The sequence below is a fragment of the Paraburkholderia gardini genome, from assembly GCF_907164545.1.
Classification (GTDB): Bacteria; Pseudomonadota; Gammaproteobacteria; order Burkholderiales; family Burkholderiaceae; genus Paraburkholderia; species Paraburkholderia gardini.
This window is the reverse complement of record NZ_CAJQZB010000036.1, coordinates 1-57,671: the sequence shown is the minus strand read 5'-3', so window position 1 is coordinate 57,671 and position 57,671 is coordinate 1. Positions and strand designations below refer to the sequence as shown.

General features: G+C 63.6%; 47 protein-coding genes and 3 tRNA genes (1 of these 50 running past the window's edge). 23 read left to right on the top strand and 27 right to left on the bottom strand.

Annotation, left to right across the window (positions count from 1 at the left end; all coding sequences use genetic code 11):
* Nucleotides 1–614, top strand: partial view of a CAF17-like 4Fe-4S cluster assembly/insertion protein YgfZ gene (ygfZ, locus tag LPA37_RS21990; RefSeq protein ID WP_228974287.1) — the 3' portion only. 451 nt of this gene lie to the left of the window's left edge; 614 of the gene's 1,065 nt are visible here — the last part of the coding sequence; the start codon falls outside the window, past its left edge; it ends in the stop codon at nt 612–614.
* A 69-nt stretch (nt 615–683) separates the two neighbouring features.
* Nucleotides 684–1,508: an NRDE family protein gene (locus tag LPA37_RS21985; protein WP_229013706.1), complete on the top strand. Its 825-nt coding sequence runs from the start codon at nt 684–686 to the stop codon at nt 1,506–1,508.
* Between the two features lie 23 nt (nt 1,509–1,531).
* Here the strand turns inward: LPA37_RS21985 and LPA37_RS21980 are convergent, their stop codons facing one another.
* The 10 genes from LPA37_RS21980 to LPA37_RS21935 all read right to left on the bottom strand — a co-directional run bounded on the left by LPA37_RS21980 (nt 1,532) and on the right by LPA37_RS21935 (nt 12,663).
* Nucleotides 1,532–2,512 (bottom strand): alpha/beta hydrolase, encoded by a 981-nt coding sequence (locus tag LPA37_RS21980; protein WP_228974292.1) that lies wholly within the window; start codon nt 2,510–2,512, stop codon nt 1,532–1,534.
* Nucleotides 2,513–2,597: 85 nt separating this feature from the next.
* Nucleotides 2,598–3,467, bottom strand: a complete 870-nt coding sequence (locus tag LPA37_RS21975; RefSeq protein WP_228974294.1) for an SDR family oxidoreductase — start codon at nt 3,465–3,467, stop codon at nt 2,598–2,600.
* A 98-nt stretch (nt 3,468–3,565) separates the two neighbouring features.
* Complete coding sequence (locus LPA37_RS21970) at nt 3,566–4,564, bottom strand: NADP-dependent oxidoreductase (protein ID WP_229013705.1); 999 nt, start codon at nt 4,562–4,564, stop codon at nt 3,566–3,568.
* A gap of 63 nt (nt 4,565–4,627) precedes the next feature.
* Nucleotides 4,628–5,125: a PaaI family thioesterase gene (locus tag LPA37_RS21965; protein WP_229013704.1), complete on the bottom strand. Its 498-nt coding sequence runs from the start codon at nt 5,123–5,125 to the stop codon at nt 4,628–4,630.
* A gap of 9 nt (nt 5,126–5,134) precedes the next feature.
* Nucleotides 5,135–5,437, bottom strand: a complete 303-nt coding sequence (locus LPA37_RS21960) for a Dabb family protein (RefSeq protein ID WP_228974299.1) — start codon at nt 5,435–5,437, stop codon at nt 5,135–5,137.
* A gap of 119 nt (nt 5,438–5,556) precedes the next feature.
* On the bottom strand, nt 5,557–6,582 hold the full coding sequence (locus LPA37_RS21955; protein WP_229013703.1) for a glycosyltransferase family 2 protein: 1,026 nt from the start codon (nt 6,580–6,582) through the stop codon (nt 5,557–5,559).
* 209 nt (nt 6,583–6,791) lie between these two features.
* Nucleotides 6,792–7,970, bottom strand: a complete 1,179-nt coding sequence (locus tag LPA37_RS21950; protein ID WP_228974301.1) for an acetyl-CoA C-acyltransferase — start codon at nt 7,968–7,970, stop codon at nt 6,792–6,794.
* A 51-nt stretch (nt 7,971–8,021) separates the two neighbouring features.
* Entirely contained in the window at nt 8,022–8,648 is a 627-nt protein-coding gene (pncA, locus tag LPA37_RS21945; protein ID WP_228974303.1) for a bifunctional nicotinamidase/pyrazinamidase, read from the bottom strand.
* 26 nt (nt 8,649–8,674) lie between these two features.
* Entirely contained in the window at nt 8,675–10,759 is a 2,085-nt protein-coding gene (locus tag LPA37_RS21940) for a 3-hydroxyacyl-CoA dehydrogenase NAD-binding domain-containing protein (protein ID WP_229013702.1), read from the bottom strand.
* A gap of 224 nt (nt 10,760–10,983) precedes the next feature.
* Nucleotides 10,984–12,663, bottom strand: a complete 1,680-nt coding sequence (locus tag LPA37_RS21935; protein WP_229013701.1) for a 3-(methylthio)propionyl-CoA ligase — start codon at nt 12,661–12,663, stop codon at nt 10,984–10,986.
* A 138-nt stretch (nt 12,664–12,801) separates the two neighbouring features.
* On the opposite strand from LPA37_RS21935, the gene LPA37_RS21930 reads away from it, so the two are divergent.
* The 5 genes from LPA37_RS21930 (at nt 12,802) to LPA37_RS21910 (ending at nt 16,727) form a co-directional block, all read left to right on the top strand.
* The gene (locus LPA37_RS21930) at nt 12,802–14,358 is read left to right on the top strand and encodes a protein adenylyltransferase SelO (RefSeq protein WP_228974308.1); all 1,557 of its coding nucleotides are present in this window, start codon (nt 12,802–12,804) and stop codon (nt 14,356–14,358) included.
* Between the two features lie 96 nt (nt 14,359–14,454).
* Nucleotides 14,455–14,883, top strand: coding sequence for a peptide-methionine (R)-S-oxide reductase MsrB (gene msrB / locus LPA37_RS21925; protein WP_228974309.1), 429 nt, complete (start codon nt 14,455–14,457; stop codon nt 14,881–14,883).
* A 202-nt stretch (nt 14,884–15,085) separates the two neighbouring features.
* Nucleotides 15,086–15,616 (top strand): septation protein A, encoded by a 531-nt coding sequence (locus LPA37_RS21920; protein ID WP_228974311.1) that lies wholly within the window; start codon nt 15,086–15,088, stop codon nt 15,614–15,616.
* 3 nt (nt 15,617–15,619) lie between these two features.
* The gene (locus tag LPA37_RS21915; RefSeq protein WP_229013700.1) at nt 15,620–15,934 is read left to right on the top strand and encodes a BolA family protein; all 315 of its coding nucleotides are present in this window, start codon (nt 15,620–15,622) and stop codon (nt 15,932–15,934) included.
* A gap of 10 nt (nt 15,935–15,944) precedes the next feature.
* Nucleotides 15,945–16,727, top strand: a complete 783-nt coding sequence (locus tag LPA37_RS21910) for a peptidylprolyl isomerase (protein WP_228974316.1) — start codon at nt 15,945–15,947, stop codon at nt 16,725–16,727.
* 120 nt (nt 16,728–16,847) lie between these two features.
* Here the strand turns inward: LPA37_RS21910 and purL are convergent, their stop codons facing one another.
* Complete coding sequence (gene purL / locus LPA37_RS21905) at nt 16,848–20,915, bottom strand: phosphoribosylformylglycinamidine synthase (protein WP_229013699.1); 4,068 nt, start codon at nt 20,913–20,915, stop codon at nt 16,848–16,850.
* 304 nt (nt 20,916–21,219) lie between these two features.
* Between purL and LPA37_RS21900 the strand changes: the two genes are divergently transcribed.
* From LPA37_RS21900 to pgi, 3 genes are all read left to right on the top strand, one after another.
* Nucleotides 21,220–22,521, top strand: coding sequence for an FAD-dependent oxidoreductase (locus tag LPA37_RS21900; RefSeq protein ID WP_229013698.1), 1,302 nt, complete (start codon nt 21,220–21,222; stop codon nt 22,519–22,521).
* A 213-nt stretch (nt 22,522–22,734) separates the two neighbouring features.
* Complete coding sequence (locus LPA37_RS21895) at nt 22,735–24,330, top strand: NAD(P)H-hydrate dehydratase (RefSeq protein WP_228974323.1); 1,596 nt, start codon at nt 22,735–22,737, stop codon at nt 24,328–24,330.
* Between the two features lie 385 nt (nt 24,331–24,715).
* Nucleotides 24,716–26,338, top strand: a complete 1,623-nt coding sequence (gene pgi, locus LPA37_RS21890) for a glucose-6-phosphate isomerase (protein WP_228974326.1) — start codon at nt 24,716–24,718, stop codon at nt 26,336–26,338.
* An 85-nt stretch (nt 26,339–26,423) separates the two neighbouring features.
* Here pgi and LPA37_RS21885 read toward each other — a convergent pair whose 3' ends face one another.
* A complete protein-coding gene (locus tag LPA37_RS21885) occupies nt 26,424–27,113 on the bottom strand; it encodes an ABC transporter ATP-binding protein (protein ID WP_228974329.1) in 690 nt (229 codons plus the stop codon).
* Nucleotides 27,114–27,177: 64 nt separating this feature from the next.
* Here LPA37_RS21885 and LPA37_RS21880 point away from each other — a divergent pair, with 64 nt between their 5' ends.
* Together LPA37_RS21880 and LPA37_RS21875 are read left to right on the top strand one after the other, a co-directional pair.
* On the top strand, nt 27,178–27,801 hold the full coding sequence (locus LPA37_RS21880; protein ID WP_229013712.1) for an arylesterase: 624 nt from the start codon (nt 27,178–27,180) through the stop codon (nt 27,799–27,801).
* Between the two features lie 141 nt (nt 27,802–27,942).
* On the top strand, nt 27,943–28,281 hold the full coding sequence (locus LPA37_RS21875) for a hypothetical protein (protein WP_228974331.1): 339 nt from the start codon (nt 27,943–27,945) through the stop codon (nt 28,279–28,281).
* Between the two features lie 136 nt (nt 28,282–28,417).
* Here the strand turns inward: LPA37_RS21875 and LPA37_RS21870 are convergent, their stop codons facing one another.
* From LPA37_RS21870 to tig, 8 genes are all read right to left on the bottom strand, one after another.
* Nucleotides 28,418–30,361, bottom strand: coding sequence for a SurA N-terminal domain-containing protein (locus LPA37_RS21870; protein ID WP_228974333.1), 1,944 nt, complete (start codon nt 30,359–30,361; stop codon nt 28,418–28,420).
* A gap of 87 nt (nt 30,362–30,448) precedes the next feature.
* Nucleotides 30,449–30,525 (bottom strand) — tRNA-Asp (locus LPA37_RS21865).
* A 45-nt stretch (nt 30,526–30,570) separates the two neighbouring features.
* Nucleotides 30,571–30,646, bottom strand: a tRNA-Val gene (locus tag LPA37_RS21860).
* Between the two features lie 107 nt (nt 30,647–30,753).
* The gene (locus tag LPA37_RS21855; RefSeq protein ID WP_007585907.1) at nt 30,754–31,026 is read right to left on the bottom strand and encodes an HU family DNA-binding protein; all 273 of its coding nucleotides are present in this window, start codon (nt 31,024–31,026) and stop codon (nt 30,754–30,756) included.
* A gap of 346 nt (nt 31,027–31,372) precedes the next feature.
* A complete protein-coding gene (gene lon / locus LPA37_RS21850; protein WP_228974336.1) occupies nt 31,373–33,796 on the bottom strand; it encodes an endopeptidase La in 2,424 nt (807 codons plus the stop codon).
* Between the two features lie 203 nt (nt 33,797–33,999).
* Nucleotides 34,000–35,271, bottom strand: a complete 1,272-nt coding sequence (clpX, locus tag LPA37_RS21845) for an ATP-dependent Clp protease ATP-binding subunit ClpX (protein ID WP_228974337.1) — start codon at nt 35,269–35,271, stop codon at nt 34,000–34,002.
* A gap of 183 nt (nt 35,272–35,454) precedes the next feature.
* On the bottom strand, nt 35,455–36,108 hold the full coding sequence (gene clpP, locus LPA37_RS21840; protein WP_090533095.1) for an ATP-dependent Clp endopeptidase proteolytic subunit ClpP: 654 nt from the start codon (nt 36,106–36,108) through the stop codon (nt 35,455–35,457).
* 143 nt (nt 36,109–36,251) lie between these two features.
* A complete protein-coding gene (tig, locus tag LPA37_RS21835) occupies nt 36,252–37,598 on the bottom strand; it encodes a trigger factor (protein WP_228974340.1) in 1,347 nt (448 codons plus the stop codon).
* Between the two features lie 448 nt (nt 37,599–38,046).
* Between tig and LPA37_RS21830 the strand changes: the two genes are divergently transcribed.
* Both LPA37_RS21830 and LPA37_RS21825 read left to right on the top strand, forming a co-directional pair.
* Nucleotides 38,047–39,192, top strand: coding sequence for a glycerate kinase (locus tag LPA37_RS21830; protein WP_228974342.1), 1,146 nt, complete (start codon nt 38,047–38,049; stop codon nt 39,190–39,192).
* 63 nt (nt 39,193–39,255) lie between these two features.
* On the top strand, nt 39,256–39,708 hold the full coding sequence (locus LPA37_RS21825; protein ID WP_228974345.1) for a MarR family winged helix-turn-helix transcriptional regulator: 453 nt from the start codon (nt 39,256–39,258) through the stop codon (nt 39,706–39,708).
* Nucleotides 39,709–39,917: 209 nt separating this feature from the next.
* Here the strand turns inward: LPA37_RS21825 and LPA37_RS21820 are convergent.
* Nucleotides 39,918–40,004, bottom strand: a tRNA-Leu gene (locus LPA37_RS21820).
* A gap of 228 nt (nt 40,005–40,232) precedes the next feature.
* Between LPA37_RS21820 and LPA37_RS21815 the strand changes: the two genes are divergently transcribed.
* Nucleotides 40,233–41,069, top strand: a complete 837-nt coding sequence (locus tag LPA37_RS21815) for a squalene/phytoene synthase family protein (RefSeq protein WP_229013711.1) — start codon at nt 40,233–40,235, stop codon at nt 41,067–41,069.
* A gap of 33 nt (nt 41,070–41,102) precedes the next feature.
* Here the strand turns inward: LPA37_RS21815 and LPA37_RS21810 are convergent, their stop codons facing one another.
* Nucleotides 41,103–42,371 (bottom strand): DUF1501 domain-containing protein, encoded by a 1,269-nt coding sequence (locus LPA37_RS21810; RefSeq protein WP_229013697.1) that lies wholly within the window; start codon nt 42,369–42,371, stop codon nt 41,103–41,105.
* A 377-nt stretch (nt 42,372–42,748) separates the two neighbouring features.
* Nucleotides 42,749–43,081, bottom strand: coding sequence for a hypothetical protein (locus tag LPA37_RS21805; RefSeq protein ID WP_229013710.1), 333 nt, complete (start codon nt 43,079–43,081; stop codon nt 42,749–42,751).
* Nucleotides 43,082–43,309: 228 nt separating this feature from the next.
* On the opposite strand from LPA37_RS21805, the gene ompR reads away from it, so the two are divergent.
* The 4 genes from ompR to LPA37_RS21785 all read left to right on the top strand — a co-directional run bounded on the left by ompR (nt 43,310) and on the right by LPA37_RS21785 (nt 46,820).
* On the top strand, nt 43,310–44,044 hold the full coding sequence (gene ompR, locus LPA37_RS21800) for an osmolarity response regulator transcription factor OmpR (RefSeq protein WP_006048917.1): 735 nt from the start codon (nt 43,310–43,312) through the stop codon (nt 44,042–44,044).
* Between the two features lie 46 nt (nt 44,045–44,090).
* On the top strand, nt 44,091–45,440 hold the full coding sequence (locus LPA37_RS21795; protein WP_228974348.1) for an ATP-binding protein: 1,350 nt from the start codon (nt 44,091–44,093) through the stop codon (nt 45,438–45,440).
* Between the two features lie 228 nt (nt 45,441–45,668).
* Entirely contained in the window at nt 45,669–46,217 is a 549-nt protein-coding gene (locus LPA37_RS21790; RefSeq protein WP_228974350.1) for a peroxiredoxin, read from the top strand.
* Between the two features lie 78 nt (nt 46,218–46,295).
* Nucleotides 46,296–46,820 carry a carboxymuconolactone decarboxylase family protein gene (locus tag LPA37_RS21785; protein WP_228974352.1) on the top strand — a complete coding sequence of 175 codons (525 nt, stop codon included), beginning with the start codon at nt 46,296–46,298 and terminating at the stop codon, nt 46,818–46,820.
* Nucleotides 46,821–46,968: 148 nt separating this feature from the next.
* On the opposite strand, the gene ispF is transcribed toward LPA37_RS21785, so the two are convergent.
* Nucleotides 46,969–47,448, bottom strand: coding sequence for a 2-C-methyl-D-erythritol 2,4-cyclodiphosphate synthase (ispF, locus tag LPA37_RS21780; RefSeq protein ID WP_228974353.1), 480 nt, complete (start codon nt 47,446–47,448; stop codon nt 46,969–46,971).
* Between the two features lie 33 nt (nt 47,449–47,481).
* Complete coding sequence (gene ispD, locus LPA37_RS21775) at nt 47,482–48,192, bottom strand: 2-C-methyl-D-erythritol 4-phosphate cytidylyltransferase (protein ID WP_090533846.1); 711 nt, start codon at nt 48,190–48,192, stop codon at nt 47,482–47,484.
* A gap of 118 nt (nt 48,193–48,310) precedes the next feature.
* Here ispD and mfd point away from each other — a divergent pair, with 118 nt between their 5' ends.
* The 4 genes from mfd (at nt 48,311) to mscL (ending at nt 54,930) form a co-directional block, all read left to right on the top strand.
* Nucleotides 48,311–51,793, top strand: a complete 3,483-nt coding sequence (gene mfd, locus LPA37_RS21770; protein ID WP_229013696.1) for a transcription-repair coupling factor — start codon at nt 48,311–48,313, stop codon at nt 51,791–51,793.
* Nucleotides 51,794–51,904: 111 nt separating this feature from the next.
* Nucleotides 51,905–53,128 (top strand): acetylornithine deacetylase, encoded by a 1,224-nt coding sequence (gene argE / locus LPA37_RS21765; protein ID WP_228974357.1) that lies wholly within the window; start codon nt 51,905–51,907, stop codon nt 53,126–53,128.
* A gap of 92 nt (nt 53,129–53,220) precedes the next feature.
* Entirely contained in the window at nt 53,221–54,270 is a 1,050-nt protein-coding gene (locus LPA37_RS21760) for a pyridoxal-phosphate dependent enzyme (RefSeq protein WP_229013695.1), read from the top strand.
* 219 nt (nt 54,271–54,489) lie between these two features.
* Nucleotides 54,490–54,930, top strand: a complete 441-nt coding sequence (mscL, locus tag LPA37_RS21755) for a large conductance mechanosensitive channel protein MscL (RefSeq protein WP_228974363.1) — start codon at nt 54,490–54,492, stop codon at nt 54,928–54,930.
* 102 nt (nt 54,931–55,032) lie between these two features.
* Here mscL and LPA37_RS21750 read toward each other — a convergent pair whose 3' ends face one another.
* Together LPA37_RS21750 and LPA37_RS21745 are read right to left on the bottom strand one after the other, a co-directional pair.
* Complete coding sequence (locus LPA37_RS21750) at nt 55,033–57,036, bottom strand: hybrid sensor histidine kinase/response regulator (RefSeq protein WP_228974365.1); 2,004 nt, start codon at nt 57,034–57,036, stop codon at nt 55,033–55,035.
* 64 nt (nt 57,037–57,100) lie between these two features.
* A complete protein-coding gene (locus LPA37_RS21745; protein WP_228974366.1) occupies nt 57,101–57,592 on the bottom strand; it encodes a response regulator in 492 nt (163 codons plus the stop codon).
* Nucleotides 57,593–57,671: the final 79 nt, after the last annotated feature.

Sequence of the window (57,671 nt, the reverse complement as noted above, 5' to 3'; positions counted from 1 at the left end):
CGCTTTCGCTCGTGTTCGACGCGATTCCCGATGGCGTGCACGTGAAGGTCGACGGCCCGCTGGGTTCGCTCATCCACGTGCCGGACGCGGCCGGACGCCTGCGCTATCTGTGGGTCGGTCCGAAGGCCGAGGTCGAGGCACGCCTGCCCGCGCTCGACGGGAAGCTCGCGCGCGTGTCGCCGGCCGTGTGGGACTGGCTCGATATCCGCGCGGGTGAGCCGCGCATCACGCAGCCGGTGGTCGAGCAGTTCGTGCCGCAGATGGTCAATTTCGACGTGCTCGGCGGCGTCAATTTCCGCAAGGGCTGCTATCCGGGGCAGGAAGTCGTTGCGCGCAGCCAGTATCGCGGCACGATCAAGCGTCGCACGTCGCTCGCCAATGTCGCGGGTGAACTGGCCGCCGTCGCGCCGGGCGCGGAACTGTTCCATTCCGGTGATCCGGGTCAGCCGTGCGGCATGGTGGTCAACGCGGCGTCGGCACCTGAAGGCGGCGTCGACGTGCTGGTCGAGCTCAAGCTCGCCGCGCTCGAAGGCGGTTCAGTGCATCTCGGCGCCGCCGACGGCCCCGCATTGACGATCCTGCCGCTGCCGTATTCGCTGCCGGCCGAGGTCTGACGCATTGGCCGCCACGACCCGGACGGCTTCGACCCAGGCCTCAAGGGACGGGCTCAAGGCGCCACGCCCATGTGTCTGATCGTCTTCGACTGGCGCCCACAGGCGTCGAGCGGCGCGCTTTTCACGCTCGCCGCGAATCGTGACGAGTTCCTGCGCCGCACCGCTGACCCGATGCAATGGTGGGCGGATGTGCCCGGTCTGCTGGCGGGACGCGATCTCGTCGGCGGCGGCACGTGGCTGGGCGTCACCCGCGACGGCCGGTTCGCCGCGCTCACCAACTATCGCGCGCCGCACGAAATGCGCCCCGATGCGCCGACGCGCGGCACGCTCGTCAGCACCTGGCTGTCCAGCACGCCCGGCAAGCACGGTGCGCCGCTGGATTATCTGCGGCAGGTCGCGCGCACCGGCGATATCTACAACGGCTTTAACCTGCTCATCGGTGATTTTGCGCGGCGCGAACTTGGCTGGTACTGCAATCGTTCGGACGCCGCGCCCGTGCTGCTCGAAGCCGGCACACACGGCATTTCGAACGCGGTGCTCGATACCCGCTGGCCAAAACTCGTGAAGAAGCGTGCTGAACTCGCGGCGTTCGTAGAGGACGGTCAGGTGCCGCCGCTCGCGCAGTTGATCGGGATGATGCGCGACCCGCGCCTCGCCCGCGATGACGAGCTGCCTTCGACGGGCATTCCGCTGGAGCGCGAACGCGCGCTGTCGGCGGCGTTTATCGACACGCCCGAGTACGGCACGCGCGGGACGACCGCGCTGCGGGTGAGCGTCGTCGGAGGCAATACGCTGTCGGTCGAAGCCACCGAACGCAGCGACGACAACGGCTCGCACCGCATCACGCGGCCCGGCGATTTCGAGCGGGCTTACACGTTCGACGTTACCGGTTAAAGCACCTGGCTTCCGCCGCCGCGTCAGTCATCCACACCGAATGCATGCCGAAGCGCCGAAGCCGCATCGGCATGCGCCCTGGCCACATCCGGCACGAAGCCGCCCATCTTGAAGAACTCGTGGATCATGCCCGCGTAGATTTTCAGCGTAACGGTGTTGCCCGCGGCGCGCAGTTTGTCGGCATAGGCCACGCCTTCGTCGCTGAGCGGATCGTATTGCGCGGCCGCGATCCATGCGGGCGCGACGCCATGAAAATCCGCACCGGCGCGCGAATCGTCGTAGCCCTCGCATCCGTCGAGTGGCGCGAAACGCCAGTCGTCACGATCGGCGGCATCGCGCACGTACTGTTCGAAAAACCACTGGATCGTTTCGCCCGACAGCAGAAAACCGCTCGCCAGCCGCGCATGCGAAGCGGTCTGCTGATGACCGGTCGTGCCTGGATAGATCAGAAGTTGAAGCGCGAGCCGGATCCCGGCATCGCGCGCCAGCACGGCGCTAACGGTCGCGAGCGTGCCGCCCGCGCTGTCGCCGCCGACGGCCATCCGTTCGGGATCGACGCCATACAGCGCCGCGTTGGCATGCAGCCACGCGAGCGCATCGAATGCATCGTTCACCGCAGTCGGGAAGCGGTATTCCGGTGCGAGCCGGTAATCGACCGACATCACGATGCAGCGCCCGTCGCGCGCGAACATGCGGCACAGCGCATCGTGCGTAGCGACGCTGCCGACGGTAAAACCGCCACCGTGAAAATAGACGAGCGCAGGCGCGGGTTCGGCCCAGACCGGTTCCACCGGCCAGTAGAGGCGCGCGCGAATCGACGCGCCGTCGCGCACCGGCACCGCGAGCTCTTCGACGCTGAACATCGGTGCACTCGCGATCTCGAGAATCGGCGCGCTGCGTTCGTAGGCAGCGCGCGCCTGCTGTGGCGTGAGCGTGTGGTATTCGGGGCGTTTCGCCTTCGCGATCATCTCAAGCACTTGCTTGATCTTCGGATTCAGCGGCATCGGACGTCAACGCGGCGCGCGTGCGCCGCTCGCGGGAAAAGAGCGCCGTATGATGCCATGAAGCTGCTGCCCTGGGCTTCCGCGTTCAGCCGATAGGCTTCACTTCGGGTTTCAGCGACAACGGATCGGTCGGGTTGCGCTGCTGCTCGATATCCTCGTGACGCAGGCGCACGGTGTCGAGAATGCCCGGGTGCGTGAGGAGGTAGAAGCGGCCCGCCGCGATGCCTTCGAACGTGAGGTCGGCGACGTCGGCCGCGGTCCGCTTGCCAGACTGCACCGCGCGATGCAGCTGCTTGTCCGCCGCAAGTTGCGAGCGTGTCGGCGCAGCGTCGTTGCGCAGCGTGTCGGGACGCGTGCGTTCCGCATCGGCGATGCCGGTCGGCACGAACGCCGGGCACAGCAACGAGCATCCGACCTGACCGCCCGTGAGCTGGAGGTCGTGATAGAGCGTCTCGGTCAACGACACCACCGCGTGCTTCGACGCGTTGTACACGCCCATCGCGGGCGGCGACAGCAGCCCCGCGACCGAAGCCGTGTTGACGATATGCGCCGGCTCGTCCTGGCGCAGCATGACCGGCGTGAAGACGCGCACGCCGTGCGCGACACCCATCACGTTCACGTTGAAAACCCACGCCCAGTCGTTCGCGCTGTTTTCCCACAGAAAACCGCCCGCGCCGACGCCTGCGTTGTTGAACAGCAGATGCACCTTGCCGAACGCATCGAGCGCGGCCATCGCGAGCGCTTCGACCTGCGACGGATCGGACACATCGGTGGGCACGCCGATCGCATCGGCGCCATCGGCACGCAGTGCGTCGACTGTCCGCGCCAGCGCATTCGCATCGACGTCGGCAAGCACGAGCTTCATGCCGAGCGCCGCGCCCTTCTGCGCGAACGCGCGGCCAAAGCCGCTCGCCGCGCCGGTGATCACAGCGACTCTTCCATCGAACTGGAACATCGTATCTCCTCGTGTTGTTATCGTGTGAGCCTGCGTTGCAGCAGATCGCCTCGCGTTCCGCTCGATCCGTCACGCGAGTGAACCGGCCCGCCGCAACGTCAGATCAGCTTGACGAGCTGCTTGCCGAAGTTCTTGCCCTTCAGCACGCCGAGAAGCGCTTCCGGTGCGTTTTCCAGCCCCTGGGCGACACTCTCGCGATACTGCAGCTGCTTCGTCGCGACGAGCGTGCCGAGCTGCTTCAGCGCTTGCGGCCACACGTCCATATGTTCGCTGACGATAAAGCCCTGCACGAGGAGCCGCTGCGTGAGCATCAGCGCCGGCTGCCTGAGCGGCATGGGCTGGCTGTCGTAGCCGGCGATCATGCCGCACAGGGCGATGCGTCCAGACGCATTCATCCGCGCGAGCGTCACGTCGAGCACTTCGCCGCCGACGTTTTCGAAGTAACCGTCGACGCCATCCGGCGTGACCGCTTTCAGATCCTTGTACAGGTTGCCGGCCTTGTAATCGACGCATGCATCGAAGCCCAGTGTCTCGACGACGTAGCGGCACTTCGCCTCGCCGCCGGCGATGCCCACCGCGCGACAGCCCGCGAGCTTCGCCAGTTGCCCGACGACGCTGCCCACCGCGCCGCTCGCCGCGCTGACGACAACCGTTTCGCCCGCTTTCGGCGCGATGATCCTGTTGAGCCCGTACCACGCCGTCACACCCGGCATGCCGACCGGTCCGAGATACGCGGAAAGCGGCACATGCGTGGTATCGACTTTCTGGATGCCCCGGCCGTCGGAGGTGCCGAACTCCTGCCAGCCGAACATCCCGACGACCTTGTCGCCCGCCGCGAAATCTGGATGCCTCGATTCCACCACCTCACCCACCGTGCCGCCGATCATCACCTCGTCGAGCGGTTGCGGCTGCGCGTACGACTTGCTGTCGTTCATGCGGCCGCGCATGTACGGATCGAGCGACAGGTAGTGATTGCGCACGCGCAACTCACCATCCGCGAGTGGCTTCAACGGCGTTTCGACGAGCCGGAAATTGTCCACGGACGCCGCGCCCTGCGGCCGCGACGCGAGCAGAATCTGACGATTGACTTCAGCCATGAGGGGTGTCTCCGTAATATGTATCTGGCGAGGTGGTTGAATCTGCGCAATGAAGCGCCAGGCTCAGCCGTCGCTCGGACCGGGCGTCGCCGTGGGATCGCTGCGCATGCGTTGCTGTTTCACGTCGCGGCCCACCGCGAGACGGCGCATGTACTTGAACGTGCCGAGTGCTTTCGCGACGAAGTGACCTTCGGTGTCGCGGATTTCGCCTTCGCAATACGCCATGGTGGTCGAGCGGTGCAGCACGCGGCCGGTGGCGCGCAGCTCGCCCCGGCCCGGCTGCATGAAGTTCACTTTCATCTCGACCGTGACGACGCCGACGCCGTCGCCCGCCACACTGCGCGCGGCCATCGCCAGCGCCACGTCGGCGAGCGTCATGGTGACGCCGCCGTGCGCGACGTCCCATGTATTCAGCAACTGCGGCTGCAGCGGCAACACCACTTCGCTCACGCCATCCACTGCCGAGACCAGCTTCGCGCCGAGATGATCGACAAACGGGCTTTCGATCACCGGCGTGGCGTGCGCCGGCGCTTCGCTGCCGGGTTTGCTCGCTTTAGTCATCGCCGCGCGTTACAGAACGAAATCGACGCACTGGCGCGCTTCGCGCACCGCGCCGACGAAGCCCTTCAGCGCTTCGTGCGTGGGGTGAACCTGATAGGCGTCGAGCGCGGCCTTGTCGGCGAAATCGGAAATGAGCACGACGTCATACGTCGATTCGAGGCCAGGCTTCGCGATACCGACTTCAAGGTGCAGGATGCCCGGCACGATATCGCGGCAGCCTTCGAGTTTTTCCTTGAGTTTCAGCGCGTTTTCCTCGCGGCTCGCACCTTCGGCGGAGTCCTTCAGCTTCCACATCACGATATGACGGATCACGGTTTCACCTTGCCTGAGTTGAAACCATCAAGCCTATCAAAATAACGGCCCGTCCTGGCCGGAATCTCGGTGATCCGCCCACGAAAAGCGCCTGAAAAGCCCGCGGAAGAAAGCCGGCATCACTCGATGCTGACGCGAAATACCGTGGCATGCACGTCCTTCAGAAGTGCGCGATGTCCGAGGCCGCCGTGATTCAACGGACGGTACGCACCCGACACCAGCAGCCGCGCGATCGTGCCCGCGCGCCGCATCATCGGGGTTGCCGCGCCGTACAGGTCGGCGCGGCGGCCAAGGCGCTCACCGAGCGCGCGGTAGTACCGCGCAGCGGCCGCGGCGCGCTCGCGAACCGGGAGCGGCGCATCGCGCGAGACGTTACGCATCTTGTCGGCACGCCCAAACGCGGCGTTCGCCATGCGCCGGTAATGCGTTGCGCCCGCCGCCTTCGCCATTTTGACTTTCGTGCCGATGTCACGATCCGGCGCGACGCCGCAACTATTCGCACCGTGCTGACGGTACAGCACGAGCGCGTCGTCGATCGCCGAGATCTTGCCGAGCGAGGTTGCGACGAACCACGCCCACGTGTCGTGCGACATCGGAAAACCTGGATCGACCGGATGCTCCGGACGCTCGCGCCAGTCGATGTAATCGTAGATCGAGCGCCGTACGACCGTCGACATGCCGAACAGCACGTACCACGGGTTTGTCGTCAGCGGGTCATGGACGCCGCGATACGACCAGTGGCTCGCCGTGTTGTCGTCGCGCTCGTTCAGTTCGCCGTTCACCACTTTCACGCCGTGAACAACCAGCATGACTTCCGGGTCCGCGAATTCACGCGCGACGCGTTCGAGCTTGTTGTCGGCCCAGACGTCGTCCTGATCGCAAAACGCGACGAAGTCACCATCGCACAGCGAGATTGCCTTGAAGAAATTCTCGTGAAAGCCGAGACGTTCGGTATTGCGCACGACGCGCACCGGAAACGGCACATGACGCGCGAATTCCAGCGCGATGTCGGCGGTGCCGCTGTCCGGGCTGTCGTCGGTGATGACCAGTTCGTAGGGAAGGTGGGTCTGGCGGGCGATACTGTCCAGTTGCTCACGCAAAAAGCGTTCACCCTTGTAGGTAGCCATCGCGATCGAGATTTTCATGGCGGGTCCATTGCGTAAGGGTCGAATGGAAAAGCGGGAACACAGTTTCCCCACTTTGATGCCTGCCAGCCTAGCAGGTCCGCCCGGAACGAAATTCCGCGGAAATTAAAAAAATAATTCGAAATGTGCGCCGCTGGTCAGCGGCTTCGGCCCCCGGGATCGATAACGAATGACGGCGCAAGCCCGCGCCATCATTCGTCTTCGTTGCATCAAACGACTTCGAACAGACCCGCCGCGCCCTGCCCGCCGCCGATACACATTGTCACGACGACGAGTTTCGCGCCGCGCCGCTTGCCTTCGATCAGCGCATGACCCGTCAAACGCGCGCCGGACACGCCGTACGGGTGACCGACCGCAATCGCGCCGCCGTTCACGTTCAGGCGATCCATCGGGATGCCGAGCTTGTCGGCGCAGTACAGCACCTGCACCGCGAACGCTTCATTCAGCTCCCACAGGTCGATGTCCCCGACCTTGAGGCCGGCCTGCTTCAGCAGTTTCGGCACCGCGAACACCGGGCCGATGCCCATTTCGTCCGGCTCGCAACCCGCCACCGCGAAGCCGCGGAAAATACCGAGCGGCTGCAGCCCTTCACGTTCCGCGACCTGAGCGTTCATCACCACGCACGCCGACGCGCCATCGGAAAACTGGCTCGCGTTGCCCGCCGTGATCACACCGCCCGGCATCGCCGTGCGGATCTTCGACACGCCTTCGAGCGTCGTGTCGGCGCGAATGCCTTCGTCGGCGGAAACCGTGACTTCCTTCGTGTACATGCGGCCCGTGGCCTTGTCGGCGACGCCCGCGAGCACCGTCATCGGCACGATCTCGTCCTTGAAGCGTCCGGCCTCGAGCGCGGCGGCGGCGCGTTGCTGCGACTGCACGCCGTATGCGTCCTGACGCTCCTTCGAAATCGAATAGCGCTTCGCGACGTTCTCGGCGGTCTGCAGCATCGACCAGTAGATTTCCGGCTTGTTCCTGCTGAGCCAGCCGTCGGCCAGCATGTGGCGGTTCATTTCGTTCTGCACGCACGAGATGGATTCCACACCACCCGCGACGAACACGTCGCCTTCGCCCGCGATCACGCGTTGCGCGGCCAGTGCGATCGTCTGCAGGCCCGACGAGCAGAAGCGGTTCACGGTCATGCCCGGCACGCTGACCGGCAGGCCCGCGCGCAGTGCGATCTGGCGCGCGATATTGCCGCCCGTCGCGCCTTCGGGGTTGGCGCAGCCCATGATCACGTCCTCGACGCGCGCCGGGTCGATTTTCGCGCGCTCGACCGCGGCCTGAGTTGCGTGGCCGCCCAGCGTCGCGCCGTGCGTCATGTTGAAGCCGCCGCGCCACGATTTGGCAAGACCCGTGCGGGCGGTCGATACGATTACGGCGTCAGTCATGCAAGTCTCCTGCTTCCAGTGTTTGTTTGCGGTTCGCGAGCCGGCCCGATATCAGGCGAGTAGCGCGGCGGCCTGCATGCGGGTCACACCCTCGTTTAGCAGATCGCGCCAGGCGGCGTCGAGCGAACCATTCAGATCGATTGCGCGGGATGCGTCCTCGATGACCGCAACGTCGAATCCGGCGGCACGCGCATCGAGCGCGGACCACGCGACGCAATAATCCGTCGCGAGGCCGCAGCAATAAACACGCTTCACGCCCGTGTCGCGCAGATAGCCCGCGAGGCCGGTCGGTGTCGTGCGATCGGCCTCGAGAAAGGCCGAATAGCTGTCGACGTCGACGTGATGCCCCTTGCGGATCACGAGCCGCGCGTGCGGCACGTCGAGATCGCGATGCAGTGCCGCGCCCGGCGTGTTCTGCACGCAATGCACGGGCCACAGCACCTGTTCGCCATACGGCAGCGTCATCGTCTCGAACGGCGTGCGGCCCGCGTGATTCGCGGCGAACGAGACATGCGAGGCGGGATGCCAGTCCTGCGTCAGCACGACATGACTGAACGCGCGGGCGAGCCGGTTCACCACCGGCACGACCTCGTCTCCACGCGCGACGGCCAGTGCACCGCCAGGCATGAAATCGTTCTGCATATCGACAATGAGCAGCACTTCGTCCGCGCCCTTCATCCCATTCTCCGGTTGGCGTGTCGCGTTCAGCCGTTAAAACCGCGTCCTTTCGCGGCGAGCTCGACAATGGCCGGCGCGATCTGCCACGCGTCGCCGTTCGGGCGCGAAGCGTAGCGTCGAATCGCGCGCTCGACGTTGTACAGGCCGACAGTGTCCGCATACAGCATCGGGCCACCGCGCCACAGCGGAAAGCCGTAGCCGGTCAGATACACCATGTCGATATCCGACGCCTTCGACGCAATACCTTCTTCAAGAATCTTCGCGCCTTCGTTCACGAGCGCGAACACCAGGCGTTCGACGATTTCCTCGTCGCTGATCTTGCGGCGTTCGGCGCCCACATCCTTCGAGAACGCGACGATCATCTCCTCGACCAGCTTCGACGGATGCGCGGTGCGGTCGCCCGCCTTGTAGTCGTACCAGCCCCCGCCCGTTTTCTGCCCGAAGCGCCCCGTTTCGCACAGACGGTCCGCGATCTTCGAGTAGTGCATCTCAGGATGTTCCTGATAGCGGCGCTTGCGGATCGCCCAGCCGATGTCGTTGCCGGCCAGGTCGCTCATGCGGAACGGGCCCATCGCGAAACCGAACTTCTCGATCGCGCGGTCGACCTGCGCGGGCAACGCGCCTTCTTCGAGCATGAAGAGCGCCTGACGGATGTACTGCTCGATCATCCGGTTGCCGATGAAGCCGTCGCACACCCCAGAGACCACGGCGGTCTTCTTGATCTTCTTCGCGATCTTCATGACGGTGGCGAGCACGTCTTTCGATGTGTCCTTGCCGCGCACCACTTCGAGCAGCTTCATCACGTTAGCCGGGCTGAAGAAGTGCATGCCGACCACGTCCTGCGGACGCTTCGTGAACGCGGCGATCCTGTCCAGATCGAGCGTCGACGTATTCGATGCGAGGATCGCGCCTTTTTTTGCCACTTCGTCGAGACGCGTGAACACCTGCTCTTTCACGCCGAGTTCTTCGAATACCGCTTCGATGATCAGGTCTGCGTTGCCGAGATCTTCGTACGACAGCGTCGGCGTGATCAGCGCCATGCGCTGTTCGAGCGCCTCAGGCGTGAGCTTGCCCTTCTTGACGGTGCCTTCGTAGTTCTTGCGGATCGTCGCGACGCCGCGATCGAGCGCTTCCTGTTTCGTTTCCAGCAGCGTGACCGGCACACCGGCGTTGACGAAGTTCATCGCGATACCGCCGCCCATCGTACCGGCGCCGATCACGGCGACCTGCCGGATGTCGCGAACCGGCGTATCGGAAGGCACATCGGGAATCTTGCTCGCAGCACGTTCACCGAAGAACGCATGACGCAGCGCGCGGCTTTCCGGCGTCTGCACGAGCGAGACAAAGCAGTCGCGCTCGAACGCGAGGCCTTTGTCGAAGCCGTTTTTCACACCAGCTTCAACTGCATCGATGCACTTGTGGGGGGCGGGAAAATTCTTCGCGACGCCCGCGACGCCGTTACGCACGAACTGGATGAAGCCTTCGGCATTCGGATGCTCGATCTTGCGATCTCGCACACGCGGATGCGGGCCCGCCTGAGCGCCGACCTTGCGTGCGAACGCAAGCGCGGCTTCGAGCAGATCGCCTTCGACGATTTCATCGAAGAGCCCCGAGCCCGCGAGCTTTTCCGACATGACGGGCGCGCCCGACACGATCATGTTGAGCGCGGCTTCGAGACCGATCGCGCGCGGCAGACGTTGTGTGCCACCCGCGCCCGGCAGGATGCCGAGCTTGACTTCGGGCAGCGCGATCTGCGCGCCCGGCGCAGCGAGCCGGTAATGCGTGCCAAGCGCGAGTTCCAGACCGCCGCCCATCGCGACGCTGTGAATCGCGGCGATGACCGGCTTCGCGCTGCCTTCGACGACGTTGATGGCGGTCGCGAGCGTCGGTTCCTGCGTGGCTTTCGGCGTGTTGAATTCGGTGATGTCCGCGCCGCCGGAAAACGCGTTGCCGGCGCCCGTCAGCACGATCGCGGTCACAGACGCGTCGTTCAGCGCGCGTTCGATGCCTTCCACGATACCGGCCCGTGTGGACAGACCGAGACCGTTGACCGGGGGATTGTTGAGCGTGATGACGGCGACGCCGTCACGGGTTGTGTAATCCACTGCCATGTGCCTGCCTCCATGCGCCTGGCTGCGCGAAAATTGCCTGCCGGCTCATTGTCCGACGGTTCGTCGAACTCATTGTCCGATATTCCAGGATCAGGAGCAGAATACACAAAAAAGCACGCTCGTTCAATTTATTGCGACACGGGGTTTGCCCGTAGTCCGTGGGCTGACCCGCATCGCGGGCCCGTTCCGAACGTGTCCGGGCTACAGCTATAAAGCGTCTGGGGTCAGGACGGTTCCGGAAACGGGCAATCCGGAATGTCGAGCGCTGAAGGCAGGATGTGCGTGCGGAACTGTTCACGCAGCTTGAGCTTCAGGAGCTTGCCGGTCGCGGTGTGCGGCAGTTCGTCGACGAACACGACGTCGTCGGGAATCCACCACTTCGCGACCTTGTCATCGTAGAACGCGAGCAGTTCCTCGCGTGTGACGTCCATGCCGGGACGCTTCACGATCACCAGCAGCGGCCGCTCGGTCCACTTCGGATGCGCGCAGGCAATGCACGCCGCTTCGCCGACCGCCGGATGCGCGATGGCGATGTTCTCCAGATCGATCGAACTGATCCACTCGCCGCCCGACTTGATCACGTCCTTGCTGCGGTCGGTGATGTGCAGGAAGCCGTCGGGGTCGATCGTCGCGACGTCGCCGGTTGGAAACCAGCCGTCGATCAACGGCGATTCATCCTTCTTGAAGTAGCGCTGGATCACCCACGGTCCGCGCACGTGCAGATCGCCGAACGCAACGCCATCCCACGGCAGATCATGGCCGTCCGCGCCGACGATCTTCATGTCGACGCCGTACATCACGTGGCCCTGCTTCTCGCGCAGCTTGCGCTGCTCGTCCGGCGCTCGCCGCGACTGCTCCCACGTGAGCTTCGCGAGCGTGCCGAGCGGCGACATCTCGGTCATGCCCCACGCGTGGATCACTTCGACGCCATAGTCGTCCTCGAAGACCCGCAACATCGCCGGCGGACACGCCGAGCCACCGATCACAGTCCGTTCGAGGGTCGTGAAGCGCACGTGCGCTTCTTTCAGATAGTTGAGCAGCCCGAGCCACACGGTCGGCACACCAGCGGAATACGTGACGCCCTCGGCTTCCATCAATTCGAAGAGCGACTTGCCGTCGAGATCCTTGCCGGGGAAAACGATCTTCGCCCCCGTCAGCGGCGCGGCGTGCGGAATGCCCCATGCGTTCACATGGAACATCGGCACGACGGGCAGCACGGCATCGCGTGAGGAGAGGCCCATGGCATCGGGTAACGATGCGCCGAACGCATGCAGTACCGTCGAGCGGTGCGAGTACAGCGAGCCCTTCGGATTGCCGGTCGTGCCGGACGTGTAGCAGAGATACGAAGCCTGGCTTTCCTCGATACGCGGCCAGTCGAACGCGCCGTCGTGGGCCGCGATCAGGGTTTCGTAGCTGAGAAGCGGCACCGGCAGCGCGGCCTGCATCGCTGGCAGATGGGCTTCGTCGGCGAGCGCGATCCAGCCGCGCACATGCGGGCACCGCGGCGCGAGCGTATCGACGAGCGGCGCGAACGTCGTGTCGAAGAGCACGTAACGATCCTGCGCGTCGTTGATGATCCACGCGATCTGGTCCGGGAAGAGCCGCGGGTTGATCGTATGGCACACCGCGCCGAAACCGGCCACGCCGTAATACGCTTCGAGATGCCGGTAGCCATTCCAGGCAAGCGTGCCGATGCGCTCGCCCGGCTCCACACCGAGCGCGATCAGCGCCTGCGCCAGCTGCTTCGCGCGCTTCTCGCAGTCGCGATACGTGTAGCGGTGCATGTCGCCCTCGATACGCCGCGACACGATCTCCACGCCGCCGAAGTGGCGTGCCGCGTGCGCGATCAACGAGGACACAGTGAGCGGCACATCCATCATCTGTCCCAGCAGCGGCGTTGTCATCGGTATTGTCTCCTCGCCATGGTCCCGAAAAGGTGCAGCCCGGGTTGCGCCCGGATACGCCCCGCGCGGCCGCTGGCGGCCTTCCTGCAGGCCCGCGGGCGCGGACTTACAATATCGGTTAAACATGAGGCGCTCAATATGTCGTTTTCCCCAAGCAATGCGGGTCTGTCGGAGTCAATGTCGGCTTTGGCCGGCACAATCGGGAGCCAGCGCGCGGGTTCGTTTGCACAGCTCGGCGCCACGTTCCTGACCCGGCTGCCGGCAGCGCCCCTGCCCGCGCCCTATGTCGTCGGGTTTTCCGCTGAGACCGCCGCGCTGCTCGGTTTCGATCCCTCGATCGCACAGGATCCGACGTTCGCAGAATTCTTCTCGGGCAACACGACGCGCGACTGGCCCTCGCAGGCGCTGCCGTACGCGACGGTCTATTCGGGCCATCAGTTCGGCGTCTGGGCCGGCCAGCTCGGTGACGGCCGCGCGCTCGGTATCGGCGAGGTGGAACACGACGGCAGGCGTCTCGAGCTGCAACTGAAAGGCGGCGGCCGCACGCCGTATTCGCGCATGGGCGACGGCCGCGCGGTGCTGCGCTCGTCGATCCGCGAATACCTGTGTTCGGAAGCGATGCATCACCTCGGCATTCCGACGACGCGCGCGCTCTGCGTGACCGGCTCCGATCAGCCGGTGCGGCGCGAGCAGGTGGAAACGGCCGCGGTCGTCACGCGCGTGGCACCGAGCTTCGTGCGCTTTGGACACTTCGAGCATTTCTATTCGAACGATCGCGTCGATGCGCTGCGCTCGCTCGCCGATCACGTCATCGAGCGTTTCTATCCCGCGTTAAAGGATGCCGACGACCCGTATCTCGCGCTGCTCGGCGAAGCGGTACGCTCGACGGCCGACCTGATGGTGGAATGGCAGGCGGTCGGTTTCTGCCACGGCGTGATGAACACGGACAACATGTCGATCCTCGGTCTCACGATCGACTACGGCCCGTTCGGTTTCATGGATGCGTTCGACGCGAACTACATCTGCAATCACTCCGACAACCAGGGACGCTACGCGTACCGGATGCAGCCGCAGATTGCATACTGGAACCTCTTTTGCCTCGCGCAGGGACTGCTACCGCTCTTCGGCGAGCGTTACGAAGAAAGCGAGCGCGGCGAGCGCGCAGTCAAGGACGCGCAGCATGTGCTCGAAGGCTTCAAGGCGCGTTTCGCGCCGGCGCTCGAGCGCCGCATGCGCGACAAGCTCGGCCTCGAAACTGAACAGCCCGGCGACGACCAGCTCGCAAACAGCCTTTTTGAAATCATGCACGCGAACCGGGCGGACTTCACGCTGACGTTCCGCAATCTCGCGCGCATGTCGAAGCACGATGCGAGCGGCGACGCACCGGTGCGCGACCTGTTTCTCGACCGCGCGGCGTTCGATACGTGGGCCGCCGGCTACCGGACGCGGCTTGCGATGGAAACCCGCGATGACGCGTCGCGGGCCATTGCAATGAACCGGGTCAACCCCAAATTCGTACTTCGCAATCACCTCGCGGAAACCGCGATCCGCAAGGCGAAGGAAAAGGACTTCTCCGAAGTCGAGCGGCTGGCGGCCGTGCTGCGCCGTCCGTTCGACGAGCAACCTGAAAACGAAGCGTACGCGACGCTGCCGCCCGACTGGGCGAGTTCGCTCGAAGTCAGCTGCTCGTCGTGAACTTCATCGCTTCACTGATTGCTCCGTCATGCTGAACCGGCTGCACCGGTTCCCTCACGCGAGCGATCAGGCCCCTCCTATCGACAGGACCCGACCATGAATCCAGACGACCTCAAAACCGGCACGACCGACACACCCCCGGTGCAGAAAGACGACGCCACCTGGCGCCAGCAGCTTTCGGAAACCCAGTACCGGGTGACGCGCGAGGCCGCGACCGAGCGGCCGTTCACCGGCGAATACTGGGACCATTTCGACCGCGGCGTATATGACTGCGTCTGCTGCGGCACGCCGCTCTTCGAATCGGCGACGAAATTCGACGCCGGTTGCGGCTGGCCGAGCTACTTCAGGCCGATCAACGGCGAAGTCATCGCCGAGAAAACCGACCGCTCGCACGGCATGCTGCGCATCGAAGTGCAGTGCAAGAATTGCGGCGCGCATCTCGGTCACGTGTTCGAGGACGGTCCGGCGCCGACGGGCCTTCGGTACTGCATCAATTCGGCTGCGCTACAATTCGAGCCCAGGTAACGCAGGCCGGGCACGGCCGGGTTCTGGCGGCCTTCCGGCTGCCGGTCCGCCGGCGCCGCGCCCGGACTGCGCCGCCGGGCCTGTCGAGCCGGCCGCCGGCCCGTGGCGGGCGCGGATGAGGCGCGTGGCAGCGCCTTCGTCCACTGCCCACCGCGCACCGGCCCCCATTGAGCGCATCACTCTGCGGATTCCCGACCCGATAATGAAATTCCTGTTCGACCTGTTCCCGATCATCCTGTTTTTCGTGGCGTTCAAGATCTGGGGCATTTTCACGGCGACGGCCGTCGCCATCGTCGCGACGCTCGTGCAGATCGCTTTCGTCGCCTTCCGGCACCGCAAGGTCGATCCGATGCTGTGGGTGAGCCTCGGCGTCGTGACCGTGTTCGGCGGCGCGACGCTCGTGCTCCATAACGACACGTTCATCAAATGGAAGCCGACCGTGCTGTACTGGGCGTTTTCAATCGCGCTCGTCGTCTCGCAGTTCGCGTTCAACAAGAACCTGATCGAGGCGATGATGGGCAAGCAGATCACGCTGCCACATCGCGTGTGGGCGCAGCTCAATTATGTGTGGGCGGTGTTCTTCGTGCTGCTCGGCATTCTCAACCTGTTCGTCGCGTACAACTTCTCCACCGATGCCTGGGTCAACTTCAAGCTGTTCGGTGCGACGGGCTGTCTCGTGGTGTTCATCGTCGGCCAGAGCCTGTGGCTCGCCAAATACATGAAAGAGGAATGAGCGATGAGCGCTGACGTCTTCCTCAACGCCACCACCGCCGAGCGCGCCACGCTGATCGAAACGCGTCTTTCGACGGCGCTCGCGCCGGTCGTCTCGATCGACGTGCGCGACGACAGCGCACAGCACGCCGGTCACGCCGGCGCCGCCGCGGGCGGTCATTTCAGTGTCACGATCGTCGCCGCCGCATTCGCCGGCAAGGCCCGCGTGGCAAGGCATCGACTGGTGTATGATGCGCTGGCCGATGGCATGCAGCGCGGCATCCACGCACTCGCAATCACGGCTTATACGCCCGAAGAATTCGACTTGTTGCCCCGTTAGGAACCTTCTGATGACCTTGAAGAAAACCCGCTCCTGGGTATTGCTGGCTGCGTTCGCGGCCGCGCCTGCGTTCGCACAGAACATCGCCGTCGTGAACGGTGCGCCGATCCCGAAAGCACGCGCCGACGCGCTGATCGAACAGCTCGTCCATCAGGGCCAGCAGGACACACCGCAGCTTCAGATGGCGGTGCGCGAAGAACTCGTGAACCGCGAAATCCTGATGCAGGAAGCGGCCCGCCGCGGCATCCCGACGCGTCCTGACGTGAAGGCGCAGATTGCCGTCGCGCAGCAGACCGTCGTGCTGCGCGCGCTGATCGAAGACTTCGTGAAGAACAACGCCCCGACCGACGCCGAAGTGAAAGCGCGTTACGACGACCTCGTCAAGAGCACGGGCGGCGGCAAGGAATATCACCTTCACCACATCCTCGTCGAAGACGAACAGCAGGCCAAGGATCTGATCGCGAAGATCAAGGCCGGCGCGAGCTTCGAAGATCTGGCGAAGCAGTACTCGAAGGACCCGGGATCGGGCAAGAACGGCGGCGACCTCGACTGGTCGGACCCGAAGGCCTACGTGCCGGAATTCGCCGAAGCGGCCATGAAGCTGCAGAAAGGCCAGATGACCGACACGCCGGTGCACACGCAGTTCGGCTGGCACATCATCCGTCTCGACGACACGCGCGCGGTCGCGCCGCCGCCGTTCGATCAGGTGAAGGCGCAGATCGTCCAGCAGATGCAGCAGGAAAAACTGCAGGCGTTCGAAGAAGGTCTGCGCAAGAACGCGAAGATCCAGTAAGCGTTTTTGCTTCCAGAACGACAATGCCGCCCGAGGGCGGCATTGTCGTTTCCGGGTCCGGCGTTTGCGAACCGGGCACCTACCTGCTACGGCGCCCGGTTCATCGCTCAGCGCGAATAATCAGCCCAGCCGGCGGCGCGCGTTCTGGAACACGCGCATCCAGGGGCTGGCCTCGCCCCAGCCTTCCGGATGCCAGCTCATCGTCACCGTGCGATGCACGCGTTCCATATGCGGCATCAGCACCGTGAAGCGGCCATCGGCCGTCGTCACCGACGTGATGCCCTGCTGCGAGCCGTTCGGGTTGAACGGGTACTGCTCCGTCGCCTCGCCGCGGTTGTCGACGTAACGCATCGCTACTGCCGCACGCGACGCGTCCCCCTGCTGCGAGAAGTCCGCGAAACCTTCGCCGTGCGCGACCGCGACCGGAATGCGCGAGCCTTCCATGCCGTCGAAGAAAATCGACGGCGACGGCTGCACTTCGACCATCGAGAAACGGGCTTCGAATTTCTCCGACTTGTTGCGCGTGAACTTCGGCCAGGCTTCGGCGCCCGGGATCATCGACGCGAGACTGCTCATCATCTGGCAGCCGTTGCAGATACCGAGCGCGAAAGTATCGGCGCGGCTGAAGAACGTCGCGAACATGTCGGCGAGCTGCGGATTGAAGCGGATCGTCTTCGCCCAGCCTTCGCCCGCACCCAGCACGTCGCCGTACGAGAAACCGCCGCATGCCACCGCGCCCGCGAAGTCGGCCAGCGTCGCGCGGCCGGACAGCAGGTCGCTCATGTGGACGTCGTACGCATCGAATCCGGCGCGATCGAACGCGTAGGCGGTTTCGAGGTGCGAGTTCACACCCTGCTCGCGCAGGATCGCGACACGCGGACGCGCGCCCCTGGAGATAAACGGCGCGGCGACATCTTCCGCCGGATCGAAGCTCAGATGCGGCGTGATGCCCGGATCGGCTGCATCGAGCAATGTGTCGTGTTCGGCATCCGCGCAGGCGGGGTTGTCGCGCAGACGCGAGATACGCCAGCTGACTTCGTCCCACGCACGATGCAGCTCGGTACGCGGCGCTTCGTAGATCTTCTTCGCGTCGCGCCAGACTTCGAGCGTGTCGCGCTCGTTCGGTTTGCCGATCACGTGCGAGCACGCCGACAGGCCATGTTCGCGCAGCGCGCCCAGTACCGTATCGCGGTCCGCCGCGCGCACCTGGACCACTGCGCCGAGTTCCTCGCTGAAAAGCGCGCGAATCGTGCGGTCGTCGCGACGGCCGCTCGTCTGCTTCGCCCAGTCTTTCGCGTCGCCGTAGTCAAATTCGTGGTTCGGGTCGAGCACCAGCATGTCGACGTTCAGCGACACGCCCACGTGACCCGCAAACGCCATTTCCGCCACCGTCGCCCACAAGCCGCCGTCGGAGCGGTCGTGATACGCGAGCAGCTTGCCGTCAGCGCTGAGCGACTGGATTGCGTTGAAGAAGCGCTTGAGGTCTTCGGGATCGTCGACGTCCGGCACCGTGTCGCCGACCTGCTGCGTCACCTGCGCCAGAATGCTCGCGCCGAGGCGGTTCTTGCCGCGGCCGAGGTCGATCGCGATCAGCACCGTGTCGCCCACTTCGCTCACGCGACGCAGTTGCGGCGTGAGATGCCGCCGCACGTCCTCGACCGGCGCGAACGCCGAGATGATCAGCGAGACCGGCGCGACCACTTCCTTCGCGACGCCGCGGTCTTCCCACTTCGTGCGCATCGACAGCGAATCCTTGCCGACCGGAATGCCGATGCCAAGCGCCGGGCACAGTTCCATGCCGATCGCCTTGACCGTGTCGTAGAGCGCCGCGTCTTCGCCCGGGCTGCCGCACGCGGCCATCCAGTTCGCCGACAGCTTCAGTTTATCCAGCGATGCAATCGGCGCCGACGCAATGTTCGTCACTGCTTCGCCGACGGCCATGCGGCCCGACGCCGGCGCATCGATGACGGCGAGCGGCGTGCGCTCGGCCATCGTCATCGCTTCGCCGCGGAAACCGGCATAATCCGCCGCGGTGATCGCACAGTCGGCGACCGGCACCTGCCACGGACCAACCATCTGGTCACGCACGCTCGTACCGCCCACCGAACGGTCGCCGATCGTGATGAGGAACGACTTGCTCGCGACCGTCGGATGACGCAGCACGCTCACGGCGACTTCCGACAGATTCACGTGCGTGACGTCGACCGGCTGCAATGCGACCGTTTCGCGCTTCACGTCGCGATGCATGCGCGGCGGCTTGCCGAGCAGCACTTCCATCGGCATGTCGACGGGTTCGTGCGCGTCGGCGTTGTGTTTGTCCGTGTCGACAAGTTGCAGCTGGCGCTCGGCGGTTGCCACGCCGATCACCGCGAACGGGCAGCGCTCGCGTTCGCAGATCGCCTCGAACATCGGCAGATCGGCCGGCGCGATCGCCAGCACGTAGCGCTCCTGCGCCTCGTTCGACCAGATTTCGCGCGGCGACAGGCCGCTCTCTTCCAGCTGGACCTTGCGCAACTCGAAGCGCGCGCCTTTATCCGCGCCATCGACGAGTTCCGGGAACGCGTTCGACAGGCCGCCCGCGCCGACATCGTGAATGCTCAGAATCGGGTTGTTCTCGCCGAGCTGCCAGCAGCCATTGATGACTTCCTGCGCGCGCCGCTCGATTTCCGGGTTGCCGCGCTGCACGGAATCGAAATCGAGTTCGGCCGTGTTCGTGCCGGTCGCCATCGAACTGGCGGCTCCGCCGCCCATGCCGATACGCATGCCCGGGCCGCCGATCTGGATCAGCAGCGAGCCTTCCGGCAGGTCGTGCTTGTGCGTGTGCTGGTCCGAGATATTGCCGATGCCGCCCGCGATCATGATGGGCTTGTGATAGCCGCGCACGCGGCCCGCGACGTTCTGCTCGTACACGCGGAAATAGCCGCCCAGATTCGGCCGGCCGAATTCGTTGTTGAACGCGGCGCCGCCGAGCGGGCCGTCGATCATGATCTGCAGCGGCGCAGCGATGCGGTCCGGACGGCCGTACGCTTCCTGCGTATCGGCCTCGTTGCGATGCGCGACGGGCTGCGCGGCGTCGCGGGCGTTTTCCCACGTTTCGCGCGCGTCAGGCAGATCGAGGTTCGACACGGTGAAGCCCGCGAGACCCGCCTTCGGACGCGCGCCGCGACCCGTTGCGCCCTCGTCGCGGATTTCGCCGCCCGCGCCCGTCGCGGCGCCGGGGAACGGTGAGATCGCGGTCGGGTGGTTGTGCGTTTCCACCTTCATCAGCGTGTGCGTGAGTTCGGTGTGACGGCCGTAGTGTTCGGCCATGTCGCCCGAGGGACCCGGCTTGCGCGGGAACCAGCGTTCCGCCATGCCGCCCGCCATGATCGACGAGTTGTCCGAATACGCGACGATCGTGCCCTGCGGGTTCAACTTCTCCGTATTGCGGATCATGTTGAAGAGCGAGATGTCCTGACGCTTGCCGTCGATCGTCCAGTCGGCGTTGAAAATCTTGTGCCGGCAGTGCTCGCTGTTCGCCTGCGCGAACATCATCAGTTCGACGTCGGTCGGATTGCGGTCGAGCTTGCTGAACGCATCGACGAGATAGTCGATTTCATCGTCCGCGAGCGCGAGGCCCAGTTCCGTGTTCGCGGCCTCCAGCGCCGTGCGGCCTTCTTTCAGGATGTCGACGGTTTGCAGCGGCTTCGCCGGCAGTTCGTCGAACAGATGCATCGCGTGATCGCGCGACGGTGCGACGCTTTCGGTCATGCGGTCGTGCAGCGCGGCGACGACGGCGGCGCGCGCCTCGTCGGAGAGCGCTTTCTTGCCGCCCAGCAGGCCCGACTTCAGGATCACCGTGTATTCGATACCGCGTTCGATGCGGCGCACGTTCGACAGGCCGCAATGCAGCGCGATGTCGGTGGCCTTGCTCGCCCACGGCGACACCGTGCCGAAGCGCGGCACCACGAGGACGGTTTCGGTCGTGCCGCGCTCTTTCACTGCGTCGAACGGTTCGCCGTAATGCATCAACGCCTCGATCTTCGCGCTGTCATCGGCCGAAAGCGGTGTCGATGCGTTGACGAAATGCAGGAATTGCCCGCGTACGCCGGTGATATTGGCGTCGATGCGGATCAGCGTATCGAGCAGGCGGGTTTGACGGAAATCGGAGAGGGCCGAAGCGCCGGGGAAACACGAGAAGTGGGCCATGGACTTGACGTTGCGTCGATCAGTCGCGCGTGCAGGCGACGGGAGGCGAAAGGAAGTCGGAGATTATACCTCGGGACGGCCCGTCAGACCCGCCCTACGTGGCGCGACTAACCTTCTGGCAGCAACGTCCGGCGCGGCCCGGCATCGCATGGCGCCGCAGCGGACAGCATGGCGGGCGGGCCCGTTTGGCTGCTATCATTCGCCCTTTCCACTGACTGGCGCGGCAGGTTCCCCCACCCGCGCCGCACGTCACGCACACGGGCTCGCCCGGTCACTCGCGTCCTGCCCGCAAATCGAAACAATCATGGATGTCATTGTTATTGGCGGTGGAATCACCGGCGTCGCCACCGCTTACCAGCTGCGCGCGGCCGGTCATCGTGTGTGCGTCGTCGAACGGCATGCGACGGTCGCCCAGGGCGCAACCTACGGCCACAGCGGCACCGTGCTGCCCACCGCGCTCGACGTCTGGTTCGGCCCGACCTTCATGGAAAACCGGCGCGCCGCGAAAAGCGGTGTGGTGACGAAGACCGGTTTCAATGCGGGTGCCCGCGATTTCCTGAAGCGCCTCGCCGCCTTGCAGGAGCCCACCGCGTTCGAAGCGCAGATGGGCCGCCTGCGCCCGCTGATCGAGCTGTCGCGCGATACGCTCGCCGATATCGAAGCGCATTTTGGCCTCGAGTTCGAGCAGCGCAGCGGCGTGCTTCACGTGGTGCGCTCCGCCCACGAATGGGAATTGACCCAGCCGGCGCTCGACCTGCTGCGCCGCCATGAAGTCCCGCATCACGTGCTCTCCGCGGCCGAATGCGCCGCGCTCGAACATTCGGTGCCGACCGACCCCGATTTCGCAGGCGGCGTGTACTTCGAAGCGGAACGCACCGCGAACTGTCCGCTCTTCGCCAAGCTCGTGAAGCAGCACCTCGACGAGCAAGGCGGCGTGACGTTCCAGACCGGCCGCGAAGTGACCGCGATCCGCGTCGACAACCAGCGTGCCGCTGTCGAACTGGCGCCGCGCACGGGCGAATCGTCGCGTTCGCGCGAAGTCGACGTGATCGCGGGCGACGCGATCGTCGTCGCGGCGGGCGTCGGCAGCCTGCCGCTGCTCGACCGGCTCGGCCTGCGTCTGCCGCTGCATCCGCTGCGCATGCATACGCTCGCAGCACCAGTCGCGCACGAAGAGTGCGTGCCTCATATGACCGTGATCGATGCAGTCAAACGCATCACGATCACGCGCATGAACCATCGTCTGCGCATCGCCGGCGGTGCGGTGGTACAGCCGGCGAACCTCGTCGACAAGCCGCTGGGCGAGGCGCTCACCAGCGAAGCCCTCGCGTTGCTCGGCCAGGCCACGCACGACTGGATTCCGGGCGCCGCGAAGATCTCGGCGGCGCTGCCGTGGGAAGGCCTGAAGCTGCTGTCGCCGGATGGCTTGCCGCTGGTCGGCAACGCGTTGCATCCGCGGCTTTTCGTGAACGCGGGGCACGGACCGTCCGGTTGGGGAATGGCGTGCGGGTCTGCTAAAGTGATCGCTGATCTCTTCGCCGGTGCGGCGCCCGATGTGCCGCCCGATACGCTTGCAGCACTGCGGCCGGAACGGTTTCGGGATTGAGGTTCGTCTGGCGCGGCGCGGTCGGGCTTGTTCCGCGTTGCTCTGCCAGGCAGGCCTCTCGTACAGTAAGACGGTAGCGGGCATGCGTTCGACGCGCCGCAGTTACAGCGGCTGCGCTGGCCCGCCGTCGAGCAGTCCCGGGCCGGCAGGCCTCGCCCGATCGCGCTCGAACCGGCACGCACCTTTTCCGTTTGTCTTCGTCCTGCCTGCGCCATGACCGACACTACGCCGCCCGCCTCCGCCAGCCCCTCCCACTCCGCCACGCTCGTCGATCCGTACGATCGTCCGCTGCCGCTCCTTTCGGTCGAAGCGCTGCGCTCGCTCGAAAAGGAGGCCGCCGCGCCACTCCCCGGGCATACGTTGATGGCCCGCGCAGGTGCTGCCGCAGCCCGCTTCCTGCTCGACCAGAACGCCCATGAATCGTTCGACTACGCCGACCATCCGGTCTGGCTGGTCGCGGGCCCGGGAAACAACGGCGGCGACGCGCTCGTGATGGCGACGGAACTGCACCGAGCAGGCCTCACGGTCGACGTCTGCATGCCGGTCGGGGTCAAGCCCGACGACGCCCGCTGGGCGCTCGAAGCCGCCCGTGCGGCAGGCGTGCCGATCGCGACGGCACCGCCAGCTTCGTTCGATCGCTACGGCTGGCTGGTCGACGGCATGTTCGGCATCGGACTCGTGCGGCCGCTCGAAGGCGTCTTCGCCGAACTCGCCCGGACGCTGTCGGAACGTGCGCACAGCAAGGGGCACGTGCTCGCGCTCGATGTGCCGAGCGGCCTCGACAGCGATACCGGCAATGCCGTCGGTTCCGGCGCGGCCGTGCGCGCGACCCACACGGTGACGTTCATCGGCGCGAAGCCGGGGTTGTTCACGGCGTCGGGGCGTGATCTCGCGGGCTCGGTGACGGTCGCGCCGATCGGCGTCGAAGGCGCGGCGGCGCATACCCAGGTGCATCTGAACGCGCCGTCGCTGTTCGGTTCATCCCTGCCACCGCGCGATTTCGCGGTGCACAAGGGGACGTTCGGCAGTCTTGCGGTGATCGGTGGCGATACGGGCATGTGCGGCGCCCCGATTCTCGCGGCACGTGCCGCGCTCTACGCGGGGGCGGGCAAGGTACACATCGGGTTCATCGGCAGCGGCGCGCCTGCCTACGATGCGCCCCACCCCGAACTGATGCTGAACGGCGTCGACAATCTCGCGCTCGATACGATGGATGCGCTCGCGATCGGTTGCGGCATGGGCCGGCGCGACCGGGCTTCGGTCACGCTGCACGACGTGCTTGAATTCGCCGGCCCGATCCTGCTCGATGCGGACGCGCTCAACCTCATTTCGATGGACGACGAACTCGCCGCCGCGCTCCACGCGCGTGGCGCGCAAAACGGCCACGTGTGCGTGCTGACCCCGCATCCGCTCGAAGCCGCGCGCCTGCTCGACACCGACGCGCGCACGGTGCAAGCGGACCGGCTGGCCGCCGCGCGGTCGCTGGCGGCGCGTTATGCGAGTGTCGTCGTGCTGAAAGGAAGCGGCACGATCGTCGCCGCGCCGGATGGCCGCGTCGCGATCAATCCGACCGGCAACGCCGCACTCGCGACAGGCGGCACGGGCGACGTGCTTGGCGGCATCATCGGCGCGTTTCTCGCGCAGCGCCTGCCGGGGTATGAAGCGGCGCTGGCGGGCGTGTATCTGCACGGCCGCGCGGCCGATACGCTCACCGCGCAGGGTAACGGCCCTGCCGGTCTGAGCGCCGGCGAACTGGCGCCAATGGTGCGCACGCTGCTCAATCGCCTGTTCTATCCGCTGCGCGCGTGAAGCGGGTGCGTGTGCGGCTTTCGACCGGTCCGGTGAGCCGCGCGTGTACAACCCGCGTGCATAACCCTTGTGGCCGCCCTGGTCTGCTCTCAGCGCCTGTATCCGGCGCGAACCACAGCGCCCTCGCCAACTGCTCCCATCATCTGCGATACGTGCACAGGGATGCGCGCCGTCATCCAACGCCGCTATACTGATCGACTGGGTGCATCGCTACGCCGGTCAACTACCTGACTGCATGGCGGCGCCCGAAACGCCGGAAGCATCCAGCACGCATTGAACAGCGCACGGCATCTGACGGCGCAGCGACGCTCCCGAACTTCATCGCTGGCGGCACATGCAGCATGCCGCCATCCATTCGTGTCATTTCGCCAGACGGACAGTTTATATGCCATCGAATCCGCTCCCCGCCTCGTCCGCGCTGCAAGCGCATTACGAACAGATCCGCGACGCGCACCTGCGCGACTGGTTCGCCCCCCGGAACGATCCCGCGCCGACCCGCGCCGAACGTTTCACGCTGTCGGGCGGCGGTCTCGCGGCTGATTTTTCGAAGAACCGCATCACCGACGAAACGCTGCGCCTGCTGGTTCAACTGGCGCGCGAAGCGGGCGTCGAAAAGCGCCGCGACGCGATGTTCGCCGGCGAAATCGTGAACCCGACCGAAGGGCGCCCGGCCTTGCACACGGCGCTGCGCGCCACCGATCCGAAAGCGCCGTTCAACGCGCAGGTCAAGGCCGAGCTGGCCAGAATGGCTGCGTTCGCCGACCAGGTGCGCAGCGGCGCGTGGACCGGATACACCGGCAAGCGCATCCGCTATGTGGTGAACATCGGCATCGGCGGCTCGGATCTCGGACCGAAGATGGTCGTGCATGCACTGCATCATCTCGCGTCGCCCGATATCAAGTCGTTCTTCGTGTCGAACGTCGACGGTGCGGACATGTACCGCGTGCTGGAGCAGATCGACCCGGAAGAGACGCTCGCGATCGTCGTATCGAAGACCTTCACCACGCTCGAAACGATGACCAACGCGCATTCGATGCGCGACTGGTTCGTGAAGAGCGGCTGCCCGGAAAGCGCGCTCGCGAAGCACTTCGTCGGCGTGTCGGCGAATCCGGCTGAAGTCGTGAAATTCGGCATCGCGAAGGAAAACGTCTTCGAGATGTGGGACTGGGTTGGCGGGCGCTATTCGCTGTGGTCGGCGTGCGGTCTGTCGATCATGATTTCGGTCGGTCCGGCGCACTTCGCGGAACTGCTCGCGGGCGCGAACGAGATGGACCAGCATTTCCGCGATGCACCGCTCGAACGCAATTTGCCCGTGCTGCTCGGCATGATCGGCATCTGGTATCGCAACTTCTTCGGCTCGCAGAGTTATCTCGTCGCGCCGTATTCGGAAGCGCTGCATTTCCTGCCTTCATACCTGCAGCAGCTGGAAATGGAGAGCAACGGCAAATCGGCCCGGCTCGACGGCGCGATCGTCGATTACCCGACGGCCGCGGTCACGTGGGGCGAACCGGGCACGAACGGGCAACACGCGTTCTTCCAGATGCTGCATCAGGGGCCGACGATCGTGCCGATCGATTTCGTCGCGGTACTCACGCCGGAACATCCGCTTGCCGGTCATCATCCGAAGCTGCTCGCGAACTGCTTCGCCCAAAGCGAGGCGCTGATGCTCGGACGCACGCTCGAAGAAGCGAAGAAAGTGGCGGGCCCGGACAAGCCGGAACTCGCGCCGCATCTGATGTTCCCCGGCAACCGCCCGACCACGACACTGCTCGTCGACGCATTGACCGCGCGCTCGCTCGGCGCGCTGATCGCGATGTACGAACACAAGGTGCTGGTGCAGGCGTCGGTGTGGAACATCAACCCGTTCGACCAGTGGGGTGTCGAGCTCGGCAAGATTCTCGGCAAGGTCGTCGAGGCGGATTTGACGGGGGCCTCCGTCGATGAAAAGAAGCACGATTCGTCGACGTCCGCGCTGATCGACCGCGCGCGGGCCGCATTGAAGCGCTGATTCGACGTAACACGCGATGGGCAAAAAAACGGACGCTGCGGCGTCCGTTTTTTTGCTTTGCGTGAGATGCAACTTCCCGCGAGGATCAGATGACCAGACGCCCTGCTTCTATCGTCACCGTTCTGTCGCAGCGCCGCGCGAGTTCGATATCGTGCGTCACGAGCACGAGCGTCGCGCCGTTCGCGCGGTTCATCTCGAACATCAGGTCGATCACGGCATGGCCGGTCGCGGCATCGAGGCTACCTGTCGGCTCATCGGCGAAAAGAATCGCCGGATGCGTGACGAACGCGCGCGCGAGTGCCACGCGTTGCTGCTCGCCGCCCGAAAGCAGCTTCGGATAATGTCCCGTCCGTTTGCCAAGTCCAACCTGATCGAGCAGCGCGCGCGCCCGCGTTGCGGCATCGCGCGTCGAGATGCCACCTTGCAGCTCGAGCGGCAGCGTCACGTTTTCGAGGGCGGTCAGATGCGGCATCAACTGGAACGACTGGAACACGAAGCCCACCGAGCCGCTCCTTAACGCGGCACGTCCGTCTTCATTGAGCTCGGAGAGCTCACGTCCGAGCAGGCGAACCGAGCCGGCGCTCGCGCTGTCCAATCCCGCCAGCAGGCCCAGCAACGTGGACTTTCCCGACCCGGACGCGCCGACGATCGCCACGCTGCTGCCCGGCTCGATCGAAAGATCGATATGATCGAGAATCGTCAGTTCGCCCGTTGCATCCCTAACCCGCTTGCTCAAACCCCGCACATCAATGACTGGATCAGTTTTATTTTGCATGGTGAAGCACAGGTTGAAAGTGCGCATGGTGGCGCTGGGCGCATCGATCTGCGCCGCTGCGTGGATGGCGATCGTGCCGCACGCAGCCGATGCCGCCAGCACGGCAACCCGCGCCGCCGCGTCCGCATCCGGCAAACCGGTGATCGTCGTACTGGGTGACAGCATCTCCGCCGAGTACGGCCTGCCTCGCGATACCGGCTGGGTAGCATTGATGCGCCGGCGGCTGGCCGACGAGCGCATCGATTATAACGTTGCCAATGCAAGCATCAGCGGCGACACCACGAGCGGTGGACTCGCGCGTTTGCCTGCGTTGATGCAACGCCTGAAACCCTCGGTGGTGATCGTCGAGCTCGGCGCCAACGATGCCCTGCGCGGCGTTCCACTCGCCACAACCGAAGACAACCTTCGTACGATTATTGAGCAATCACAAAAGGCACGCGCGAAGGTTGTACTTGTAGGCATGTATGTGCCTCCTAATTACGGCCCGGAGTACACACAAAAGTTCCACGGCCTGTATGGCGATCTGTCGAAGCAGTTTCACGTGCCGCTCGTGCCGTTTCTGCTCGCCGGAATCGAGGACAAACCCGACATGTTCCAGGCCGATCAGATCCACCCCACACAGCAGGCGCAGCCTGTGTTGCTGAACAACGTCTGGCCCACGCTGAAGCCGTTATTGCACGCCCCCTGATCTCCGCAGTCCGTCGTCTCGACAGGTTTGCTAACAACTTGTTTCGAAAATGCGGGAACGAGGTAGGCCTTTGATCATCTGACACTATCGCCTAACCTTGAAAACCCGGCTCGAAATTGAGCGATTCTGGAAGGAGATAACGTGAAATACTTACCGCTTATCGCTTTGACCGTGGCACTTTCTGCCTGTGCAACGCAACCGCCGGCAGGTGTTCAGTCCGTCGGACAAAGTCAGCAGCCGCCAAAGGTCGTCGGCCAGTGTATTGCGCAGAAGTGGGCTGACAAATCGCAACAACAGGTGGTGTCGCAGGATACGCTCGCGAACGATGCCGCCATGGATGTTTACGTTCCGGGTCAGCAGCCGCCCAATGGCGCGGCCGCAATTGTGCGTCCGTCGTACAGCGGCCCGGGCTCGTGGGTCGGTTTCCGCTCAGGTGGCGGCGCCGGTGGCGACACGAGCGACATCACGGCCTGCCTGTAATATCAGCGTCGCTCATGTCATGACGTGAGGCTTTGCATCGCGCGATGTCGCGTTCATGAACAAAGCCCCGCTTGTGCGGGGCTTTGTTTTTCTGGCGGTGCGAGGCGCCCGTGTACCGGCGCCGCAGCACGCCACGTCAGTCGGAACTGTCACCCGGCTGTTGTGCGGAGCCATCCAGCGCGCCGAAGAATTTCACCTTCGAACGTTCACGCAGCGCGTCGACATATGCCTCGACCTGCGATTGCGCATTGACCTGCGCGATCTGCTGCTGGGCGGCGGCGAGACGTTGCGCATCAACCGTGGGGCCCGGCACAACGGCGTTCACGCGATAGATCGCGTAACCGTCGTCGCCGAGATCGACACCCACATAGGCCGGCAGCTTCTGCGCATCCGTCTTGTAGATCGCGCTCAACGCGGCAGGCGGCACGCCTTGCGCGTCGTTGCGGGAGACCTTCAACGCCGACGAGAAGCCTTGCGTCGACTTCGACTTCTGCAGGTCCGCGAGCTTCGCCGCGCCGTCCTTGCGTGCCATTTCCGCCGACTGCTCCGCGATCACCTTCTGGCGCACGGCATCCTTGACGACGTCGAGTGCCGGCACCGTTGCTTCCTTGTAGTCGGTCACGTGCGCCGCGATCAGCGTGTTACTGCCAACGTCGATGGCCTGCGTGTTGTTCTTCGACTTCGTCGCATCGCTCGAAAATACCGCGGCCAGAAACTTCGTGTTGTTCAACGGGCTGTCGGGCGGCAGCTTCGCGTCAGGCTGCGGCGTGACCGTGGCGGTCTGGATCTGCAGCTTGTACTTGTCGGCGGCCGGTTGCAGGCTCTTCGCCTGCTCGTACACGACCGACGTGAAGCCTTCCGAGTCGTCAGCAAACGCCTTGCCAGCCTGCTGCGTCTTCAGGTCCTTGATGATCGAATCTTTCACTTCGTCGAGCGGCTTCGTGACGGCCGGCTTCACGTCCGTCACCTTGACAATGTGATAACCAAAATCCGTCTGCACGATGTCGCTGATTTCATCTTTCTTCAGCTTGAACACGGCGTCATCAAATGCCTTGCCACCTGCGATCATGCCCGGACCGAAGTAGCCCAGATCGCCGCCCTTCGACGCCGAACCCGGATCCTGCGAATCCTGTTGCGCGATCTGCGCGAACTGGTCCGGATGCGCCTTGACCTGTGCCAGCACTTCGTCGGCTTTCTGCTTCGCCTTGGCCCGGTCTGCCGCGCTCGCGTCTTTCGGCACCGCGATCAGGATGTGGCTCGCGCGCACTTCACCGTCGGTGCGGTAATGTGTAATGTTGTCGTCGTAGTACTTCTTGATGTCGGCGTCGGACGGCTGCACCGTTGCGGAAAGCACAGCCGGCGACATCACCAGGTACTGGATCGTCGCGGTTTCCGGTGTGGCGAACGCCTGACGATGCGCGTCGTAGTAAGCCTGCAACTGCGCGTCCGTGGGCTGCACCTTCGACGCGTAATCGCGTGCGCGGAACGCCAGGCCCTGCACTTCGCGCTGCTGTTCAGCAAGATCGGTGAGACGCTGTGCGAGTGTCTTCGAGGTGAACGCGCTCGACTCGATGGCCGCGGGCAATTGCTGCGTGGCAAGACCGTAACGTACCCGCTCGTCGTACTGCTCGGGCGTCATGCCCTGCATCGCAAGCAGCTGCTTGTAGCGGTCGACGTCGATCGTGCCGTTGGCATTTTTCAGCGAAGAAATGACAGGATCGGACAGCAACGTGCGGCGCACCGCGTCGTCAGACGCCGTCAGATGCAGGCGCTGCGTTTCATCGGCGAGCACACGCTCCTGAATCAGGCCGTCGAGCATGTCGCGGCGGCGTTCTGGCGTATCGAACGACTTCATGTCGAACCGTGCGCCGAGAACCTGACGTGCGCGATCGAGCTGCTGGCGCATCGCGTTGTCGTATTCGACGCGCGTGATCTTGTGACCGTTAACGCTCGCGACGTTCGCGCTCTCGTCAAAGAAACCGCGGAAGCCCTGGATACCGACAAATCCCAACCCCGGCACAATGACGAGGACGAGCATGAACATCATCAGGCGTTTGTGATTGCGGAAAAAATCAAGCATGCGTGAGGGTCGGCCAAAAACAGAACGCCCGATATTACAACAGCGGGCAATAAAAAAGGCGAACCGGGGTTCGCCTTTCGAAGATACTGGCGGAGTGGACGGGACTCGAACCCGCGACCCCCGGCGTGACAGGCCGGTATTCTAACCGACTGAACTACCACTCCTTTTGCACATCCTGACTGCTCGTTCGCTGCCGCGACATCGGGAACTGGTGGGTGCTGAGAGGCTCGAACTCCCGACCTACGCCTTGTAAGGGCGCCGCTCTACCAACTGAGCTAAGCACCCGTTCCGCGATTCACGTGAACTGCTCGTGCGTGCGCTGCACATCGAACTGACGCTGACTGATGCACTGTATCAGGTAGCTTTTACAAGAACCCCAGTCAGCGAGCCCATTAGTTTAGCGCATCCTTCAGTGCTTTGCCAGGCCTAAATTTAGGCACCTTGGCTGCCTTGATCTTGATCGCGGCGCCTGTGCGCGGATTGCGACCCGTGCGAGCCGTGCGCTTGCCCACGGCAAATGTACCGAAGCCAACCAGCGTAACAGAACCGCCCTTCTTCAACGTCCCTTTGACGCCGCCAATCACAGCATCGAGTGCACGCCCCGCTGCAGCTTTCGAAATGTCTGCTTGTTGCGCGATGTGATCGATCAATTCCGTCTTGTTCATTCCAGCCCCCGAGAATGTTATTGGGCAATCGTGATAGCGCCTTTGGCGCCGGTTTATAAGCAGGCACGGCACAACGTACCGGGCCAGCTAATTAGAATGGGCCGAAACCCTTGTGTCAAGCGGGGTTGAGCCTGATTCGGGCGCACATTCTGCACGTAATTTATGACGGAATTGCGCAGTCGATCGATGCGTGCGCAACCAGTTTGCATGACGCGTACGTGCTTTGCGCACATGTTGGGAAAAAGACGCGTCGGCGATGTGAAAGCAGCGCTCGCAAACGTTGCTGGTAATAAAAAACCCGCGGCCAGGCCGCGGGTTTTTCTGCTGCAGGAACCACCTGGATCGATCAGTGCTTCACGACTTCCGATGCAGAATCCTTGACCGGTTCGGCTGCAACAGCCGGCGTTGCTGCCTTCGGCTCTTCTTCTGGCAACGGTTGTGGCACACGTTCGAGCGCGAGTTCGAGCACCTTGTCGATCCAGCGGACCGGCACGATCTCGATTGCGTTCTTCACGTTATCCGGAATCTCCGTCAGATCCTTGACGTTTTCCTCCGGAATCAGCACCAGCTTGATGCCGCCGCGATGCGCCGCCAGCAGCTTTTCCTTCAGGCCGCCGATCGGAAGCACTTCGCCACGCAACGTGATTTCGCCCGTCATCGCGACATTGGCACGCACCGGAATGCTGGTCAGCACCGACACCAGCGCGGTCGTCATCGCGACACCGGCCGAAGGACCGTCCTTCGGCGTCGCGCCTTCCGGCACGTGGATGTGAATGTCCTGCTTCTCGAACGCTTCGTCCTTGATACCCAGACGGCGCGAACGCGAGCGGACCACCGAGCGCGCTGCCTCGACGGATTCCTTCATCACATCGCCGAGCGAACCCGTGCGGATCACATTGCCCTTGCCCGGCATGACCGCGGCTTCGATCGTCAGCAGATCGCCGCCGACTTCCGTCCACGCGAGACCCGTCACCTGACCCACCTGGTTTTCCTTCGCAGCCAGACCGAAGTCGTACTTGCGCACGCCGAGGAAGGTATCGATATTGCTGCCGTCGACCTTCACCGCGCCTTCCGCCTTCTTCAGCAGAAGCATCTTCACGACCTTGCGGCAGATCTTCGAAATCTCACGTTCGAGCGAACGCACGCCCGATTCGCGCGAGTAATAACGAATGATGTCGCGGATCGCGGATTCCGTCACCTCGACTTCGCCTTCCTTCAGGCCGTTGTTCTTCTTCTGCTTCGGCAGCAGATAACGTTGCGCGATACTGACCTTTTCGTCTTCCGTGTAACCCGCCAGACGGATCACTTCCATCCGGTCGAGCAGCGGCGGCGGAATATTCAGCGAGTTCGACGTCGCCACGAACATCACGTCCGAGAGATCGAAATCGACTTCGACGTAGTGATCGGCGAACGTATGGTTCTGCTCCGGATCGAGCACTTCCAGCAGTGCCGAAGACGGATCGCCGCGGAAATCCTGGCCCATCTTGTCGACTTCGTCGAGCAGGAAAAGCGGATTGCGCACGCCGACTTTCGTCAGACTTTGCAGGATCTTGCCCGGCATCGAACCAATGTACGTACGACGGTGGCCGCGAATTTCGGCTTCGTCGCGCACGCCACCCAACGCCATGCGCACGAACTTGCGGTTCGTCGCGCGAGCGATCGACTGGCCGAGCGACGTCTTGCCGACACCCGGAGGCCCGACGAGGCACAGGATCGGCGCCTTCACCTTGTCGACACGTTGCTGGACCGCGAGATACTCGAGAATGCGTTCCTTCACTTTCTCGAGACCGAAGTGGTCTTCGTCGAGCACGGTTTCGGCGTTCGAAAGGTCGTTGTTGACCTTGCTCTTCTTGCGCCACGGCAGCGCGATCAGCGTGTCGATGTAGTTGCGCACGACAGTGGCTTCAGCCGACATCGGCGACATCAGCTTGAGCTTCTTCAGCTCGGCATCGGCCTTCTTTTTGGCTTCCTTCGGCATGCGGGCGGCGGTGATGCGCTTCTCGAGTTCCTCGAGATCCGCACCTTCCTCGCCTTCGCCGAGTTCCTTCTGGATCGCCTTGACCTGCTCGTTCAGGTAGTACTCGCGCTGGCTCTTTTCCATCTGGCGCTTCACGCGCCCACGAATGCGCTTTTCGACCTGGAGAATGTCGATCTCGGCTTCGAGTTGCGCGAGCAGATGCTCGAGGCGCTCGATGACCGGGAACATCTCGAGAATGTGCTGCTTCTGGTCGAGCTTCAACGGCAGATGCGCGGCGATCGTATCGGCCAGACGCCCTGCTTCGTCGATGCCAGACAGCGACGTGAGAATCTCCGGCGGGATCTTCTTGTTCAGCTTCACGTACTGGTCGAACTGCGACACGATCGCGCGGCGCAGCGCTTCAGTTTCAGCGCTGTCGGCGTGGTCGGGTTCGAGCGGCATGACTTCGCACGAAAACTGCGTTTCCTGTTCTTCGATGGAAAGCGTCTTCGCGCGCTGAAGACCTTCGACGAGCACCTTCACGGTACCGTCGGGCAGTTTCAGCATCTGCAGGATGTTGGCGATACATCCTGTTTCGTACATGTCCTTTTCGGTCGGCTCATCTTTCGCAGCCGTTTTCTGGGCGACGAGCATGATGTGCTTGCCGCCTTCCATCGCTGCTTCGAGAGCCTTGATCGACTTCGGGCGGCCTACGAAGAGCGGAATCACCATGTGCGGGAATACGACCACGTCACGCAGCGGGAGCAGCGGGAGCGTAATGCGTTCCGGCGGAAGGAGTTGGGTTCCTGACATTTCATTTCCCCATGAGTGGAATCAGTTCGTTCGATAGGTGAGGTCAGCAAAAAAGATTGCAAGGCCTCCGCGTGTGGGAAAAGTTCAGTGACTCCGAAAGTTCAGTGACTCCAGTAAATAAAACAACCATCCTGACCACAAGATAAACGAAAAAGCCGTTCACGTCGCCATGAACGGCTTTTTTGCAGAACCCGGAAAGCCGATCAATTCGAACCCGCGACCTTGGGCGCGTCTTCGTAGATCAACAACGGTTTGCCGTCGCCATCGATGACGTTGTCGTCGATGATGACCTTGCTTACGCCCTTCATCGTCGGCAACTCGTACATCACGTCCAGCAAGGCCTGTTCCAGGATCGATCGCAGACCCCGTGCGCCTGTCTTGCGGCGGATCGCCTTGCGCGCGACAGCCTGCAGCGCCCCCGGACGGATCTCCAGTTCGACGCGCTCCATATTGAAGAGCTTGTGATACTGCTTGATCAGCGCGTTCTTCGGTTCGACGAGAATTTTCATCAGCGCGACTTCGTCGAGCTTGCCAAGCGTCGCCACCACCGGCAGACGGCCGATCAGTTCCGGAATCAGGCCGAACTTGATCAGATCTTCCGGTTCGACTTCGCGCAGCACTTCGCCGGCGTCGCGATCCTGTTTGCTCTTGACGCTCGCGCCGAAGCCGATGCCGGTCTTTTCCGTGCGATCGACGATGACCTTTTCGAGGCCGTCGAACGCGCCGCCGCAGATGAACAGGATGTTGGTCGTATCGACCTGGATGAAGTCCTGGTTCGGATGCTTACGGCCACCTTGCGGCGGCACCGATGCCATCGTGCCTTCGACGAGCTTCAGCAATGCCTGCTGGACGCCTTCGCCCGAAACATCGCGGGTGATCGACGGGTTGTCCGACTTGCGGCTGATCTTGTCGATTTCGTCGATGTAGACAATGCCGCGCTGCGCCTTGTCGACTTCGTAATTGCAGTTCTGCAGCAGCTTCTGAATGATGTTCTCGACGTCCTCGCCGACATAGCCAGCTTCCGTCAGCGTCGTTGCATCGGCAATGACGAACGGGACGTTCAGAAGACGCGCGAGCGTCTGCGCGAGCAGCGTCTTGCCGGAGCCCGTCGGGCCGATCAGCAGGATGTTGCTCTTCGACAGCTCGATTTCGTCTTTCTTGTCGAGATGCTTCAGGCGCTTGTAGTGGTTGTACACCGCGACCGCGAGGATTTTCTTCGCGCGCTCCTGGCCGATCACGTACTGATCGAGGATTTCGCGGATTTCCTGCGGACTCGGCAGATCGGACCTGGACAGGCCCGTTTCCGCACCGGAGCCAGCGGCCTCGTCGCGGATGATTTCGTTGCACAGGTCGATACATTCATCGCAGATGAAGACCGACGGGCCGGCAATCAGCTTTTTGACTTCATGCTGGCTCTTGCCACAGAACGAGCAATACAACAGCTTTTCGCTGTTAGAACCTTTCTTGTCCGCCATAGATGTGTGAGCCTCCGGACACTCGATTACATAATACGCCGTTTGCTCCAGCCCCGCAGTCGGCCCAGGACGACACGCAAAGGCTGGGGCGGCGTGTTCGCCGCAGGCGCTCAGGGTCGGGTCAGATGCTTCTCATTGGATTGTCGTCCGACCCTTTGCCCTGTTTTGGGGCACATTGCCCGATCAGGGACGCTTGTGCAGGACCTGATCAACGAGCCCGTAAGCCTGCGCATCGTCGCCCGACATGAAATTGTCGCGATCGGTGTCACGCGCAATGCGTTCGACCGGCTGCCCGGTGTGATGCGCGAGCAGCTGGTTCAGACGTTCCTTCAGGTACAGGATTTCCCGGGCCTGAATTTCGATGTCCGACGCCTGTCCCCGTGCGCCACCCAGCGGCTGGTGAATCATGACGCGCGCGTTCGGCAGCGTGAAACGCTTGCCCTTCGCGCCGGCTGCCAGCAGGAACGCGCCCATGCTCGCGGCCAGACCCATGCACAGCGTCGACACGTCCGGCTTGATGAACTGCATCGTGTCGTAAATCGCCATGCCGGCCGACACCGAGCCGCCCGGACTGTTGATGTAAAAGCTGATGTCCTTGTCGGGATTCTCGCTTTCGAGGAACAGCAACTGCGCGACGACGAGATTGGCCGTCTGGTCATTCACTTCGCCGACCAGGAACACCACCCGCTCCTTGAGGAGACGCGAGTAGATGTCGTACGAACGCTCGCCACGTCCGCTCGTTTCCACGACGATCGGGACGAGCCCGAGCGCCTGCGCCTCGAGATCCCGGGGCGCGTGGGAGGCTAACGTGTCCAGCAATTGAGCGCGAAAGGTCATGCGGTGGATCCTTGTCTGGAATGTTCTTGTTCGTGAGGCAGGTGAGTACGGCGACGCCAGTTTCAAGCCCGCACGATACGCCGGACATAAAAAAACGGCGTGCGGCCGTCGCTCCGACAGCCGGCACGCCGTTATGACGACGCTTACGCCTGCGCCGTCGCGCTTGCCAGTTCCTCGAAGCTCACTTCCTTGTCCGTCACTTTGGCCTTGCCGAGCACGAAATCGACGACGTTGGCTTCAACGACGTACGCTTCCATTTCCGCCAGGCGCTGCTGGTTCGAATAATACCAGCGGACGACTTCCTTCGGGTCTTCGTAGCTTTTCGCGAATTCGTCGACTTCGGCGCGGATCTGTTCCGGCTTTGCCTGCAACTCGTTTGCCTTGACCAGTTCAGCCAGCACGAGGCCGAGCTTCACGCGGCGCTCGGCCTGCTCAGCGAACATTTCCGCCGGGATCGGTGCGTCGGCTGCGTTCGGTACGCCGCGTTGCGTCAGATCCTGACGCGCCATTTCGACGAGGCGTTGCTGGTCCTGCTCGATCAGCGCCTTCGGCACGTCGAGTTCCGAGATCTTCAGGAGCGCGTCCATGACCTGGTTCTTGACGATGCCCTGCGTGCGACGCTTCGCTTCGCGCTCGAGGTTGTCCTTGATTTCGGCGCGCATCTTGACCTGATCGCCGTCTTCGATACCGAGCGACTTCGCGAATTCAGCGTCGATTTCCGGCAGGTGCGGCCATTCGATCTTCTTCATCGTGATCGTGAACTGCGCCGTTTTGCCGGCGACGTCCTTGCCGTGATAGTCGGCCGGGAACGCCAGATCGAATTCCTTCGATTCGCCGACCTTGAGGCCTGCCGCTGCCTTTTCGAATTCCGGCAGCATGCGGCCTTCGCCGAGCACGAACGCGAAATCGTCGGCACTGCCGCCCTCAAACACTTCGCCATCGATCTTGCCGACGAAGTCGACGGTCACGCGGTCAGCGTCTTTCGCTGCCGTGTCGCCGCCGCCGTCGCCATGCTCGCCAGCTTCGCCGCGTGCGTGGTAATGGACGCGCTGCTTGCGCAGGATATCCAGCGTGCGGTCGATTTCCGCTTCGCTGATGGTGGTCGTCGTGCGTTCGATTTCAGCCGTCGCGACGTCACCCAGCTTCACCTCCGGATAGATCTCGAACGTGGCGTCGAACGCGTAGTCGCTTTCAGCGGCGTCGGTCTTCGGCGCGAAGCTCGGCTGACCGGCCACGCGCAGGTTCTCAGCGCGACTGATGTCGAAGAACTCCTTGCCGACCTTGTCGCTCAGCACTTCAGCTTCCACCTGGCCCGAATACTGTTGCGTCACCATTTTGAGCGGCACCTTGCCCGGGCGGAAGCCCGGCATGCGCACATTTTTCGCCAGCTGGCGGATGCGCGAGTCCACTTCCTTCTGCACGGTGTCTTTCGGCAGGGAAATCGTTACGCGGCGTTCGAGCTTGCCGAGGTTTTCAACAACGTTAGCCATGGCTTCAATCGTCCTAAAATTATTCGAGCGAATCAGTTATCTTTTCCGCGCTGCCTCTCGCTGCCGCTTTTGACGCCCGGTCCGGGCACAGCCTGCATCGATCGCGCACATCTCGCCGCGGGCCCTCGGGGCGCCTGCAACGCGGTTTGGGTCAGAAGAGCCGAATATTTTAGCAAACTATTTGCGCGTCAAGCCGGGATTCGATCTTTCCGCGCATATTTTGCGGCTGCCGGGCCCCGATTACGGCCTTTTCCAGAGCTTTTCCCGCACAGACAGCGTGTCTTTCCGGCAACGCGCGCCCGGTCACGCGAAGCGGACTGGCAACTGGATAGCCGCTATGCCATACGACATATTCAGTGGCCGGCGCCATGCTGCTAAGCTATCGTCCACGCTCGCATCGCAGCTCGCCGCGGTGCGCATCGCCCGACAACAACCCTTACGAGACACCATGCCGAACCTGTCGTCCACGCCTGTCGTCGTCATTGCTCCCGATTCCTTCAAAGGCTCGCTTGGCGCCGACCAGGTCGCCGCGGCCATCGCCGCCGGCATCCAGCGTGCGCGACCAGACGCGGTCGTGCGTACGTGCCCGATGGCCGATGGCGGCGAAGGCACGCTCGACGCAATGCTCATGCATGGCGGCAAACGTTCGGTGCTGTCGGTGCGCGGTGCGGCGGGCCCGGTGCGCGAGGCGGCCACGGGCCTGCTTGCCGACGGCAGTGCAATCATCGAAACGGCGGAAATCGTCGGCATCACCGATCCGGTCGGCATGGGCGTGCCCGTCGAGGCGCGCAGCACGCGCGGCATGGGCGAAGCGATCCGTGCGTTGCTCGATACCGGCGTGCGCAGGTTCTTCGTCGCGCTTGGCGGCAGCAGCACGAACGATGGCGGCGCGGGCCTGCTGGTTGGGCTCGGGTTGAAACTGTACGATGCGCAAGGCCTGGAACTCGAGCCCACGCCGGAACAACTCGCGAAACTCGTGCGCGTCGACGCGTCGCAACTCGATGCGCGGCTCGCTGACACGAGCTTCACCGGCATGTCGGACGTCGACAATCCGCTCACCGGCGAACATGGCGCAACCGCTGTGTTCGGTCCGCAAAAAGGCGTGAAACCAGACCAGGTTGCGACTATCGACGCGGTCCTCTCCCGTTTCGCCGATCTGCTCGAACCCGCGCTCAATCGCCGGGCGCGCGATGAAGCCGGTGCGGGCGCCGCGGGAGGCCTGGGTTTCGCGCTTCACATGCTGGGCGCGCAGTTTCAACCGGGCGCTGAAGTCGTTGCCCAGCAGATCGGCCTCGACGCCGCGCTCGAAGGCGCCAACTGGCTGATCACGGGCGAAGGCCGTTCGGACGTCCAGACGCTGCATGGCAAGGCGCCGTTCATCGCGTGCCGGCATGCCGCGGCTGCGGGCGTACCGGCCACCCTGCTTTCCGGTGCGATCGATTCTGCCGCGTTGCCGCGCCTGTCGGAACACTTCACGGGTTGCTTCTCGCCGGCGCCTGGCCCGATCACGCTCGAGGTCGCGATCCGCGACGCGGCGCGGCTGCTCGCGAACGAGGCAGAACAGCTTGCACGACTAAAATACGGCGCGCGTTGACCCGCCTGGCTCACGCGCCAGCAATCACAGCGGCACGCTTCATCCACCCAACCCGGGAACACCATGAAGGCATCCGCCAAAGCCGGACTCGAGCAGTTCCTGACGTACCGTCTGCACGTTCTGAACAAGCTCGCCGAACGCGGCATCGGTGAACGCTATCAGGAGAAGCTCGACGTCACGCTTCCGGAAGCGCGCGTGATCGCATCGGTGGGATCGTTTGGACCGTTTTCGATCATGGATCTCGCGCGACATGCGAATCTCGACAAGAGCCAGGCGAGCCGCGCCGCCGAGGCGCTTATCAAACAGGGGCTCGTCATGCGTGAGGCGAGTGAAGATGATGGCCGTGTCGTGCTCGTTTCGCTCACGGCGCAAGGACGCGCACTCTATCGTCGTGTGATGCCCGTCGCGCGCAAATGGAACCTGGATCTCTTCGCGTGCCTCGACGAGAACGAACGGGCCTCGTTGAGCAACGCGCTCGACAAGGTCATCCAGAACATGCAGGCGCGTGACGCCTGACCTGCATCGATTGCCCGGCTTCCGTCCGTAGCGGCCGGCAGCCGCCGCTCATGCAGCGGTCACCGGGATAGACGACAGGACGCGGCCCTTCCGTGATGCCTTCGAAACCGTGATATGCGATGGCGCTGCCCGGTGAATGACCGCGCGCGATATCACGCGAGGACATCCGCGCGGCGAACCTGCCGGGAAGAATCAATATGAAAAAAGAGTGGTGCGAGGAAGGGGACTCGAACCCCTACACCATTGCTGGCGTCAGGACCTAAACCTGGTGCGTCTACCAATTTCGCCATCCTCGCAGCCGGGCTGAATGCGTGAGCACGCTACCCGATGTTCTGGCTCGCCACCGTTCGCTCATCAACGGATGCTGCCCGCCGAAGCCGCGCCCGAAAGCGTAAGCGCGAAATTCTAACCGATTGGCCAACGCTTGTCTGCATCTGCGAAATCGATCGCGATGCTACAATTTTCGGCTTGCCACAGCGCACGGTGTGCGCTCCCTGCATCCGATTCCCCACACCCCCATTCCAGTGAATTTCGACGAATATTGCCAGCAGAAAGCCGCCCCGCCCGGCTCCAGCGCCTATTACGCGCTTCGTCAGGCGTCCGTCGCCCGCCAGCCGCTGTTGACCGCCCTCTTCGCGCTGCGCCGCGAATTCGAGGAGACCGTCAAGGAAACGAGCGATCCGACCATCGGCCGTACGAAGCTCGCATGGTGGCAGAAGGAAATCGCCGCGCTCGCCGCGGGTGAGCCGTCGCATCCGGTGTCGAAGGCGCTCACCGTCTGGCTCAGCGACCTCGAAGACAGCTATCCGTCGCTGCAGGCGCTGCTCGCCGGCTACGAGATGGATCTCGATCAGGCCCGCTATCTCGACTATCCAAATTTGCAGCGCTATATGGCGAGCGTCGGCGGCACGTTTGCCACGCTCGTCGCGCGCGCTACCGCACGCAATCCGGCGCAGGTGTCGAACTGGGCTCCGGCGCTCGGTCAGGCGCTGATGCTCGCGCAGTTCGTCGAAGCCCTCGGCGACGATGCGCGCCACGGACGCATCTATATCCCCATCGACGAAATGCAGCGCTTCAACGTGACGGCCGCGGACCTGATCAACCGCCGTTACAGCGACGCGTTCACTGAACTGATGCGCTTCCAGACAACGCGCGCGCGCGACGCGCTGTACGCCGCGCTCGCCGCGATCCCGGCCGACGAGCGGTCGGCACAGCGCACGCTTCGCGCACAAGCGGCGCTTTCGCTCGCGGTGCTCGACGAGATCGAGCGCGCAGGCTACCAGGTCCTGCATCAACGGATCGCGCTAACGCCGGTCCGCAAGCTCTGGATCGCGTGGCGCGCAGCGCGCAAATCGAGCTAATCAGTCAAAGTTTCCAGCGCGACACAACCAGAATCAAACGTGCAGCAACGGGAGTGGTGCAAACCGCTCCCGAAGCACAATCGACGGATCGAGCCCCCACCACGACGCAAGCACTGTCGCGTACATCTCGCGGAAGTCGACGCCCACCGGCAGATTGCCGTTGCCATCGAGTCGCGTGAGCACCGGCGGCACGCCATGCAAACCGCCGCGCACCCGGCCGCCTGCGACGAAGTGCGGCGCCACGGTGCCGTGATCGGTGCCATTGCCCGGATTCTCGCGTGCACGCCGCCCGAATTCCGAGTACGTCATCACAAGCGTGTGGTCCCAGCGCCCCATTTCGACCAGCGCCGCTTTCATCGACATCAGACCTTCCGCCAGTTGCGCGAGCAAAGCCGCGTGCCGGCCGGACTGATTCTGATGCGTGTCGAAACCGTTCAACGTCAGACGGATCGCCGCGACGCCCTCGCCGGCCAGCGGCAACCCCGGAGCGTGATTTCCGGCGGACAGGACCTGCATTGCTGTCCTGACCGATGCACCGAACGCGCCCGGAGGAAACACCGTCTTCAGTTCGGGTTGTCCTTCGTGCGCACCGGTCGCGAGACGGATAACGGGAGCCGCGTTGACGATGTCCCTGTCAACGTCGTGCACGTGGTGAAGTTCAGGGTTGCGCTCATGCAGTGAGACCGGCGTGACAAGCCGCGACATGCGCGCAAACTGCATCGGGTCGACGAGCCTGATCGTGCGCGCGCCGTTTGCGAACGGGCCCATTTCCACGCTGTCGATCATCACGCCGTCGGCGGCAAAACCGGCCGGTACGGGGCGCTGCGCAAACGCGCGCGAAAGCCAGCCTTCGCGCAGATACTGATCCGCGCGCGACGCGGTGTCCCAGATCTCGATCGAACGAAAATGCGACAGGTTCGGCTGCCCGTAGCCCACGCCCTGCACGATGGCGAGTTCGCGCGCTTGCCAAAGCGGTATCAGCGACTGCAACGCGGGATGGAGCGCCGTTTGTCCGTCGAGTTGAATCAACTGCTCGCGTCTGATGCCGATGTTTTTGCGCAGCGTGTAGTACGCCGGATCGGCGTAGGGAATGACCGTGTTCAGACCGTCATTGCCTCCCTTCAGTTCGACGAGAATCAACAGGTTGCGATAATCGCGTTCGCCCAGCGTGTCTGGAAATGCGCCGGACGCCGGTTCATCGACGCGCGCCGCACCCTGCGCCACGAACGCCGCCGGCAGCCACATGGCGGCACTGGCCGCGGATGCCACCGATGCCATCGCAAGGAAATCGCGTCGTTTCATGGCGCACCTCGTTCGTCTTCTGGTTTGCGTTCCAGTCAACCCCGGTCAACTCTTTACGCGCTTCGCGATTTCGCGGTGTTGTCGCGGTACTGTTGAAGTCGCAACGTCGAAGCATTTTTATTTCGGCAGGGATACACACCGCTGGTTCCGCCAGCATCGCATCCGCCGTGAGATCGTTGCGGACGTAACGTCAGCGTAGCTCACATGAGAGCGAAAGATGCCACACGTTCGCGCCAGCACCGAGCCTGTACGTTACACGCGCAACGAAGTCCGGTGCTACATGATGATGAAGGGTGACGAAGGAGCAGCCAGGGGATTTTTGAAGCGCACTGGAAGTGCAGCCAGAACGTTCACGCACGACGGAGCAAACGAAACACCTACCGCTTGTAGAGCTCACGCACGGCGTCTTCGATGTGCTGACGCAGGAGCCGTCGCTCGTCGGGCGTCATGTGCCCATCGCGACGACGTTGATCGAGATCGGGGGGAACCGCGGTGCGCATCATGATGTCCGATGCTGGTGAATCGGCGTGCACGCCACGCGGCGGACGCGGTGCCTTATTTCCGTTATGCCCGGACGAACGGGAATTCGCCACCCGGTCTGGCGCAGGCTGGGCGTGGGTGGGCATCGAAGCCAATGTGCCAGTCAGCGTGCCGGCAACCGCCAGTGCAATCACGCGCAAGCGCACATTCGGCCAAACCCCTCCCTTCATCTTTTTCCCTTCGTGGCGCGCCAACCGGTACCTCAAATGCGTGTGCAAACCCCAGCAATAACCGGGAGCGAGAGTTTTTTGTCGAGTGAAGTATCTACCGAACAGCCGCAAACAGTAAAGGAGTGTAAGCGCGCATGCTTTACGTCGTGCCACGAGCAGGGTAAATTTTGTAACTGACTGTAACCTGATAATTGGTGCGAACGGGCACCGCTTTGTAATCGCGCTAAGATGCCGACTATGGAAACCAAAAACCCTTCAAAAATCCTCGTCGTCGATGACGATCCGCGTCTGCGCGATCTGCTGCGCCGCTATCTGGGCGAACAGGGCTTCAACGTCTATGTCGCTGAAAACGCACCGTCAATGAACAAGCTGTGGGTCCGTGAGCGGTTCGATCTGCTCGTGCTCGACCTGATGCTTCCTGGCGAGGATGGCCTCTCGATCTGCCGGCGTCTGCGCGGCAGCAACGATCGCACGCCGATCATCATGCTGACGGCGAAGGGTGAAGACGTCGACCGCATCGTCGGGCTCGAAATGGGCGCCGACGATTACCTGCCAAAGCCATTCAATCCACGCGAACTCGTCGCGCGCATTCACGCGGTGCTGCGTCGCCAGTCGCCGTCGGAACTCCCGGGTGCGCCTTCCGAGACCACCGAGGTTTTCGAGTTCGGCGAATTCGCGCTCAACCTCGCAACCCGCACGCTGACGAAGGCCGGCCAGGAAATTCCGCTCACCACCGGTGAGTTCTCCGTGCTGAAGGTGTTCGCGCGTCATCCGCGCCAGCCACTGTCGCGCGAAAAGCTGATGGAGCTTGCACGCGGCCGTGAATACGAAGTGTTCGACCGCAGCCTCGACGTGCAGATCTCGCGTCTGCGCAAGCTCATCGAACCGGATCCGGGCAGCCCGCGTTTCATCCAGACGGTGTGGGGTCTCGGCTATGTCTTCATCCCCGACGGCGCGGCTTGACGGTCTCCCCGAGGTTGTCGCGCCTGCTTTCTGACGAGAAGGGCCCATGCGGATCGACCGGCGCCTCCTGACGCTCGCGTTCGGCGGCCTTTTCTGGCGGACCTTCCTGCTGATCGCGCTTCTGATCGCGGTCAGTCTCGCCGCATGGTTCCAGAGCTTCCGGGTCATCGAACGCGAGCCGCGCGCGCAGCGCGTGGCGTTGCAGCTCGTCGCGATCGTGAAGCTCACGCGCACCGCCCTCCTTTATTCCGATCCCGACCTGCGGCGCGCCCTGCTGCAGGATCTGGAAAGCAACGAAGGGGTGCGCGTGTATCCGCGCGAAACCACCGACAAATATCGCCTTCAACCGGACGAGTCGCTCAACCGGCTGATCGAACACGACATCCGCGGACGTCTTGGCGACGATACGGTCATCGCGCAGACGGTCAACGATATTCCAGGCGTATGGATCAGCTTCAAGATCGACGATGACGACTACTGGGTCGCGCTCGATCGCGACCAGCTCGACAACGTCACCGGTCTGCAGTGGGCTGGATGGGGCATCTTCGCGCTCGCGCTGTCGCTGTTCGGCGCGGCGTTCATCACGAGTCTCGTGAACAGACCGTTCGCGCGGCTCGCGATGGCCGCGCGCAAGGTGGGTTCCGGGCAGTCGCCCGAGCCGCTGCCCGAGCGCGGCATGGGCGTCGCCGCTGAAACAAACCGGAGCTTCAACCAGATGGTGACCGACCTCGAACAGCTCGAGGCCGATCGCGCGCTGATGCTCGCCGGCATTTCGCATGACCTGCGCACCCCGCTCGCGCGCCTGCGGCTCGAAACGGAAATGAGTCCGTCCGACCAGAGCACGAAGGACGCGATGGTCGACGACATCGAACAGATGGACATGATCATCGGCCGGTTCCTGGATTACGCGCGGCCTGTGCAAAGAATGACGGAACCGGTCGATCTTTCCGTGATCGCAGGAGAAGTGGCCGCGCGCATGGCGAGCGAAGACGGCATGCGCCTCGTGACGCGGCTCGCGCCGTCGGCGGTGGTCGAGGCGGACGAGACCGACATGCGGCGCGTTGTCGGCAATCTGGTCGAGAATGCGCGCAAGTACGGTTTGAGCGACGGCGACGGCATTCCGCGCGTCGTCATCGAAACGCGTGTGTCGCATTCGCGCGTGGAACTGTCCGTGGTCGACGAGGGGCCCGGTATTCCGGAAGACCAGCTCGCGCTTGTCACACGACCGTTCTATCGTGTGAATTCGGCGCGCAGCCAGGCGAACGGCACCGGGCTCGGCATGGCGATCGTGCAGCGCCTGGTCGGCCGTTATCGCGGCTCGCTGCGTCTGCGCAACCGGACGCCCGGCCCCGGACTCGAAGTCACGATCGACTTCCCGCTCGCGAAAGGCATCTGACTTCCTTCCGGATCCGGCGCACGGGACGGCAGCCAGCAAAACACCGCAAACGGAGACGCATGGCCCGATCTATCGAGCCAGTGAAAAAAATCTATCCGATGTATTAGTCAAAAACTATTGATTTAATTGCTTAATAGAGTTATAGTGACCTTCAAGTAACGTCTCATCCGTTACAGCGGGCAGGACAGCCTGAACAGATTGTTTTTCAACACACACAGGAGTATCCGCATGAAAACCGTGGGCGATAAACTCGAAGCTTTCACCGTCACTGCAGCCAAGCCGGGCTTCAACAATCATGAAGAAAACGGCGTGTCGGCGTTCGAAGAAATCACCGAACAGTCGTTCCCGGGCAAGTGGAAGATCATCTACTTCTACCCGAAGGATTTCACGTTCGTGTGCCCGACGGAAATCGTCGAATTCGGCAAGCTCGCCAGGGATTTCGCGGAACGCGACGCCGTTCTGCTCGGCGGCAGCGTCGACAACGAATTCGTCAAGCTCGCATGGCGTCGTGAACACAAGGACCTGAACAAGCTGAACCACTATGCGTTCGGCGACGTCAAGGGCGAACTGATCGACCAGCTCGGCGTGCGCGACAAGGAAGCGGGCGTGGCACTGCGCGCCACGTTCATCGTCGACCCGGACAACACGATCCAGCACGTTTCGGTGAACAACCTGAACGTCGGCCGTAACCCGGAAGAAGTGCTGCGTATTCTCGACGGTCTGCAAACGGACGAACTGTGCCCGTGCAACCGTGCAGTGGGCGGCGCAACGCTGTAATAAGCATTGCAGTGGAAAGCCCGCCAGGCTTGAAAGAGCCGGCGGGCTTTTTTATCGGCAATCTGCCAGGAGATATCAATGGAATTTCTTTCTTCAATTAAAGATCTCGTTCCCGATTACGCGAAAGATATCCGCCTGAATCTGGACGGCACGATTGCGCGCTCGTCGCTGGAAGGCACGGATGCAGTTGGCGTCGCGCTGGCCGCGGCATTCGCGGCGAAGAGCCACGTGATCGTCGATGCGATCCGTAATGCGGGTGTGCTGTCGCCGGAAGAAACGAACGGCGTGCTGACGGCCGCTGCGTTGATGGGCATGAACAACGTCTGGTATCCGTATCTCGAGATGGCCGACAACGCCGATCTCAAGACGCAACCGGCTGGCCTGCGGATGAACGCATACGCGTCGCACGGCGGCGTGGACAAGCGTCGCTTCGAGATGTACGCGCTCGCGGCATCGATTATCGGCAAGTGCCACTTCTGCGTGAAATCGCACGCGGAGAACCTGGTCGCCGACGGCATGAGCGCGACGCAATTGCGCGACGTCGGCCGTATCGCCGCGGTGATCAACGCAGCGGCGCTGGTGATTGCAGCCGAAGGGAAGTAAGCCGCCATGTCATGGCGTCCTGGCGTTTGCCCGGCGCCTGAGCGCGCAATGAGAAACGCCACGGCTTTTCAGGCCGTGGCGTTTCTCATTCACTCAACGCTTGCGTGCGCCCTTCAGCGGGCGGTGCATCGCGCTCGCCGCAACGCAATCAAACGCGCGACAGCAGCACCGCCGCCTGCGCCTCGATCCCCTCGCCCCGCCCCAGATAGCCCAGCTTCTCGTTGGTCTTCGCTTTCACGTTGACGCGGTCCAGCGGCAAGTTCAGGTCTTCGGCGATGTTCGCGCGCATCGCATCGATATGCGGCGCGAGCTTCGGCGCCTGCGCGATCACCGTGCTGTCGACGTTGCCGATCGCAAAGCCGGCGTCGGTCACCCGCTTCGCGCACTCGCGCAGCAGCACACGGGAATTCGCGCCCTTGAAACGTTCGTCCGTATCGGGAAAGTGACGGCCGATGTCGCCCATCGCCGCAGCGCCGAAAAGCGCGTCGGTGATCGCGTGCAGCAGCACGTCGGCGTCGGAATGGCCAAGGAGGCCCCGCTCGTAAGGCACCGTCACGCCGCCGATGATGAGCGGGCGCCCCGGTACGAGCGCGTGCACGTCATAACCCTGTCCGATCCTGATATCCATATGCTCTTTAACCTGTCGTCGTACGTTGTTGAATCAGGAAGCCGCTGGCCGGCTGAGAATCGCATCCGCGAGATCGAAGTCTTCGGGATACGTGACCTTGAAGTTGCGCAGGCTGCCCTGCACGAGGCGCGGCGCGTGGCCGAGCCATTCGATCGCGCTCGCCTCGTCGGTGAGATCATGGCCGTCCTGCTGCGCGCGCAGGATCGCCTCGCGCAGCATGCCGACGCGAAACATCTGCGGCGTCTGCGCCTGCCACAGGCCGTCGCGGGCCTCGGTGCGGGCGATCCGGTTATCGCTGTCGGGCGTGATGCGCTTCAACGTATCGGCGGCGGGCAACGCCATGATGCCGCCCACCGGGTCGTCCTTGAGCGCCGCGACCAGCGAGCGGATCAGCGCCGCCGTGATCCCGGGGCGCGCGGCGTCATGCACCAGAACCCAGTCGTCGTCACCGGCGCCGAATTCGGCCAGCGCGTGCAGGCCGTTCAGCACCGATGCCTGGCGCGACGCCCCGCCCGTGCGGCGCACCGCGAAGCGCAGGCCGGCGAAGCGCCGGGCGTCGAAATGCTGGTCGTCGGGGGCGATCACCACGAGCGTCTGCGCAAATTCGCTGCACGCATCGAACGCGGCCAGCGAGTAATGAAGCATGTCCCGGCCCGCGACGGTGCGGTACTGCTTGGGCATCGCGGCGCCTGAGCGGCTGCCGGTTCCCGCGGATGGGATCAGGGCAAAAAGACGTGAAGTCACGAGGGCGGACGCCGGGAAAGTCAAAGTGAAGGACGGATTTTATAATAGGTCCTTCGCGTCCACGTCGAGACGCGCGTAAACTTGCCGCTCACGTGTGAGCCAGGGCTGCCTTTTCGTTATGCCAGATATCGCCGTTTCATCGCAGTCCACCCCGCCCGTCGCGCTGGTCAAGGCCGGGCAGCGTTTCGCCTTCGACGGCACGCACGGCTCGTCCGATGCGCTTCTGATCGCCCGCTATCACCTTGCATATCGCGAGCAGGTGCCGCTTCTGGCGGTGGTCTGCGCGAGCGCGGTCGATGCGCAGCGTCTCACCCAGGAAATCGCGTTCTTCGCGCCCGAAGCCCGCGTGCGTCTGCTTCCCGACTGGGAAACGCTGCCTTACGACACGTTCTCGCCGCACCAGGACCTCGTCTCCGAGCGGCTCGCGACGCTGCACGACCTCGGCGAAGGCCGTTGCGACATCCTGCTCGTACCCGCTACGACCGCGCTGTATCGCATGCCGCCCGCGTCGTTCATGGCGGCCTACACGTTCTCGTTCACCCAGGGCGCGCGGCTCGACGAAACGAAGCTGAAGTCGCAATTGACGCTGGCGGGCTACGAACACGTGAGCCAGGTCGTGCGGCCAGGCGAATACTGCGTGCGCGGCTCGCTGATCGACCTGTTTCCGATGGGTTCCCCCCTGCCTTACCGGATCGACCTCTTCGACGACCAGGTCGATTCGATCCGCGCGTTCGATCCCGACACGCAGCGCAGCCTCTACCCGGTACGTGACGTGCGCCTCCTGCCGGGCCGTGAATTCCCGTTCGACGAAACCGCCCGCACCGCGTTTCGCAGCCGCTGGCGCGAGGTGTTCGAAGGCGATCCGAGCCGCGCGTCGATCTACAAGGACATCGGCAATGGCGTGCCGTCGGCGGGGATCGAGTATTACCTGCCACTCTTCTTCGAAGATACGGCGACGCTCTTCCACTATCTGCCCGACAACGCCCAGCTCGCCTTCGTCGGCGACCTGGACGCCGCGATCCGCCGTTTCACGAACGACACGAAGCAGCGCCACAACTTCCTGTCGCACGACCGCGACCGGCCGATTCTCGACCCGGAACGCCTCTTTCTCTCCGACGAAGACTTCTTCACGCTCGCGAAGCCGTTCGCGCGCCTCGTGTTGCCGGGCAACGCGGGCGGCGGCTGGGCGACGCCGCTGCCGCACCTCGCGATCGACCGTCACGCCGAGGACCCGATCTCCGCATTGCGCGCGTATCTCGACACGACGCCGCATCGCGTGATGTTCGCCGCCGAATCGGCGGGCCGGCGCGAGACAATCATGCAACTCTTCGTCGACAACCATCTGTTGCCGGCGTCGACCGACAGCTACGCCGACTGGCTCGCGAGCGAAGCGCGTTTCGCGCTCGGCGTGTCGCCGCTATCGAATGGCTTCGCGATTCCAGCCGAAGGCATCGCGCTCATCACCGAGACCGAGCTGTATGGCCCGCTCGCGCGCCGCGCCGGGCGGCGGCGCCAGGAACAGGCGAGCAACGTCGATTCGATGGTGCGAGACCTGTCGGAGCTGAAGATCGGCGACCCGGTCGTGCATTCGCAGCACGGTATCGGCCGCTATAGGGGCCTCGTGACGATGGACCTCGGCGAAGGCGACACCGAGTTCCTGCACCTCGAATACCAGGGCGACAGCAATCTCTACGTGCCTGTGTCGCAACTGCACGTGATTTCGCGCTACAGCGGCGCCGATCCGGAAAGCGCGCCGCTGCATGCGCTCGGCTCGGGCCAGTGGGAAAAGGCCAAGCGCCGCGCCGCGCAGCAGATTCGCGACACCGCGGCCGAACTGCTGAACCTGTATGCGCGCCGCGCGCTGCGTCAGGGTCACGCGTTCGCGCTCGAACCACGCGACTACACGAAGTTCGCCGAAAGCTTCGGCTTCGAGGAGACGCCCGATCAGGCCGCCGCCATTACCGCCGTGATCGGCGACATGACGAGCGGCAAGCCGATGGACCGTCTCGTGTGCGGCGACGTCGGTTTCGGCAAGACCGAAGTCGCATTGCGCGCCGCGTTCATCGCGGTGCTCGGCGGCAAGCAGGTCGCGCTGCTCTCGCCTACCACCTTGCTCGCCGAACAGCACACGCAGACGTTCACCGACCGCTTCTCCGACTGGCCGGTGCGCATCGCGGAGCTGTCGCGCTTCAAGTCGACGAAGGAAGTCAACGCGTCGATCCAGCAGATCAACGAGGGCACCGTCGATATCGTGATCGGCACGCACAAGCTGCTGTCGTCGGACGTGCAGTTCAAGCGGCTGGGCCTTGTCATCATCGACGAGGAACACCGTTTCGGCGTGCGCCAGAAAGAAGCGCTGAAGGCGCTGCGCGCCGAAGTCGACGTGCTCACGCTCACCGCCACGCCGATTCCGCGCACGCTCGGCATGGCGCTCGAAGGCCTGCGCGACTTCTCGGTGATCGCGACCGCGCCGCAGAAGCGCCTCGCGATCAAGACCTTCGTGCGTCGCGAGGAAGACAGCGTGATCCGCGAGGCGATGCTGCGCGAACTCAAGCGCGGCGGCCAGGTGTACTTCCTGCACAACGAAGTGGAGACGATCGAGAACCGTCGCGCGATGCTCGAAGCGCTCGTGCCGGAAGCGCGCATTGCCGTGGCGCACGGGCAGATGCATGAGCGCGAGCTCGAACGTGTGATGCGCGATTTCGTCGCGCAACGGGCGAACGTGCTGCTGTGCACGACGATTATCGAAACCGGCATCGACGTGCCGAGCGCGAACACGATCCTGATCCATCGTGCCGACAAGTTCGGGCTGGCGCAATTGCATCAGCTGCGCGGCCGCGTCGGGCGCTCGCATCATCAGGCGTACTCGTATCTGCTCGTGCACGATCCGCAAGGTCTCACGAAACAGGCCCAGCGCCGGCTCGAAGCGATCCAGCAGATGGAAGAACTCGGCGCGGGCTTCTATCTCGCGATGCACGACCTCGAAATTCGCGGCACGGGCGAAGTGCTGGGCGACAAGCAGTCGGGCGAAATTCACGAGATCGGTTTCCAGCTTTACACCGACATGCTGAACGACGCGGTCAAGGCATTGAAGGAGGGCCGCGAGCCGGACCTCACCGCGCCGCTCGCCGCCACGACCGAGATCAACCTGCATGCGCCCGCGATTCTGCCCTCGGACTATTGCGGCGACGTGCAGGAGCGGCTTTCGCTCTACAAACGTCTCGCGAACTGCGAGCACCCCGACGCGATCGACGGCATTCAGGAAGAGCTGATCGACCGCTTCGGAAAATTGCCGCCACCGGCGCTGGCGCTCGTCGAAACGCATCGCCTGCGGCTCGCCGCAAAACCGCTCGGCATTTCGAAGATCGATGCCGGCGAAACGGTGATCGGCCTGCAGTTCATCCCCAATCCGCCGATCGACGCGATGCGCATCATCGAAATGGTCCAGAAGCACAAGCACATCAAGCTCGCGGGGCAGGACAAGCTGCGCATCGAGACGCGTACGCCCGACCTCGCGGTGCGTGTTTCGACGGTGAAGGAAACGCTGCGTGCACTCGGCGCGCCGACCCGGGGCACGGCCGCCGCGGCGCGTCAGGCCTGACATGTTGCGGTGCGTCATACACGCACCGCAACATGTCTTTGTTATTGTCAGCTTTGGCTCGACGTATGTTTTTTGGGTATGATCGAACGGTAACCATGCTGGAGTTCTGTCATGTCACACGTCGCTGAAACAGCGCAATCCACACCTTCGTCCTCCGCTTCCCCTGCTTCGCTTCCCTGGGTCAAACGTCTCGTGTCGATCGACACGGTCAGCCGCAATCCGAATCTCGGCCTGATTGAAATGGTGCGCGACGATCTGCGCGCGCAGGGAATCAAAGCCACCCTCACGCATGACGAAAGCGGCAAATGGGCGAACCTCTTCGCCACGGTGCCCGCGCATGACGGCGAGACAAACGGCGGCATCGTGCTGTCGGGGCATACCGATGTTGTGCCGGTCGACGGACAGCAATGGGACAGCGATCCGTTCAAACCCGAAATTCGCGACGACAAGCTGTATGGACGCGGCACGTGCGACATGAAAGGCTTCATCGGCGCGGCGCTCACGCTGCTGCCGCAGATGCAGAACACGAAGCTCGCGAAGCCGATCCATTTCGCGCTCTCATTCGACGAAGAAGTGGGTTGCGTCGGCGCCCCGCTGCTAATCGCCGATCTGATGAAGCGCGGCATCAAGCCGGATGGCTGTATCGTCGGAGAGCCGACCAGCATGCGGCCGGTCATCGCGCACAAGGGTATCAACGCGTATCAGTGCTGCGTGCGCGGCCAGGCCGCGCATTCGTCGCTGACGCCGAAGGGCCTCAACGCGATCGAATACGCCGCGCGCCTCATCTGCTACATCCGCGACATGGCCGACCAGTTTCGTGCCGAGGGTCCGTTCGACGAACTCTACGACGTACCCTTCACGACCGCGCAGACCAGCACGATCGAAGGCGGCAACGCGATCAACACCGTGCCCGCCGAATGCCGGTTTGCGTTCGAATTCCGCAACCTGCCGACGCTCGATCCCGAACCGGTCTTCGCGCGCATCGATCAATACGCACGCGAAACGCTGTTGCCGAAAATGTTGCGCGAGCATCCGTCGGCGGCCATCGAGATCACGAAGATTGCCGCTGCGCCCGGCCTCGATTCATCGGAACAGGCGGCGATCACGCAGCTCGTGCGCGCACTGACGGCCGATCAGGACAAACGCAAGGTTGCGTACGGCACCGAAGCGGGCCTCTTCTCGCTCGCGGGCATCCCGAGCATCGTGTGCGGTCCGGGCGACATCATGCAGGCGCACAAGGCCAACGAATTCGTCGCGCTCGATCAGCTCGTCGCGTGCGAACGTTTTCTTGGCAAGTTCATCAGCAGCATGTCAGTCGATGCCCATGCACACTGAGCGTCGCGTCTGAACGACGCATTCGCGCCCTGGCTCATGGCGAATCGCCATGAGCCACTGCGAAATACAGCGAATCATTCCGGGCTTACGTCATGTCCACCGCCACACCGCAGCACACCGACCACACCATCGACGGCGAGCCGATTCCCACGCTCGACGACATCGCCGCGCAGCATTTCGCGCTGACGCCGTGGATCGTGCGCACGCCGGTGTTCGAGCGCCGGGATTTTCCGTCGCTCGAAAACACGACGCTCAACTTCAAGTTCGAGCTGCTGCAGTCGGGCGGCACCTTCAAGACGCGCGGTGCGTTCACGAACCTGCTCGCGCTCGACAACGCTCAGCGCAGTGCGGGCGTCACGTGCGTTTCGGGTCCAGGCAGCAACCATGCCGTGGCGGTGGCGTGCGCGGCGAGGCGTCTTGGCATCAGCGCGAAGGTCGTGATGTTCCATTCGGCGAATCCCGCGCACATCGCGTTGTGCAGGCACTATCACGCCGAGATCGTGATGGCGGGCGGTCCCGCTGACGCCTTCGATGCCGTACGCCGCATCGAAACCGAGGAAGGCCGATATTTCGTGCATCCGTTCAACGGCTATCGCACGGTGCTGGGCGCGGCGACGCTCGGTTACGAATGGGCCGCGCAGACGCCCGATCTCGACGCGGTCGTCCTGGCGGTTGGCGGCGGCGGACTCGCGGCCGGCGTATCGACCGCACTGCGGCTCGCGAATCCGCGCGTACGGGTGTACGGCGTGGAGCCCGAAGGCGCGTGCGCAATGAGCCGGAGCTTCGCCGCGAATCACACCGTGAAGCTGCATCACGAGCACAGCATCGCTGATTCGCTGATCGCGCCGCATACTGAGGAATACAGCTATGAGTTGTGCCGCCGGCATATCGAACGCATCGTCACCGTCACCGACGATGCGCTGCGGCTCGCCATGCTCACGCTGTTCAACCAGCTAAAGATCGCCGTGGAACCTGCATGCGCGGCACCCGTCGCGGCGCTTCTCGGACCGTTGCGCGAGACGTTGCAGGGCAGGCGCGTGGGCGTTTTGCTAAGCGGAACGAATACCGACCCCGCGACTTTCACCGCGCATATCGACAGCGCACGCGCGCTGATGCAGCGCACGCCACACGCATCGCTCTGAGCCGCGCATGTCGTGCGCGACACGCGCGCGTACCGGTTGCGTCGAATGGAACCGGAAAGCGGAAAAACGGATAAAGATGGGCTTACTTGAGGAAATCCGTGCATGCGTCCCCTCTCTGGCGGCAAAACCCTACCGCTTGTCGCTCACGTTGGCTATCATTGACGTGCCGCAAGTACAAAACCGAAGGCCTGTGCCTCGATTTCAAGGGAGAAGCAACCAATGAGCATGATCAAGGAATTCAAGGAATTCGCCGTCAAGGGCAACGTGATGGATCTTGCCGTCGGTGTGATTATCGGCGGCGCATTTTCCACCATCGTCAATTCGATCGTGAAAGATCTGATCATGCCGGTAGTCGGCGTCGTCCTCGGCGGTCTCGATTTCTCGAACATGTTTATCAGGCTCGGACAGATACCGGGGACGTTCAAGGGCAATCCCGATTCATATAAAGACCTGCAGACCGCCGGTGTCGCCGTATTCGGCTATGGCTCGTTCATCACGGTGCTGATCAACTTCATCATCCTTGCGTTCATCATTTTCCTGATGGTGAAATTCATCAACAATCTGCGCAAACCGGCTGCCGACGTGCCGCCGCCCGCTCCGCCGGAAGACGTCGTTCTGCTGCGCGAAATCCGCGATGCGTTGAAGAGCCAGCAACGATAAGCCGGATACCTTCACGGCATCGTCACAGACACAAAGGCCTGCGCGAACATCACGCAGGCCTTTGTGTTTTGCCGGCACGCGAAACGTGAAGCACGCGCGATATCAGGCCGACGCGGCGTCGAGTCCGTCCGCATTGTCTGGCTTGTCCGCTTTCACGCTCGCGGCGCTCTCGATCATCTGTTCGAGCTGGGTGAAATTGACAGGCTTCGTCAGATGCGACGTAAAGCCCGCCGCGAGACAGCGCCGCACGTCGTCGTCGGTGCCGAAGCCCGTCAGCGCGACGGCCGGCACGTCCGAATGCTCGCGGAACGCCATGATGAAATCGAGCCCGGTGCCGTCGGGCAAACCGACGTCGCTCACCACGAGATCGAACGATGTGGCCTGCGTCGCAGCCAGCGCATCGGCCACACGGCCTACCACCGTCACGTCGTGGCCGAGTCCGCGAATGAGCTGCGCCATCACGTCCGCTGTGTCCTCGTGATCCTCGATCAGCAGGATCGCGAGCCCGCCTTCCGGATGCGGACCCGACAGCGCGACGATCGACGCCGACTCCGCCGGTTTCGCGGCCGTCGGCATCGTGATCGTGAACGTCGCGCCGCAATGCGCGCCAGGGCTTTTCGCCGTGACCGTGCCGCCGTGCACATCGGTCAATGCCCGGGTGATCGCGAGTCCCAGACCGAGGCCGCCGAACTGACCCGTCATGCTTTGATTGCCCTGCTCGAACGCATTGAAGAGCTTGTCGATCTGCCCGGGCTCGACACCGATACCAGTGTCTTCAACTGAAATCTGGATCTGCATGCGCTCGTCGTGCGTGCGTACGTAGATATGGCCACCGTCGGGCGTGAATTTGGCGGCGTTGCGAATCAGGTTCCACAGCATCTGCTGCAGCCGTGCGCGATCGGCGAGCACGTAGTGATGTCGCGCGGTCTTTTCGACATGCACGTCCTGCTGCTTGACCTGGATTTCGCTGCGCAAGAGTTCGAGCACGCCGTCGATCACGTCATGCACATCGACCGTCTCCAGCGAGAGTCGCAGCTTGCCGTTCGCCACACGCGTGAGATCGAGCAGATCGTCGATCAGCCGCGCTTCCAGTTCGACGTTGCGCAGGATCATCCGCAAGCCCGCCCGCGCGCTTTCCGGCAGATCCGGCATCAGTTCGAGCACGCGCGCGCCGGCCAGCACCGGCGTGAGCGGCGTGCGCAACTCGTGCGAGAGCATCGCAAGAAAGCGGTCCTTCGCGCGGTTCGCTTCTTCGGCGGTCTGGCGGGCGGCCTGCTCGGACGCAAGCAGAAGCTCGCGCTCCTCGATCGCCTCGCGTTGCGGATGGATGTCGGTGCAACTGCCGAACCACTTGCTCACGCCGCCATCGGAATCCTGCACGGCCACGATGCGCGCGGCGAACCAGCGATATGCGCCGTCATGGCGACGGATGCGCAATTCGTGACGATAATCGGTCGCGCCGCTACGCACGGCTTTCAGCCACGTCTGGCGGATTTCCTCGCGGTCTTCCGGGTGCACGGCCTCGAGCCACGCAAGACCGTGTGACGCGGCTTCGCTCAGGCCCGTGTATTCGACCCACTGCTTCGAAAAGAAATCACAGTCGCCGTGTGCGTCGCAGGTCAGCACCAGGTGCGGCAACGCCTCCGAAAGCGTGCGGTAATGCTGTTCGCGATCACGCAGCAACGCGGCTTCATCCGAGGCCTTTTGCAGACGCACCTGCGCCAGCACGCGGTCAACCGCTTCGGGCAGATAGTCAAGGTAATCGCCCGATTTCGGCACGACGTCCGACACGCCCGCGCGCAGCGCTTCGATGACACGCGATTCGTCGGTGAAGCCGGTCACGAGGATCGCTGGAATGCGAACACCCTCGGCTCGCAGACGGCGGAAGAAGTCGAGGCCCGTTTCCGCGCTGTCGAGCTGATAGTCGAGTACGAGCAGGTTCGGCGCTTCCCGCGCGATGGATTCACGCGCGCTACCGACTGTCGGGCACGTCGCCACACGGCACCCTGCCCGTTCGAGCGATTTGCGCGCGAGGCGCAGGATACCCTCGTCGTCATCGACGACGAGCACGCTCGCGGGTTGATGGGGAATGGCGTCGTCGGTCATGCTGGCGTTTCGTGTGCGAATGCCCTTCTTGTGGTGGCGAGCCGCGGCAGGCAGCGCGCGCGATTCATTGCGCCGGATGTTGCAACGACAGGCGCTGGCCCGGCGGCAGCTTGACGACCTGAAGGAAAAACCCGAGCCGCCGCACGGCTTCGATAAACGCATCATATTCGACCGGCTTCGTGATGTAGACGTTGCATCCAAGCTCGTAGCAACGATCGATCTCACGCGGATCGTCGGTTGTCGTCAGCACGATGACAGGCAGCGCGGCAGTCGAAGGCGTTTCTTTCAGGCGGCGCAGCACTTCGAAACCATCGACGCGCGGCATCTTCAGATCGAGCAGCACGACAAAGTTCGCCAGATCGTCGCGAGACGGCAGGCCGGAAGCCATGGCTTCGGCAGGCGGTTCGCCGAAAAAATAGTCGAGCGCTTCCTGGCCGTCGGCAAACCGCATGAAGCCATTGGTCAGCCCGGCCCGGCGCAGGTTGCGCTCGACGAGCGTGGCGTGGCCGTCGTCATCCTCGATCAGGATGATGCCCACCGATTCCCCGTGTGACATGTTTCCCTCCGTTGTCGCCATCCGTTCCGTGAAGTTGCGCGGGCGCCCCGCGGCGGCCGCCCTGAGCCCAATCAGTAGC

Excerpts from the sequence above, each read along its gene's own strand:
- LPA37_RS21985 (WP_229013706.1), top strand. The coding sequence starts at position 684 with ATGTGTCTGATCGTCTTCGACTGGCGCCCACAGGCGTCGAGCGGCGCG.
- LPA37_RS21980 (WP_228974292.1), bottom strand. The coding sequence starts at position 2,512 with ATGCCGCTGAATCCGAAGATCAAGCAAGTGCTTGAGATGATCGCGAAG.
- LPA37_RS21975 (WP_228974294.1), bottom strand. The coding sequence starts at position 3,467 with ATGTTCCAGTTCGATGGAAGAGTCGCTGTGATCACCGGCGCGGCGAGC.
- LPA37_RS21970 (WP_229013705.1), bottom strand. The coding sequence starts at position 4,564 with ATGGCTGAAGTCAATCGTCAGATTCTGCTCGCGTCGCGGCCGCAGGGC.
- LPA37_RS21965 (WP_229013704.1), bottom strand. The coding sequence starts at position 5,125 with ATGACTAAAGCGAGCAAACCCGGCAGCGAAGCGCCGGCGCACGCCACG.
- LPA37_RS21955 (WP_229013703.1), bottom strand. The coding sequence starts at position 6,582 with ATGAAAATCTCGATCGCGATGGCTACCTACAAGGGTGAACGCTTTTTG.
- LPA37_RS21950 (WP_228974301.1), bottom strand. The coding sequence starts at position 7,970 with ATGACTGACGCCGTAATCGTATCGACCGCCCGCACGGGTCTTGCCAAA.
- pncA (WP_228974303.1), bottom strand. The coding sequence starts at position 8,648 with ATGAAGGGCGCGGACGAAGTGCTGCTCATTGTCGATATGCAGAACGAT.
- LPA37_RS21940 (WP_229013702.1), bottom strand. The coding sequence starts at position 10,759 with ATGGCAGTGGATTACACAACCCGTGACGGCGTCGCCGTCATCACGCTC.
- LPA37_RS21935 (WP_229013701.1), bottom strand. The coding sequence starts at position 12,663 with ATGACAACGCCGCTGCTGGGACAGATGATGGATGTGCCGCTCACTGTG.
- LPA37_RS21930 (WP_228974308.1), top strand. The coding sequence starts at position 12,802 with ATGTCGTTTTCCCCAAGCAATGCGGGTCTGTCGGAGTCAATGTCGGCT.
- msrB (WP_228974309.1), top strand. The coding sequence starts at position 14,455 with ATGAATCCAGACGACCTCAAAACCGGCACGACCGACACACCCCCGGTG.
- LPA37_RS21920 (WP_228974311.1), top strand. The coding sequence starts at position 15,086 with ATGAAATTCCTGTTCGACCTGTTCCCGATCATCCTGTTTTTCGTGGCG.
- LPA37_RS21915 (WP_229013700.1), top strand. The coding sequence starts at position 15,620 with ATGAGCGCTGACGTCTTCCTCAACGCCACCACCGCCGAGCGCGCCACG.
- LPA37_RS21910 (WP_228974316.1), top strand. The coding sequence starts at position 15,945 with ATGACCTTGAAGAAAACCCGCTCCTGGGTATTGCTGGCTGCGTTCGCG.
- purL (WP_229013699.1), bottom strand. The coding sequence starts at position 20,915 with ATGGCCCACTTCTCGTGTTTCCCCGGCGCTTCGGCCCTCTCCGATTTC.
- LPA37_RS21900 (WP_229013698.1), top strand. The coding sequence starts at position 21,220 with ATGGATGTCATTGTTATTGGCGGTGGAATCACCGGCGTCGCCACCGCT.
- LPA37_RS21895 (WP_228974323.1), top strand. The coding sequence starts at position 22,735 with ATGACCGACACTACGCCGCCCGCCTCCGCCAGCCCCTCCCACTCCGCC.
- pgi (WP_228974326.1), top strand. The coding sequence starts at position 24,716 with ATGCCATCGAATCCGCTCCCCGCCTCGTCCGCGCTGCAAGCGCATTAC.
- LPA37_RS21885 (WP_228974329.1), bottom strand. The coding sequence starts at position 27,113 with ATGCAAAATAAAACTGATCCAGTCATTGATGTGCGGGGTTTGAGCAAG.
- LPA37_RS21880 (WP_229013712.1), top strand. The coding sequence starts at position 27,178 with ATGGCGATCGTGCCGCACGCAGCCGATGCCGCCAGCACGGCAACCCGC.
- LPA37_RS21870 (WP_228974333.1), bottom strand. The coding sequence starts at position 30,361 with ATGCTTGATTTTTTCCGCAATCACAAACGCCTGATGATGTTCATGCTC.
- LPA37_RS21855 (WP_007585907.1), bottom strand. The coding sequence starts at position 31,026 with ATGAACAAGACGGAATTGATCGATCACATCGCGCAACAAGCAGACATT.
- lon (WP_228974336.1), bottom strand. The coding sequence starts at position 33,796 with ATGTCAGGAACCCAACTCCTTCCGCCGGAACGCATTACGCTCCCGCTG.
- clpX (WP_228974337.1), bottom strand. The coding sequence starts at position 35,271 with ATGGCGGACAAGAAAGGTTCTAACAGCGAAAAGCTGTTGTATTGCTCG.
- clpP (WP_090533095.1), bottom strand. The coding sequence starts at position 36,108 with ATGACCTTTCGCGCTCAATTGCTGGACACGTTAGCCTCCCACGCGCCC.
- tig (WP_228974340.1), bottom strand. The coding sequence starts at position 37,598 with ATGGCTAACGTTGTTGAAAACCTCGGCAAGCTCGAACGCCGCGTAACG.
- LPA37_RS21830 (WP_228974342.1), top strand. The coding sequence starts at position 38,047 with ATGCCGAACCTGTCGTCCACGCCTGTCGTCGTCATTGCTCCCGATTCC.
- LPA37_RS21825 (WP_228974345.1), top strand. The coding sequence starts at position 39,256 with ATGAAGGCATCCGCCAAAGCCGGACTCGAGCAGTTCCTGACGTACCGT.
- LPA37_RS21810 (WP_229013697.1), bottom strand. The coding sequence starts at position 42,371 with ATGAAACGACGCGATTTCCTTGCGATGGCATCGGTGGCATCCGCGGCC.
- LPA37_RS21805 (WP_229013710.1), bottom strand. The coding sequence starts at position 43,081 with ATGAAGGGAGGGGTTTGGCCGAATGTGCGCTTGCGCGTGATTGCACTG.
- ompR (WP_006048917.1), top strand. The coding sequence starts at position 43,310 with ATGCCGACTATGGAAACCAAAAACCCTTCAAAAATCCTCGTCGTCGAT.
- LPA37_RS21795 (WP_228974348.1), top strand. The coding sequence starts at position 44,091 with ATGCGGATCGACCGGCGCCTCCTGACGCTCGCGTTCGGCGGCCTTTTC.
- LPA37_RS21790 (WP_228974350.1), top strand. The coding sequence starts at position 45,669 with ATGAAAACCGTGGGCGATAAACTCGAAGCTTTCACCGTCACTGCAGCC.
- LPA37_RS21785 (WP_228974352.1), top strand. The coding sequence starts at position 46,296 with ATGGAATTTCTTTCTTCAATTAAAGATCTCGTTCCCGATTACGCGAAA.
- ispF (WP_228974353.1), bottom strand. The coding sequence starts at position 47,448 with ATGGATATCAGGATCGGACAGGGTTATGACGTGCACGCGCTCGTACCG.
- mfd (WP_229013696.1), top strand. The coding sequence starts at position 48,311 with ATGCCAGATATCGCCGTTTCATCGCAGTCCACCCCGCCCGTCGCGCTG.
- argE (WP_228974357.1), top strand. The coding sequence starts at position 51,905 with ATGTCACACGTCGCTGAAACAGCGCAATCCACACCTTCGTCCTCCGCT.
- LPA37_RS21760 (WP_229013695.1), top strand. The coding sequence starts at position 53,221 with ATGTCCACCGCCACACCGCAGCACACCGACCACACCATCGACGGCGAG.
- mscL (WP_228974363.1), top strand. The coding sequence starts at position 54,490 with ATGAGCATGATCAAGGAATTCAAGGAATTCGCCGTCAAGGGCAACGTG.
- LPA37_RS21750 (WP_228974365.1), bottom strand. The coding sequence starts at position 57,036 with ATGACCGACGACGCCATTCCCCATCAACCCGCGAGCGTGCTCGTCGTC.
- LPA37_RS21745 (WP_228974366.1), bottom strand. The coding sequence starts at position 57,592 with ATGTCACACGGGGAATCGGTGGGCATCATCCTGATCGAGGATGACGAC.